The sequence below is a fragment of the Phenylobacterium sp. FG114 genome, from assembly GCF_057809855.1.
The window spans coordinates 493,685-548,904 of sequence record NZ_JBMDKU010000001.1 but is presented as its reverse complement, the minus strand read 5'-3'; the positions used below and the strand labels follow the sequence as shown (position 1 = coordinate 548,904).

The following is a 55,220-nucleotide window of genomic DNA, read 5'->3' as shown; positions in this document are numbered from 1 at the left end:
GGCGACGCCGAACACCCACGCCGCGCTCAGCCCCCGGCGCTCGAGCAGGCGGCGCAGGATGAAGGACCGCAGCAGGCATTTCCCGGAGACGGGCGCGAACGGGATCCAGGCGTGGAAGCGGTCGACGATCTCGAGGGTGGCGGCCGTCGGCGACCCGGGCGCCGTGGCGGGGGCCACGGCGGCGAGGATCTGATTCAGACTGCGGCCGCGATAGGCGGCGAGGACATCCATCATCGCTCCCATGGCGGTCGCGATGTCGGCAGCCCTCGGCGCGGGATAGGTCCAGCGCAAGACGCTCTTGGTGGGCGTCGGGGTCCGCGGCCGTGCAGCCTGGCGTTCCGAGGGATCGGAGAGGATCAGCCCGGCCCGTTCGAGATCCTCGGCCAGGCTCGGGTCCTCGACCACGAGGCCGCGCGTCTCGGTCAATGCGATCTGCGCCGCGGCTCCGGCCAGGCAGAAGTAGGCGTCGCGATCGACGTCCAGGAAGACGACGTCCTCGTCCACCTTCGCCAAGTGCACGCCGCGGACGAGCGCCCACTCGCGATCTGCTGCGCGCGTCGTTAGGCCCGCGCCCACGTGCGCCCCTCCTCGTCGATGATCTCTGGGCGATCACCCGCCGCCGGCCGCTAGGCCGGCGACGGGCGCGCGGCCTACTCGTCGTACAGCGGGCCGCCGTCGAACTCTTCGACCTGACCGCCGATGGCGTTGGTCGAACGCTTCGCGCCGCCGACGCAGATCAGACGCGAGCTCGGGAGGGACAGATGCTTGGACATTTCACGCTCCTGCTTGGAGTTATCGCCGGTCTGGCGACAGTGGAATTCCGCGCTTCTGCGACTCTCTATTCAATCTATATCGACTCTATATTTTTCGGCCAGCGTTGAGGGCGGCGGTGAGCCGGTCGGCGGCCTGGATGCGGCGGCCGTGGAACTTCCGCAGCGCCTGCAGGAGGTCCGGCAGGTCCACGGCGCTGGCCTGGGCCAGCAGCTCGGCACTCTCGATGGCCAGGTCGTCGAAGACCAGCGGCTCCACCCGGCGGACCGGCGCCAGCTGGGCCACGGTCGTCCGGTAGGTCTCGACGAGGGACCGGCTGCCGGCCGCCCCGACCCAGGCCAGGAAGAAGGCTTCCGTGGCCTGCACCGGATCCGTGGACCCCACGGCCGCCTCCGGCGCCGGCAGGCGCCGCCCGCGGTCCCGTCCCGACAGGATCAGGAGTTGCGCGAGCGCTATGCGATAGAGGTCGGCCACGTCCACCCCCGACAGGGTGCGGACGAAGAACCCCTGCCGCCGCCGCTCCTCGACCAGGCCCTCCCCGGCCAGGCGGGAGAGGGCTTCGCGCACGGGGGTGGCGCTGAGGTGCAGGCTGGCGGCCAACCGGCTGGCCGGGATCCGGCTGCCGGGCGGCATCTGGCCGTCTCGCAGCCGGGCGCGCAGCACCCCCAGGGCGGCCTCGAACGCATCATCGCGGCCCATCGACATGCACGCCTCCACTGTACCCACTCCAGCGCGAAGTAAGCCGGCCCACGACTGTATATTGCAAGATGTAAGGTTACGCCCTTTCCACCGGGAAGCAGTCTCATAAGACCTGGTTGCGTCGAACCCGCAATCTCGTTGCGGGTGGGCCGCCATCTCATGGCGTGATGATCGCGAATATTCTCGATCCCGCGGATTTCCGCGCTTGGAATCATGACGTTTTCTTGAATATGGGTGTCCGGCGTGCCAACTTCTCCGCCTGTACTGGAGGTGGTCATGAGTTGGCCGGAGAGCCCCCGGGAGGGCGCGCCGAGCGTGGAGCTGATCGTGCGCAGGCTCGCCTATCACATCCACCAGCGCACCCTGGAGCCGGAGACCGCCGCCCGGGTGGCGCGCACGGCCCGCATCACCCGCAAGACGCTGGCCCGCTACGCCACCTATCGGCCGGCGGCGGCGACCGAGGTCGGCGACCTGCACTCACTCGGGCCGCGCCGGCTCGACCTCTTTGCGGCCATCTGCCTGGCGCTCGGCGAGAACCCCGGCAAGGTGCTCTGGGCCGCCACGGTCGCCGGCGACTATCCGTCGATGCTGGCGGTGCTGTCCGCCGACGTGCACCTGCAGCACCGGCTGGTCATCTCCGACCTGGCCGCAGGGCCCGACACCGCCACCCTGACCATCGTCCCCGCGCGCCAGGCCGCCTGAGCGGAGCGGGAGGGAGGGCCGGACGGGCTGCCGGAGAGTCCGGCGGGAGGTCCCGATGTCCAGCCTTGCCAACAGCCCAACTTCGCTTGCCGCCCTGGCCGCCGCGCTGGGGGGCGAGACCTATGCCGGAGGCCGCTCGGCCCTGGTTCCGGCCCCCGGCCACAGCGCGCAGGATCGGTCCGTGTCGCTCCGCGTGGTCGACGGCCGCCTCCTCGTCCACTGCTTCGGCGCCGCCGACTGGCGCGAGGTTCTCGACGACCTGCGCGACCGTGGCCTGATCGACGCCGACAATCGCCTGACCGGCGCCGTTCCCGGCGGGAGGTCGGGACGGCCGCCGGCGCCGGAACCGTCGCGGGCCGAGCGCATCGCCGCGGCCGCCCAGCTGTGGGCGGAGGGGGCTGCGGTGACGCCGGGCGATCCCGCGGGCCGCTACCTGGCCCGGCGCGGCGTGGCTGAGGCCGCCGCCGCTGCGGCGTCGCTTCGGGCGCACCGCGCGGCGCCCGCCGGCGTCTATCGCCGTGGCGGACCTTATCGGCCGGCGCTGCTCGCAGGGGTTCAGGACCTGGGGGGCGCGGTCACCGCCGTGGAGGTCACCTACCTCGACGACCTGGGCCGGCGCAGCCGGCTGGCCCGGCCGCCGCGCAAGCTGGTGGGCGCCCTGCCGGCCGGCTCGGCGGTGCGCCTGACGCCGCCGGCCGAGGCCATGCTGGTCGGGGAGGGGGTGTTCACGACCCTGTCGGCCATGCGTCGGTTCGCCTTGCCGGGCTGGGCGCTGCTGTCGACGAGCAACCTGCGGCGCTGGACGGCTCCCGCGGGCGTGCGCCGCGTCCTGATCGCCGGCGACCGTGGGCCGGACGGCGAGCGCTCGGCCGGGATCCTGTGGGCGGGCCTGCGCGCGGCGGGGGTGGCCGCCGAGGTGGTATTGCCGCCTCTCGGATACGGCGACTGGAACGACCTCGACCAGGAGGAGGCGAGGAGGAAGGGCGGATGAGGTCGCCCGGATCTGAGGGGATGGTCCCTGACGGACGGGTGGGAACTGACCCATGTCCAAGACTTCTCGTTCCAAGACGCCGGTCGTCGCGGTTGCGGCGGTCGAACCGACCACGCCGGAACGCCTGCCGGTGGCCTTCGCGCTCCGCGACCTCGCGGTGGCGCCGGAGAACCTCCGCTTTGGTGAAGCGCCCGATGACGGTATCCCAGAGCTTGCCGAGACCATTTTCGCGGCCGGTGTGCTGCAGCCGCTGACCGTGCGGCCGGGCGAGCGCAAGACCAGCTTCATGATGGTCCTCGATGGCCGTCGGCGGCTCCTCGCGCTCCACACGCTGCGGGAGGCTGGTCGCATCACGGCCGACTATCCGGTCAGCTGCTTCATCGAGACGGACAAGCGGCGGCAGGCCGCGGCGGTCGTGCTCACCAACACCGCCGTGCCCGTGCACCTGGCCGACGTCATCGTGGCCATCGGCAAGATGCTGAAGGCCAGGCTGACGCCGGCCGCCATCGCCGGCGCGCTCGGCTATGGAGAACTCGACGTGCGGCGTCTGGCGGCGCTCTCGGACCTGCATCCGAAGGCGCTCGAGACGCTGAAGGCGGGCCGCTGCACGCTGCGGCAAGCGAAGCTTCTCGCACGCCTGCGCGATCCGGAGGCGCAGCGCGAGATCGCCGAGGCCGCCCTCAACGGCTTCGGGTTCCAGGAATGGCGGGCGACTGAGCGGCTCGACGCCGGCCAGGTCACCATCCACGACCGTCGCTTCGCCTTCGTGGGTGCGACGCGTTACGCCGAGGCGGGCGGCCGGCTCGAGAGCGACCTGTTCGGCGAGCGAGCCGACGTGGTGCTGGATCCCGACCGCCTGCAGGCGGCCTGGACCGCTCGGGCGGAGGCGATCGCCCAGGCCGTCGCCGACGGTCGCGGCTGGCAGGTCGTGGTCGCCGTCGAGGAGCCCGACATCGAGGACGAGGCCCTGGAGCCCTTCGGGGACGCCTACGGGATGGGACTGGACGCCGACGGGCTGGCGGCCTGGCGCTCGGCGACTGCCGCGGCCGAGGAGGCCCAGGCCGCGCTCGGCGACATCGACCTCTCGGACGCCGCCCTCGAGCCGGAGCTGGTCGCGTATCTGGGCGCCAAGCTCGCCGCCGACCTGGCCGGCGAGCCCGTGCGGGAGGTGCGCCTGCTCGCCGTCTACGCCGACAGCGTCACCGGGCTCGACATCCGCGCCTGGGGGCCGCCGGCGCCGGTCGAGACGGTGGCCGAGGCTCGGGACGACGACGAGGCGGCGGACGCCGAGACGGACGAGACGCCGGATGGCGAGGACCATGCGCCGCGTCCGCCGCGGCCGGTCGTGGTCGCCCCGGCGCCGCTGGCGGTCGCGCCGCCGGTGGACGTCGACGGCGTGAACCACGGGCTGCACGAGCTTCGGACCGACGTCGCCACCCGCGCTCTGGTCCGGGCGCTGGCCGACGACCCGGCCGCCGCACTGGTGGCCGTGGTGGCGCGGATGTTCTCAGTGATGGTCCTGCGCCAGGGCCTGGGCAAGGGTGGCGGCGCGCTCTCGCTCACCGCCGAGCCCTACAGCCGCATGTCCACCTCGCCGATCCCGACGCTGGACGGTGACGTGCGGCGCCGGCTCGCGGCGCGGCGCGAGGCCTGGTCGGTCTCCGGTCTTTCGCCCATCGCTTGGGTGGCCGGCCTTGAGCACGACGATCGGCTGGCGGTGCTCGCCGAGCTCGCGGGCCTCAGCCTGGACCTGCGGGAGGAGCGCACCACCAGCGTCCGGCGCACCGCGCGCGCCGAGGCGGTGGAGATCGCCGCGCTCTGCCACGCCGACGTCAGCGGGTACTGGACTCCGGACGCGGCCTTCCTGGACGCCCATCCGAAGAGCAAGCTCCTGGCGATGCTCAGCGAGATGGGGGCCGAGGAGCCGCTGGCGGCCGGCGCCCGCAAGGACGAGCTCGTGGACCTGGTGGCGAAGCGGGCGGCGGAACGGGCCTGGGCGCCGGCCTACCTGAGCTGGCAGGCCGAGCCGCCTGCGCCGGCTGATGAGGACGACCCGCCGCCCGCCAACCCCGGCGTCACCGCCGAGGCGCCGACGGAAGAGCCGGGGTCTGCGGAGTCCTCGGGGCCTGACGCCGCGCCGCCGCTCGCGGCCTGACGTCCCGGCGGCGGACGCCCATCGCGAGCGCCGGGGCGCATGGTGTCGACGGAGTCGAGGCCGCCCTGGCGCGGGCACGTCTGGAGCACTCCGCGGCCGCGCTTGCGCGGCCGGCTCCCACCGCGGTCCGCCCTTCGGGCCGACGGCGTCGTTCCGGTCGCTCCGGGACGGCGCCGTCATTCTGCGCCCGGGCTCAGCCGAGATCGGGCAGGTCGGCCTCGGGTTGGACGGCGGCGACGATATCGGCGTGCTCGGCCTCGCGGACGGCGCGGGCGATGTTGAGCCGGATGTAGAGCTGGGCCTTGCGGGTCTCGCGGATCACCGCTTCGATCTCCGGCGCGGCCCGGTTCAGGCTGCGCGCAGCGCCGCAGACCAGGAAGCGCCTTTTCGCCGGGGCGCCGACCACGGCGATCACATTGCCGGCGGTCATCGGCAGCTCCGCCATGGTGGCGCGGCGGAAGCGGTATTGGGCCCCGGAGGCGCCGGCAACGTCGAGGAAATCCATGCGACGTGGACCCTACCGGTCTGGGGTCCGTCGCGCCACGATGCGCTGTGGCTCCGCTTCGAACTTCGCCCGCCAGTGCGGCGCCGCCGACGCGCCGGGCTCAAGTGCGCTTGAGGCCGAATTTCCGAGTGGGGTGGAAACCGGACGTTCGACTTCGTGGACACGGTTTCGCTTTGCCCAGCTTCGCGCTAGCCCAAGGGCATGGCCCGTAATGAAGACCTTCGGCGCGCCGTGCGCCTCGTCGCTCTTCTCAACCTGGCCTATTTCGGCGTCGAGATGGCCATCGCGCTTCGTATCGGTTCGGTTTCCCTTTTGGCGGACAGCGCCGACTTCTTCGAAGACGCCGCCGTCAATTTCCTGATCTTTGCGGCGCTGGGGTGGAGCTCCGTTCGCCGCGCCCGTGTGGGCATGGCGCTTTCCGGCGTGTTGCTGCTTCCCGTCGCCGCCTTCGCCTGGACCTTGTGGCGCAAGCTCGGCGACCCCGCCGCGCCCGATCCCTTCGCCCTGACAGGAGCGGGCCTGGGGGCGCTGGCCATCAACCTATTCTGCGCCTTCACCTTGGCCCGCTATCGAGCACATAGCGGCAGTCTTACAAAGGCGGCGTTCCTGTCCGCCCGCAACGACGCCATCGCCAACATCGGCATCATTGCCGCCGGGGTCGCGACCGCATTCAGCGGGTCCATCTGGCCAGATGTACTTGTGGGCCTCGCCATCGCCGCAATGAACGCCGACGCGGCGCGTGCCGTTTGGCGAGCCGCCAAGGACGAACATCGCGAGGCGTCAGCAAGACCTTAGTCCGCGATGGATCGATTGCGGACGTGCGGTCAGGTCGCTCGCGGTAGAAGGATGATTGCCGATCCCAAGAGGCACGCCGTTAGGCCGATCAGGTCCCACCTGTCGGGGGCCTGCCTTTCCACGACCCACAACCAAGCAATCGAGGCGGTAACGTAGATGCCGCCGTACGCGGCGTAGGCGCGACCTGCGTGTGCTGCATCGACGCGCGTGAGCAGGAACGCAAAACCGGCCAGCGCGACGAGGCCTGGGGCGATCCAGAGCGGCGAGCGCCCCTCCCGGAGCCAAGCCCAGAAAGCGAAACAGCCCGCGATCTCCAAGATCGCGGCGCCCGAGAAGTAGACCCAACTCATGCTTTTGCTGATGCCTGTGGGCTGTTCAGGACATCGCCGAACACAGTGCAGTTCGCTGCCGGGTCGGTCGCGCATGTGCTGTCGCACCGCGCCGCCATTCCCGTCAGCATCCGCTCCAGGCTCTCCAGTTCTTCACGCTTGCGCCGGATGGCCTCGACGTGGGCCTGGATCAGATCGCGAGCATCACCGCAGGTCGAGGGGTCGCCGTCAGAGATGTCGAGCAGTTGGCGGACCTGTTCGAGCGAGAGACCCAGATCACGCGCCCTTCTGATGAACGTCAGGCGGTGAACCTGGGGCCATCCGTAGGCCCGCCGCCCATTGGGCGTGCGGCCCACGGCGGTCAGCAGTCCGATCTCTTCGTAGTAGCGGATGGTTGGCGTCGAGCAGCCTGAACGGCCCGCCGCTTCGCCGATGGTCAGCGCCATCATAAGCCCCTTGCTCTTCAAGTTACTTGAAGAAGTAAGAGGGAGCGCGGTGAAGCTGACAAGGAGATTTGCGATGAAGGTGCGTTGGGGACTGATCGGCCTGGGGACGGCTGCCTGTGCGGCGTGTTGCGCCCCTCTGATCCTGCCGCTGCTGGCGGGCGGCGGTTTGATAAGCGCGGGCGCACTCGGCGGAACGCTTCTGTTCGGCCTGACCCTGGACCAGGTTCTTTGCTACGGGCTCCCGCTGGCAGCGATGGTGTTCCTGCTGGTCGCGGGGTTGCGCCGGGCTTTCCGGCCCAAAGCCGCGGAGTGTGGCTGCGAGGCGAGTTGTGAGATCAATACATGTGCTCCGGCTCCCTCGCACCCTGGCGGCCATTGAGCAGAGGAACCGTCAGGACGTCGGGCCTCATCCGATAACTGCTATGGGTCGGACCCGGAAATAGAGTCCAACGCGCAAAGCGGGCATTCGCTGACGCGCCCCTGCGGGCCGGGCTCTACTCGGCTACGCCTCCCGGAGCCTCCGCGGGAGTCTCCACGCCCTGGGCCGCCCTCTGAGCCCTGCGGTCTCTTCAGGCTGGGCGTTGCGATCCCTGCGCGGAACGAAACAGGCGCTCGAGGCGCAGATCACCGCCGAAGGTTCGATTCGGGATCTTCGCACTGAACTGACACGGACGCCGGACCTAAGCGCCAGAAATCCCTCGGAAATTCCGGGCGTTAGCGGCCGGGGGTTGCAGGCGGTTAGAGAACGATCCCTCATGCAAGCCGGAGGGGAAGGAAGGGCGGCGGAAAGGCGAGCCGATCGGGCTCGCGGATCCGGAGCACCGGCCATGAATTCCACCTCCCCCTGGACCGACGATCGCGTCGAGGCCCTCGCCAAGCTCTGGCGCGACGGCAAGAGCGCCTCGGTCATCGCCCGTGAGCTGGGCGGCGTCACCCGCAACGCCGTGATCGGCAAGGTCCACCGACTGGGCCTGAGCGGTCGGGCTACCCCGGCTCGGCCAGGAAGCCGGCGGCCGCGGGCGCCCCGGCCCGAGCCGCGGATTGCGCGGCGGCGTCCCGTGGCGGCGGCGTCGTCCGTCACCGTGCTCGAGCCGCCCCCGGAGACGGGCTTGGCGGACATGCGAACCGTGGGGCGCCACGCCTGCCGCTGGCCGATCGGAGACCCCCTGGCGCCGGGCTTCTCGGTCTGCGGCCGTCCGGCGGTGCGCGGGGCCTACTGCGCGCCGCACGGCGCGCTCGCTTACCGGCCCACGGCCCGCGACCACCTGATGAAGTTGGCCGGGCTGGCCTGAGCCGCCCGCGCCGATCCCCCCAACCCTCGCCCATCCTTACGGAGGCCCATCATGCCCCGCGATCCTGCGCGCCCCGATCTCTACGCCCGCGTCACCGACGCCATCGTCGCCGACCTGGAGGCCGGCCTCCGGCCCTGGGTTAAGCCCTGGACCGCCGGCGGGCTGGGCGGCCCGGTCAGCCGACCGCTGCGGGTGGGCGGTCAGCCCTACAGCGGCGTCAACGTCCTGCTGCTCTGGTCCGAGGCGGTCGCCCAGGGCTTTGCGGCGCCCACCTGGATGACCTTCCGCCAGGCCCAGGCCTTGGGCGCCCAGGTCCGGCGCGGGGCGCGCGGCGCGACGGTCGTCTACGCCAACCGCATCCGGCGGGTGGAGGATCGCGGCGACGGGAATTCGGTCGAACGGTCGATCCCGTTTCTGAAGGCCTACACCGTCTTCAACGTCGCGCAGATCGACGGCCTGCCGCCCGCCTTCCAGGCTGAGCCGCCGGCGCCAACGTCGGCCGAACGACGCATCCACAGGGCCGAGGACTTCTTCGCGGCCACCGGCGCGCGCGTCCGCTACGGCGGCGACGCGGCCTACTATGCGCCTGGGCCCGACCACATCCAGATGCCTTTCGCGGCGAGCTTCCCCGACATCGTGGATTTCTACGCCACCCAGGCGCACGAGAGCGTGCACTGGACCCGGCATCCCACGCGGCTGGACCGTGACTTCGGGCGCAGGCGCTGGGGCGACGAGGGCTACGCGCGGGAGGAACTGGTCGCCGAGCTGGGCGCCGCCTTCCTGTGCGCCGACCTCGGACTCGACCTGCGGCCCCGCCGCGACCACGCCGACTACATCGGCGACTGGCTGAAGGTGCTGAAGGGCGACAAGCGCTTCGTCTTCCAGGCCGCTGCGTTCGCGCAGAAGGCCTGCGACTACCTGCACGGTCTGCAGCCGGAGGCGCCGCGAGACGACGAGGTCGACGATGCTCCGGGTCCGGAGCCGGCCGCGCAGGCTTGGACGGCGAACTCGACGCCCAGGGGCGCCGGGGCGATATCCCCTGCCAGCCCCTCTGGATCGCCCGTCGGATGACGGGCCACGTCGGCGACTGAGAGCGGGGCCGGCTCAGCACCCGGCGCGAGGGCGCGCCGGACGGCGCGTCCGCCTCTGCGGGCGGACGCAACGCCCCCACACAACGTCCTCTCATCCTGTCACGTCACCCTGGACGTCAACGGCCTGGCGGCCGTTCCCCTCCGCTTCGCGAGAGGCGCTCCGCTCCGGTGACCTCCCGGGGCCCGACGTGTCGGACGGAGAGGTCGTTGCGCGTGGGCGCGCATCGGCGGTTCCCTCATCATGGAGTCCTGCGATGACCTTCTCCCTTCACGCCTTCGCCCCTTCCGACACAGCCTTCGACGTCCAGGCCGCGGCGCTGGAAGACCCGCGGCCGCATCCCACGGAAGCCGCCCTGGTCCAGCTTGGACATGCGCTGATGACCGAGCTCATCGACCTGGTCGGCGACACCGCGCTCGAAGACGTCCAGGCGATCCTCGCCGAGAGCCTGATCGGCGCCTTCCATTCGGCTGCCGGGCGGATCGAACGGGAAGCGGATCGGGCGCGCGACCGCGTGCGCTGGCTCGAACGCGACTTCGACGGGTCGGAGATGGCCGACACCGAGCTGCAGGAGGCGACCGGGACCACCCGCGCCTTCGATGTGGCCCAGGCTGCCGCCGAGCTCGTCCGCGACGCCGCGGCCGAGGCCTATACGACGATGACCGGTGAGGTCTGGACCGCCTGGCGGGGCAGCCGCCGCGGCACCTGCCTCACCGCCGCCCAGCTGGAAGCCAAGCAGACGATCCGCGCCATCGAGCGCCGGAAGCAGGGCGAGGCGGAGCCCCAGGGACCGGTCGTGGCCTTCCGGGCGGCTCCGAGCGCCGACAGCGCCGAAGACGCTCAGCGAATCTTCGACGCTCTGAACTGGGCCCAGACGCAGTGGCCGGACTTGGTGCTCGCGACCACCGGGGCCAAGGGGGCGGAGAAGATCGCCATCCGCTGGGCGCAGCAGAAAGGCGTCACCCTCGTGCTCGCCCGGGCGGACTTCGACCGGCATGGCAAGGCGGCCCCCTTCCGCGCCAACGACGACCTGCTTGCTCTGGAACCGACCTGCTGCCTGACGTTGGCGCAGACGCTGGATCGTCAGCGGCGCGGGTCAGTGCATCCCTTCGGGCCGGCTCTGAATCTCGCGCAGCAGGCGGAAGCCCGCGGCGTACAGCACCTGGCGATCCGCGCCCGCGCCGCATAGCGTTCGCGCAAGAACGTCTCAGCCCAGACCCGCTCGGCTCCGGCCGGGCGGGTTTCTTCGTTTGGCCCCGTGATCGGCGAGGCTCTGTTTAGAAGGCACCAAGCCTCGACCTGCGCTGGACTTTGCGCGGGTTTGATCCGGATTGTTGTCGTTGAGCTTGACCACAGATTTTGGAGCTTAGGGCAAGATAAAAGAGGTGTCTGTCTCTTCGTTTTGCTTCACGATCTTAGACACTTGGCGAGCAGCTGACGCCCGTCCTGAACTCGCCGCAACGTGTGCCCGACTCTCGAGCTTCTCGACCGCAGGAGGGGTGGAATGCTGGTCCGCGAATCCATTCGAATGCGGCTCCCGGACACGCTGCCCGGAGACGACCGGACGTCCTACGCGCGCCTTCCGCATAGCTTGAAACGAGATGCGAGTGGCGTCCGGACGGGGATGTTGCAGCGGCTATCCGCTTCCAGGCTGTTCGCCTATGGCGACCGGGCCGGCGTGCTCAGCGCAGCACAGCGACGCTCCGGCCGCGCCTTTCGGCTGGACGTGCGGCAACGGGTGATCGTGAAGGCCCTGGTCTCTCGCCACTCCGGACACGGCGTCGTGCGCGCGGCCGCGCTGGCGGCGCATGTGGCCTACCTCGGGCGCTCCGGCGCCGGTTTCGCCGAGCAGCCGCCGGAGTTCTTCGATCGCGGCCAGGACGTGATCGATCCGGATGCCGCCACGCGGTCCTGGGGCGAGGATCGGCACCATTTCCGGTTCATCGTATCTCCCGAGCACGGCGAGCGGATCTCCGACCTGGGGGGCTACACCCGGGAGGTGATGCGGCGGGTCGCGGACGATCTGGGCGAGCCCGGTTTGATCTGGATCGCCACCTGCCACTACGACACCGGGCACCCCCATGCCCACGTCCTGATCCGCGGCCGGCGGGCCTCGGGCCGGGACCTCGTCATACCTCGAGACTACGTGGGGTTTGGCTTCCGTGCGCGGGCGCAGGAGGTGGCGCAGGAGCGCCTTGGCGACCTGACCCGTGCGGAGGCCGAGCGCCGTGTGTGGCGCGAGACCCAGGCCGACCGGTTCACGGGGCTGGACCGAAGGCTCCTCCAGGCGGCGGACGCGGACCGATGTGTGGACGACGGCGTCGGTGTGAACGACGCCTGGTCGGCCCTGACGCGGGGACGACTTCGAAGGCTCGAGGCCCTGGGTCTCGCCGAGCGGGTGGGGCGCCGATATCGGCTGGACGCCGAGCTTGAGCCTCGCCTGCGATCCCTTCAGCTGCGGCAGGACATCATCCGGACCCTGCACCAGCGACGCCTGCAGAGCGGTCATGAACCGCAGGCGCTGGGCGACACGCCGGTTCGCGGTCGCGTCGTCGCGCGGGGATATCACGACGAGCTGGGCGGCGCGGGTTGGGTGATCGTGCGCGAGGCGCACGGGCAGGAGCGCTACGCGCGACTGAAATCCGGACAAGCCCTGCCGACGTTGGGTCGAGGCATTGAGCTCTTGCCGACACCTCAGGGCGCGCAGATCGCGGGCAGGTCGAGGTCGATCGATCTCGGCCGCTAAGCGCTCTTCGTTCTCTGCATATCTGATGCGGAGATGACGGTGCTGATGGCCGGTCTCGGCTTGCTAAGAACTCCGCAGGCGCATGCCGCTGACCCGACGTCAGTGGAGCTTGCGGTCACCCGCTACTTCGTCGGTCTTTACGAGGGTCGGCCGTCGCGCCGGACGCCCACATTCGAGCGGTCGCAGAATGTCGTCGTGGAAAGCGTCGATGATGATGGCGAGCGCGACGACGTGGCGGCTCTCAGGACAGTCCGCGGCAAGATCAAGAACGGCCCTGACGAGGCTGCTGTAGAGACGCTTTGCGGACTCGATATCGGAGGCTGAGGCATTGGGCATCTGCGGATCTCCGTGCCGGCGACATCATCGCCGCGATCCCGACCGACCGTCGATACGTAACCTTACCCCCCTGCTGCCAGGCTGCGCTTCGGACAGGTCAGTCTTTGGGGTGGCGCTAGCGAAACACCTGACGCTGCGTGGAATGGGGCGAAACGCCGGCCAGTGGCAGGTTGCAAGTGGTACCCCGGTGGTACCCAGCCCGCCCAAGTCTTCGTAGGATTGGTATGCGCGCTCAAGCGCCTGCCCGAAAAAGGCGAAGGCCCCCAGTGGGTTACTGGGGGCCTCCATGGTGGAGCTAAGCGGAGTCGAACCGCTGACCTCTTGAATGCCATTCAAGCGCTCTACCAACTGAGCTATAGCCCCGAGGTCGGGTCTTCCCGGGGAGGCTGGCCCCCCGGGAAGGCGCGGAACCTATTCAAACCGGTTCCCGCGATCAAGCCCGCTTTCAGGCTTTTTTTGTCGCGGGCCCCGGCTCCCTGTTGGCGCGGGATTTTACCGGTCGTCGTCGCCGTCGTCCGGAAGGCCCTCGATCTCGGATTCGTCGAAGTCGTCTTCGTCCTCGTCCTCCAGGAACGGAACGTCGTCGGCGTCCTCGACTTCCTCGTCGTCGGTGAACTCGCCCAGATCCTCCGAGACCGCGCCGGAGGCGGGCTCGTCGGTGTCGTCGTCATCGGTGGACAGCGGCGGCTCGTCGGCGACTTCGTCGAGTTCGGGCGTGACCGCCTCTTCCTCTTCTTCGTCCTCGTCGGCCTCCTTCTCCACGACCTGATCTTCGACCTGGTCGTCTTCGGGGACGATGGTGCGCGCGCGGACGCGGCGGTTGCGGACGGCTTCGTCGGGATCGAACTCGGTCGCGCACTTGGGGCAGTGCGCCGGACGTTTGTTCAGATCGTAGAACTTAGCCTGGCAGTTCGGGCAGATTTGCTTCGTGCCCAGCTCGGGATTGGCCAAAGGCGGCGACCCTCTAATTTTGGAAATTCGCGAAAAGGCGGCGTCCCTTGCCACGGGCGGGACCGCCTGTCAAAGCAATCGCCCTCACGACCAGACCCCATATCCGGAGGCGCGTTTTCGAGACATGACGGCGGCGAACCTGACCGCCAGGCGAGCCGGTCCCCTCAGAGGGACCGTGCGTGCTCCGGGGGACAAATCCATCAGCCATCGTGCGCTCATCCTGGGCGCCCTGGCTAGCGGCGTGACCGAGATCGAGGGCCTGCTCGAGGGCGACGACGTCAAGCGCACCGCCGCGGCCATGGCCGCGTTCGGGGCGGACGTGCAGCGTCTGGGCCCCAGTGAACAGGGCGGGGGCAAGTGGCGCGTCGAGGGCAAGGGGGGCTTCTCCGAACCGGCCGACGTGGTGGACTGCGGCAACGCCGGCACCGGCGTCCGGCTGATCATGGGCGCCGCCGCCGGGTTCGACATGGCGGCCACCTTCACCGGCGACAACTCGCTGCGGGGCCGGCCGATGAACCGCGTGCTGCGGCCCCTGGGCGAGATGGGCGCGACCTGGATCTGCCGCCAGGGCGGACGCCTGCCGCTGACCCTGAAGGGCGGGAACCTGCGCCACGTGGCCTATCGCCTGCCCGAGCCGTCGGCCCAGGTGAAGTCGGCGGTGCTGCTGGCTGGCCTGCACGCCGAGGGCGGCGTCGAGGTGATCGAGCCCGAGGCCACCCGCGACCACACCGAGCGGATGCTGCACGGCTTCGGCGCCACCATCGAGGTGCGCGAAGATGGCGCCGGGCGTCACATCGTCCTGCGCCCGGGGCAGAAACTGCGCGGGACCCGCATCCATGTGCCCGGCGATCCGTCGTCGGCGGCCTTCCCGCTGGTGGCGGCGCTGGTGACGCCGGGCTCCGAGGTCACGGTCCAGGGGATGTTGTTGAACCCCCTGCGCATCGGCCTCCTGGAAACGCTGGGCGACATGGGCGCCGACATCTCGGTGACCAATGTGCGCGAGGAAGGCGGCGAGACCGTCGCCGACGTCACCGCCCGGCATTCCGAGCTCGAGGGCGTCGAGGTCCCGCCCGAGCGCGCGCCCTCGATGATCGACGAATATCCGATCCTGGCCGTCGCCGCGGCCTTCGCGTCGGGCAAGACCGTCATGCGCGGCATCGGCGAGATGCGCGTGAAGGAGAGCGACCGGATCGCGCTGATGGCCGCGGGCCTCGCCGCCTGCGGCATCGGGGTGGAGGAAGAGCCCGAGACCCTGACCGTGGTCGGCGCCAAGCGCGGCAATCACCTGGTCGGCGGTGGCGCGCGCGTCACTACCCATGGCGACCATCGCATCGCCATGTCGCACCTGGTCCTGGGCCTAGCCGCAGAAGAGCCGGTCAGCGTGGACGAGCCAGGGATGATCGCCACCAGCTTCCCCGGCTTCGTCCCGATGATGCAGGGCCTGGGCGCCGAGATCGCGAGCTGATGGGCAAACCCTTCCGCACGAGCTTCATCGTCGCCGTCGACGGACCGGCTGCGTCGGGGAAGGGCACGATCGCGACGCGGCTCGCGGCCGACCTCGGCCTGCCGGTGCTGGACACCGGGCTGCTCTACCGGGCGGTGGGCGTGCTGATGGACCGCGCGAACCTGTCGCTCGACGACGAGGGCGCCGCGGCGGCGGCGGCGGTCACCCTGAGCGCGGACCTGCTGAACGACCCTGCCCTGCGCACGCGCGCCGCCGGCGAGCTGGCCAGCCGCGTGGCGGTGCACCCGCGCGTCCGCGACGCCCTGCTGGAGTTCCAGCGCACCTTCGCCCGGCAGGACGGCGGGGCCGTGCTGGACGGTCGCGACATCGGCACCGTCATCTGCCCCGAAGCCCCGGCCAAGCTTTACGTCACCGCCACGCCCGAGACTCGCGCCGAGCGCCGTTGGAAGCAGCTCCGCGGCCAGGGCGAAGACGTGGCCTACGATGACGTGCTGGCCGATATCCGTCGCCGGGACGCGCGCGACGGCGGCCGGGCGGCGGCGCCGATGACCCGCGCAGCCGACGCAAACTTGCTCGACACCACCGAAATGACTATAGAGCAGGCCGCCGATGCGGCCCGCCGTATCGTCGAGGCGGCGCGCGTCCGCTGGGAAGCCGGTCAGCCGGCGGACTAGCCGGACAAATCCAACCGCGCCTTTCCCTCGATTACTGCGGGCAAGTCTTCACCTGCGCGGGGTGTTCCCGCGTCTTCGGTTCAACCCCTAACCCGACCAGCGGGACTCCGTCCGGCCTTCATGCGGAAGGCGCGGACCCAAAGGTCATTTGAGTACGAAAGAAAACATGGCTGACGATCTGAGCCTGAACCCCTCGCGCGACGACTTCGCCGCGCTGCTCGACGAGTCCCTCGGCGGGCGCGATTTCATGGAAGGCCAAGTGGTCCACGGCAAGGTCGTGGCCATCGAAAAGGACTTCGCCATCGTCGACGTCGGTCTGAAGACCGAAGGCCGCGTTCCGCTCAAGGAATTCGGCATGGACGAAGGCAAGGGCGCGCTGAAGCCGGGCGACACCGTCGAGGTGTTCCTCGAGCGCGTCGAGAACGCCATGGGCGAGGCCGTCATCAGCCGTGAAAAGGCCCGCCGCGAGGAAGCCTGGACGCGCCTGGAAGGCGTTTACGAGAAGAACGAGCCGGTGATGGGTTCCATCGTCGGCCGCGTGAAGGGCGGCTTCACCGTCGACCTGGGCGGCGCCTCGGCCTTCCTGCCGGGTTCGCAAGTCGACATCCGTCCGGTGCGCGACGTCGGCCCGCTGATGGGTCGCGAGCAGCCCTTCGCCATCCTCAAGATGGACCGTCCGCGCGGCAACATCGTCGTCTCGCGCCGCGCCATCCTGGAAGAAGCCCGCGCCGAACAGCGCACCGAGCTGGTCAGCCAGCTGCAAGAGGGCGAAGTCCGCGAAGGCGTGGTCAAGAACATCACCGACTACGGTGCGTTCGTGGACCTGGGCGGCATCGACGGCCTGCTGCACGTCACCGACATGAGCTGGAAGCGCGTCAACCACCCGAGCCAGGTACTCGCGGTCGGCGACACGGTGAAGGTCCAGATCGTTAAGATCAACCCGGACACCCAGCGCATCTCGCTCGGCATGAAGCAGCTCCAGTCCGACCCGTGGGACGGCGTGGAAGCCAAGTACCCGGTGGGCGCGAAGTTCACCGGCCGCATCACCAACATCACCGACTACGGCGCCTTCGTGGAGCTGGAAGCCGGCGTCGAGGGCCTGGTGCACGTGTCGGAAATGTCGTGGACCAAGAAGAACGTCCACCCCGGCAAGATCGTGTCGACCTCGCAGGAAGTCGATGTGGTCGTTCTGGACGTCGATCCGTCCAAGCGCCGCGTCTCGCTGGGCCTGAAGCAGGCCCTGGCCAATCCGTGGGAGGCCTTCGTGGCCGCTCACCCGATCGGCACGGTCGTCGAGGGCGAAGTCAAGAACGCCACCGAGTTCGGTCTGTTCATCGGCCTGGAAAACGACATCGACGGCATGGTGCACCTGAGCGACCTCGACTGGGCCGCCCCGGGCGAAGAAGCCATCGCCAAGTACCAGAAGGGCGAGACCGTGAAGGCCCGCGTGCTGGACGTCGACGTCGAGAAGGAGCGTATCTCGCTCGGCATCAAGCAACTGTCGGGTGACCCGCTGCAAGGCGACACCTTCCGCAAGGGCCAGACCGTCACCTGCACCGTCACCGAGATCACCTCGGGCGGCATCGAGGTGAAGTTCGGCGACGAGGAAGCCCCGATGACGGCCTTCATCCGCAAGTCGGACCTGAGCCGCGACCGCGCCGACCAGCGCCCCGAGCGTTTCGCCGTCGGCGACCGCCTGGACGCCCAGGTCACCAACGTCGACAAGGCCGCCCGCCGCATCTCGCTGTCGGTGAAGGCCCTGGAAATGGCCGAGGAGAAGGAAGCCATCGAGCAGTTCGGCTCGTCGGACTCCGGCGCCTCGCTGGGCGACATCCTGGGCGCGGCTCTCCGCGAGAAAGCCCAGAAGGAATAGTCCAGGCCTTCTTGGCTTGAACATCGAAGCGGCGGATCGGGAAACCGGTCCGCCGTTTTCGTTTGTGAGCGCACGCTCTATCGTGACGGCGAAGTTTCGAAGAGGTCGCCCTCCACGTGTCGCGTTTCGTCCGTTTCGCCGCCGGCCTCGCCGCGGCCGTCCTGATCTCCGCACCGGCGATCGCCGCCCCTAAGCCCGCTTACGGGCCGCCGCCCAAGTGGGTCGACGTGGCCCCCGTTCCCGAGGCGCCGCCCGCTGAGGGCGCCCCCGCGATCCAGACGCTGCTCGACGACAACCAGAGCCGCCTGACGCCCCAGGGCGACGCCTTCTACAATCGGCGCGTCCGCAAGGTGCTGAAGGCCGAGGGCCTGGCGTCGCTGACCACCTTCGGCGTGACCTGGGACCCGGGCGACGAGACCGTGACCATCCACACGCTGCGGATCATCCGTGGCGGCCAGACCATCGACCTGCTGGGCAAGGGCAAGAAGATGCTCGTCCTGCGGCGTGAGCAGGATCTGGAGCGCGCCATGCTGGACGGCCGGATGAGCGCCAACCAGCAGATCGAGGGCCTACAGGTGGGCGACATCCTGGATGCGTCCTGGACCCACGCCGGCCGCGACCCGGTGGCGGGCAACCGATCGTACGACATGGAGGGACTGGGCTTTCCCGGCGTGGCGGGCCGCTACCGCGTACGCCTGTCCTGGCCCACGGGAGCGCCGATCCGCTACAAGCCCACCGAGGGCTTCGGCGAGCCCAGGCTGAGCCAGGACGGCGACTGGACCTGGCTGGTGCTGGACGCGTCCGGTGTCCAGGCCCCCAAGCCGCCAGTCGGCGCGCCGCCTCGGTTCCGCCGCCTCGGGTACATGGAGACCTCCAGCTTCGAGAGCTGGAACGAGATCTCGCGCATCATGGCCCCGCTGTATGACCGCGCCGCCGTGATCGCCCCGGACTCCGACCTGCGCGCCGAGATCGACGCGATCGCGGCGAAATCGTCCGATCCCAAGGTTCGCGCCTTCGAGGCCCTGCGGCTGGTCGAGGACAAGACCCGCTACTTCTTCATCGGCATCGGCGACGGCGGCTACGTGCCGGCCCCCGCCGACGAGACCTGGCGGCGCAAGTTCGGCGACTGCAAGGGCAAGACCGCCCTGCTGCTGGCGATCCTGAAGGAACTGAAGGTCGAGGCCGAACCGGCCCTGGTCAGCCTGGGCGGCGGCGACGGGATGAACGAGCGCCTGCCCTCGCTGGCGGCCTTCAACCATGTGATCGTCAAGGCGACGGTCGACGGCAAGACCTATTGGCTTGACGGTACGCGCACGGGCGACCGCAGCGGCCTGGAAGCGCTGCGCCCGCCGCCGCACCGTTGGGCCCTGCCCGTCCGCGCCGCCGGTTCCGACCTGGTCGAGATCGTGGTGCCGCCGCTGGACGAGCCGTTCCTGGAGGCCACCACCCGGTTCGACGCGTCGAAGGGTCTCGATGCGCCCGCGGGAATGCAGATGATCAGCCGCTTCCGCGGCGAGGCCGCCAACGGCATGCGGCGGATGGTGGCCACCGTGCCTCGCGCCGACCTGGAACGGAACTTCCGCCAGCAGATGTCGGGCAGCATGAGCTGGGTCGACGTCCAGAAGGTCGAGTGGACCGACGACGCGGACAACGACGCCTTCGAGATCCGACTGTCGGGTTCGGCCGACCTCGACTGGCGCAAGAACCCCGACCTGGGCATGCGCGAGTATCGGGTGTCCAATTCCAGCAACGCCGCGCCGGGCTACCCGAGGCGCGAACCGGGCCCCAACCGCGACGCGCCCTACGCTGTGCCCTTCCCGCTGTTCGTGCGCACCACCACCGAGTTCGTGCTGCCCGCCGGCGGCAAGGGATTCACGGTCCGCGGGCCCAGCGGCAAGGAGACGATCGGGGCGATGGAGCTGAACCGCGCGGCCGGCATCAAGGACGGCGTGGCCCGGTTCACGACCGACCTGCGCTCGTTGCAGCCCGAAATCCCGGCGGCGGAGGCCGAGGCCGCCACGCGGACCTTCCGGCGCGTCGCGTCGGAGGACAGCCTGATCCGCGCGCCGTTGTAGGCGTCCGCGGTTCGCCGGCGCCTCCAGAAGAGCAAGCTTGGCCGTAGAGTAGAGTTAACCCGCTTTTGCGGGTTGATTGCAGGTTCGGCATTCGCCATGGTCGCGCCGTTTCGAGGGGCGTGCATGATCAAGTCCGAGCTGATCGCGAAACTGGCGGAGGAAAATCCGCACCTCACGCAACGCGACATCGAGCGCGTTGTGGGCGTGATCCTCGAGCGCATGATCGAGGCCCTGGAGGACGGCGGCCGCGTCGAGCTGCGCGGCTTCGGCGCCCTGTCGGTCCGCTCGCGCGACGCCCGCGCTGGCCGCAATCCGCGGACGGGCGAACCAGTTGACGTGCGCGCCAAACACGTTCCCTTCTTCAAGAGCGGCAAGGAGCTGCGCGAGCGGCTGAACGCCGAGGACGAGGGCTAGGCGAGCCACGGCCCTCGAAATGGAGGGCTTCATGGGCGTCTTCTCTGAGTTCCGCGAGTTCATCCAACGGGGCAATGTGGTCGACCTGGCCGTCGGCGTGATCATCGGCGCGGCCTTCAACGACATCGTCAAGGTGCTGGTCGACCAGGTGGTGATGCCGCCCATCGGCCTGCTGACGTCGGGCGTCGATTTCTCGAAGCTCATGGTGGTGCTGAAGCCGGACGACCCCGCCACCCCCGCCAGCGAGCTGGTGGCGATCCAGTACGGCGCCCTCATCAACGCCGGCATCAAGTTCCTGATCGTCGCCTGGGTGGTGTTCCTGCTGGTGAAGGCGGTGAACTCCCTGCGCCGCCAGGAAGCCGCCAACCCGCCCGAGGCGCCGCCCGCACCGACGCCGCAGGAAGTCCTGCTCACCGAGATCCGCGACCTCCTGAAGACGAAGTAAGCTTGCGCCGGGGCCTTCCAGCCCCCTAATCCCCGGCCATGACGGTCAAGACGAAGATCTGCGGGATCTCGACCCCAGAGGCGGTGCGCGCGGCGGTGGACGGCGGCGCGGGCTTCCTGGGCTTCGTCTTTTTCCCGAAGAGCCCCCGGGCCATCGCCCCCGAGGCGGCCGCGCGTCTGGCGCCCCCGGCACGGTCGAAGAACGTCAAGATCGTGGCTCTGGCGGTCGATCCGACCGACGCTGAAGTCGACGCCATCGTCGCGGGCCTCGCGCCCGACCTGATCCAGCTCCACGGCAAGGAGACACCGTCCCGCGTGCGCGAGATCGGCCAGCGGTCCGGCCGCGGCCTGATCAAGGTGCTGCCCGTGTCGGAGACCTCCGACCTCGCTCCCGCGGCGACCTACGAACCCCTCGTCGAGCACCTGATGTTCGATGCCAAGCCGCCGAAGGACGCCAAGCGCCCGGGCGGCCTGGGCGAGCCCTTCGACTGGACGCTGCTCGCCGGACGGCGGTTCGCCAGGCCGTGGCTGCTGGCGGGGGGCCTGGATCCGTGGAATGTGGCGGGCGCCGTGGCGGCCTCCGGCGCCCCGATCGTCGACGTTTCCTCTGGCGTGGAGCGCGGTCCCGGACTAAAGGACCCGGCCTTGATCACGGCGTTCCTCGACGCTGTTCGCCGCGCCTGAGACCATCTTATGAACGCGCCGACCCGACCCAACGACTACGCCGCCTATCCCGACGCTCATGGGCGCTTCGGTGACTTTGGCGGACAGTATGTGCCAGAGACCCTGATGCCGCTGGTCCACGACCTGACGGCGGCGTGGGGCGCGGCCAAGGTCGATCCGGCGTTCCAGGCCGAGCTGAACGGCTATCTGAAGCACTACGTCGGCCGCCCCTCGCCGCTCTATTTCGCCAGCCGGCTCACCGAGCACTTCGGCGGTGCGAAGATCTACCTGAAGCGCGAGGAGCTGAACCACACCGGCTCGCACAAGATCAACAACTGCATGGGCCAGATCCTGCTGGCCATGCGGATGGGCAAGACCCGTATCATCGCCGAGACCGGCGCCGGCCAGCACGGCGTGGCGACGGCCACCGTCTGCGCGCGCTTCGGCCTGCCCTGTGTGGTCTACATGGGCGCGGTCGACGTGGAGCGGCAGAAGCCCAATGTCTTCCGGATGAACCTACTCGGCGCGGAAGTGCGTCCGGTGACGAGCGGGTCGGCGACCCTGAAGGACGCCATGAACGAGGCCCTGCGCGACTGGGTCACCAACGTCCACGACACCTATTACCTGATCGGCACCGCCGCAGGCATGCACCCGTATCCGGAGATGGTCCGCGACTTCCAGGCCGTGATCGGCCGCGAAGTGCGCGAGCAGATCATGGAAGCGGAAGGCCGCCTCCCCGACGCCGTGGTGGCGTGCGTCGGTGGCGGCTCCAACGCCATCGGCATCTTCCATCCCTTCCTCAACGACGAGGGCGTGAAGCTGATCGGGGTCGAGGCGGCCGGCGAGGGCATGGACACCGATCGGCACGCCGCGGCGATCAATGGCGGTCGCCCGGGCGTCCTGCACGGCAACATGACCTACCTGCTGCAGGACCGCGAAGGCCAGATCACCGAGGCGCATTCGATCTCGGCCGGCCTCGACTATCCCGGCATCGGGCCCGAGCATTCCTGGCTGCACGACGTCGGCCGCGCCACCTACCTCACCGCTACCGACGCCGAGTCGCTGGACGCCTTCATGCTGCTCTCGAAGCTGGAGGGCATCCTGCCGGCGATTGAATCGGCCCATGCGATCGCGCGCATCGGCGAGATCGCCCGCGACGTCGGCAAGGACGGCGTCGTGGTGCTGAACCTGTCGGGCCGCGGCGACAAGGATGTGAACACCGTGGCCGCGCACCTTGGCCGCCAGATCTAGGGGACCGGCGGACTTGAGCAACTCCCGTATCGACGCCCGCTTCGCGGCGCTCAAGGCCGAGAAGCGCGCCGCCTTCGTGCCGTATGTCATGGCGGGGGACCCCGACAGGGCCACCGCGCTCGCCATCCTGAAGGGCCTGCCGGCCGCCGGCGCAGACCTGATCGAGGTGGGCTTCCCCTTCTCCGACCCTATGGCCGAAGGCCCGCCGATCCAGCGCGCCGCCCAGCGCGCCCTCGCCAAGGGCATGACGCTGAAGGACACCCTCGCGACGATCGCGGCCTTCCGCGAGAGCGACGAGACCACCCCGATCATCCTGATGGGCTACCTGAACCCGCTGGTCAGCTGGGGGTTCGAGGCTTTCGCGCGCGAGGCGGCCGCCGCCGGCGTCGACGGCATGATCGTGGTCGACTGCCCGCCGGAAGAAGCCGACCCCCTGGCCGACGCCCTCGAGGCGAACGGCATGGCGCTGATCTTCCTGACGACGCCCACGACGGACGACAAACGCTTGCCCACCGTGATCCGGCGGGCCTCCGGGTTCGTCTATTATGTGTCGGTCGCCGGCGTGACGGGCGTGAAGGAGGCGGACGCCGCCGCCGTCGCCCCGCACGTCGAGCGCGTCCGCAAGGCTTCGGGACTTCCGGTCGCAGTCGGCTTCGGGATCAAGACACCCGAGCGCGCTTCGGCTATAGCGCAGGTTGCTGACGCGGTGGTCGTGGGTTCCGCGCTTGTGGACGAAGTGGCCGAAGCAGTGGATTTGAACGAAGACGTGACCCGGCGAGTTCTTTCCAAAGTGGAATCCCTGGCTAAGGCTGTGCGCTCGGCGCGACAGAGCCTCACGGCGGTCTGAAAACCATGGCGATGGCTGAACAGCGTAACAACGACAAGCCCGGCCGAGCGCCGGCCGAGCGCCGCCGCGGCTGGCTCTCGCGGATCGCCCCCGGCGTTCGTGGCCTCACCAAGAAGGACACGCCCGAGAATCTCTGGGTCAAGGACCCCGACACGGGCGAGATGCTCTACCGGCCCGACCTCGAGGCCGCCATGTGGGTCACGCCCTCGGGCAACCACATGCGCATCGGCGCGAAGCTGCGGCTGGACTACACCTTCGACGACGCGAAGTACGAGCGCATCGCCACGCCGATCGTCGCCGACGATCCGCTGGGCTTCCCCGACGAGAAGCCCTATCCCGAGCGCCTGAAGGCGGCCCGCAAGGCCACCGGGGAGCAGGACTCGATGGCCGTGGGCTACGGCCATGTCGCCGGGCAACCTGCCGTGGTGATCGTCCAGGACTTCGCCTTCATGGGCGGCTCGCTGGGCATGGCCGCCGGCGAGACCTTCGTGGTGGCGGCCAAGGAGGCCGTGAAGCGCGGCGTACCCTTGGTGATCTTCACCGCCTCGGGCGGCGCGCGCATGCAGGAGGGCACGCTCTCGCTGATGCAGATGGCCCGCACGACGCTGGCGCTGAACGAGGTGAAGGCCGCGGGCCTGCCGTACGTCGTCGTGCTGACCGACCCGACCACCGGCGGGGTCACCGCCTCCTACGCCATGCTGGGCGACGTCCATCTGGCCGAGCCCAACGCCACTATCGGCTTTTCCGGCCGACGCGTGATCGAGCAGACCATCCGTGAGACCCTGCCGCCCGGCTTCCAGCGTTCCGAGTTCCTGGTGGAGCACGGGATGGTCGACCAGGTGGTTTCCCGGAAGGACCTGCCGGAAAAGCTGAGTTCCATCCTGAAGACCCTTATGATGGGGCGTGAGCGCCTTTCCTCCGCCGCGTAATGACATTCTCCTCTCCCCTACGCGCAGCGAGAGGGGAGAGGGCGGGGAGAGGGGCGACGCTGGCCTTTCCACCCGCACGTCCGGTTCAGCCATGAGCCATCTGAGGGCCCCCGACTTCACCCTGACGTCACCCAGCCGCCCCTCTCCCTACCCTCTCCCCTCCCGCGTCGTGTGGGGGGCGAGGAGTTTCTGATGTCTGCGCCTCTTCCCCCCGACCCAGGCCACGATCCGATCCGCGCCTCCGACGCGGTGATGCAGCGCTTGCGCGCCAATCATCCGACGCTGATCGACCTAACCACCGGCCGGGTGGAGCGCCTGCTGGCCGCAGTGGGCGATCCCCACCGGAAGCTGCCGCCGGTCATCCACGTGGCGGGCACCAACGGCAAGGGCTCCACCGTTGCCTACCTGCGCGCCATCGGCGAGGCGGCCGGCCTGCGGGTGCATGCGCTGACCTCGCCGCATCTCGTGCGCTTCGCCGAGCGGATTCGACTGGCGGGCAAGCTGATCACCGACGAGCAGCTCACCGAGCTCACGGATCGCCTGGAGGCCGCCAACGACGGGCAGCCGATCAGCTTCTTCGAGATCACCACGGTTCTGGCTTTCCTGGCTTTCGCCGAGACCCCCGCCGACCTCTGCATCGTCGAGGTGGGCCTGGGCGGCCGGTTCGACGCCACCAACGTCTTCGACGCCCCGGCGGTCAGCGTCATCACCCCGGTCGACTACGACCACCTGGAGATGCTCGGCCCCGGCCTGCCGAAGATCGCCTGGGAGAAGGCCGGGATCATCAAGCACGGCCGCCCGGTGGTGGTCGCCCGCCAGCCCGACGAGGCGCTGGAGATGATCGAGCGCGAGGCCGACGACCGCATGGCCCCGATGCTGCTCATGGGCCGCGACTTCGACGCCTGGGAGGAGCGCGGCCGCCTGCTGGTGCAGATGCCCGAGCGGCTGCTGGACCTGCCCGCGCCCAGCCTGTTCGGCGGCTACCAGTTCGCGAACGCGGGCGTCGCCGTGGCTGCGGCGCTGACCTTCGACCGCAGCCTGTCGGACGAGGTGCTGGGCCACGGCATCACCTCCACGGTCTGGCCGGCGCGCATGCAGCGGCTCACCGCGGGCCCGCTGGCGGACCTGGCCAAGGCGCGGGGCGCCGACCTCTGGCTGGACGGCGGCCACAACCCACATGCGGGGCGCGCGCTCGCCGAGGCGGCCAGCCGCCTGATCGACCGCGACCCTCGCCCGCTCGTGCTCGTCACCGGGATGTTCGCGCGCAAGGACGCCGAGGGCTTCTTCCGCCCCTTCGCCGAGATGCGACCGCGGGTGATCGTCACCAGCTTCGACAGCCCCATCGCGGCCTCGACGGACGAGCTGCTGGAGGCGGGCGTCCGCGCCGGCCTGACGCCCGAGACCGCGGCCAATGTCTCGGACGCCGTCGCCCGCGCCCTTGAGACCGACGGGCCGGCGCCCCACGTGCTGATCTGCGGCGGGCTGCATTTCGCCGGCGAGGTCCTGGCCATGAGCCCGGAAACCTGGCCGACCTAGGGAACGTCTGAAATGTTCGGAAAGCGCACCTGGCGCCTGGCCCTGCCGATCCCGTGGCTCGTCACCCTCGCCGTGGCGCTGGTCGTGCTGGTGGTGCTGACGCGCCTCTACGGTCGCGGGCCGGAGGTGATGTTCGGCTGGCTCATCGGCTGGCTGATCGCGAGCCGAATCGTGAACTGGGCGGTCAGCCGCCGCCGGCCTAGGCGCAGCGACGGCTGATCGACACCGCAGTCAGCTCAGGCGGCGACGCCGGCTTCGGCGAGCCACTCGAGGATCTTCTGCTTCGGCATGGCGCCGACCTTCATCGAAGCCATCTGGCCGCCCTTGAACAGCATCATCGTCGGGATGCCGCGCACGCCGTAGCGCGAGGGGGTGGTCGGGCTCTGCTCGATGTCGAGCTTGGCGATCGTCACCTTGCCGGCCAGCTCTTCCGAGAGCTGTTCCAGGGCGGGGGCGATCTGCTTGCAGGGGCCGCACCATTCGGCCCAGAAATCCACCAGGACCGGAGTCTCCGAACCCAGTACGTCGGCTTGGAAGGTGTCGTCGGTGACCTTCACGGTGCTCATTCGCAAACTCCTATGGCCCGGTGGAATCGCCCACCATGGCCGTTCGATCCGCGCATGTAGGCGGCCCCTGACCCTGTATCAACCGTCACGGCGGAGGTCGGCAAGGGTTTGGATCACCAGCTTTTCTGGAACCGGCATCAGCTTCGGGCCGTCGGTCCAGACGATGGCGGCCTCGATGGCCCTGCCCGGGAAGATGTCGGCCAGCACCGCAGAATAGAGCGCCATCTGCCGCAGGTAGGCCGGATCGGCGTCGTCGATGCGGTCGGGCGAGGGCCGGTTGGTCTTGAAGTCCACCACCAGGACCCGGTCGGGCAGCACCACCAGCCGGTCGATGCGGCCAGAAATCCTGAGGCCGGGCGGCAGCGCCGCGGCCGTCCCCGCCACGGCGATCTCGCCGCGCGAGCCGGCGCCGAAGACCTCGGCGAACCGCGCGTCGTTCAGCACCGACAGCGCCGCCTCGGCCATCTCGCTGCGTTGAGGGCCGGTCAGGTCCACCTCCCGGGCGAGGAGCGCCGCCGCCCCGGCCGCGCGCTCCGCGGCCGGCAGGTCGGGCAGGAGCTGCAACAGGCGGTGGATCAGGTCGCCGCGTCGGAACCGGCCGAGGCCTTGTGCGGCCGCCAGCGGCGACGGAGCGGGCACGGCCGCGCCTTCGCCGAGGTCCGAGGGCGAGGCGTAGCGGGCGTAGGCCTCGGGCTTGGCCACGGCCTGCGTCCAGGCCGGCAGGGCCGCGGGGACCTCGGCGACGGCCGCCTCGCCTCCCATCGCCTGCGGATCGGCGCCATAGCGTTCGAAGACCAGGTCGCCGCTCTGCATGGGCCGCACCTGATCGGCGATTTCGGCATGGGCGAGCGCGTCGCGAATGGCGCCCCACCAGCCGCGCAGCTTCGCCTGGTCCGTCCGCTCCGCCACCCGGCCGCACAGCACCAGCCGGTCCCGCGCCCGCGTGAGCGCGACATAGAGCAGGCGATAGGCCTCGGCCTCCTCCCGTGCGGCGCGCTGCTCGCGGGCGCCCGCGGTGGCCTCGCAGTCGCGCGCCGACGATGAGCACCACAGGAAGCCATCGGTCCCGTCGTGGCGCACCCGGAGCAGCGGCGAGCCACGCGCCGTCTGGGTCAGCGTCGTCTCGGGCAGGAAGACGATCGGCGCCTCCAAGCCCTTGGCGCCGTGGGCGGTCATCACGCGGACCTCGCGCCGCTCGACCTCCATCTCCCGCTTCACGGTGATGTCCAGGCCGGCCAGTTCGGCCGCCAGGGCCTCCAGGTCGTGCACGCCGCGCGCCTCGGCGGCGAGCACCTGGTTGAGGAACTCGTCTAGCGCGTCCTCGGCCTCGGCCCCCAGTCGGCGCAACAGCCGCTGGCGCATGGACAGGCCCTGGGCGTCCACGTAGCCCAGCAGGCGGGCGTACAGCTCGAACGGCGCGCGAACCCGCGCCTCGGCCAAGGCGTGGGTCAGGAAGCCGTGGGCGTGGGTCCAGTCGGCGCCCTCAGCCGCGCGGCGCTGCAGCCGGTCCCACAGTCCCTCCTTCCCCCGCCCATGGGCCAGGTCGTAGAGGCTGTCGTCCGACAGCCCGCAGAACGGGCTCTTCAGCAGGGCCGCCAGGGTCAGTTCGTCCGCCGGGAACAGCAGGAATCTGGCCAGCGCCACCAGGTCGTCGAAGACGATGTGCTCGGACAGCGCCAGGCGGTCGGCTCCGGCCACGGGAATGCCCGCATGCTTCAGCGCGCGCAGGATCTCCTCGAACAGCGCGCGCCGCCGGCGGACCAGGATGAGCACGTCGCCGGCGTGGGCCGGGCGGAAGCGGCGCTGGTCCTTGTCCCAGACCGCGTCGCCGCGCGCGATCAGCGCGGCGATCTCGCCCGCGATCCGGCGCGCCAGGCGGCGGTTGGCGCTGTCCTCAGGCTCGGCGTCCAAGGGTGCGTCCCAGGCCTCGCGCTCTTCGCCCTTCTTCTCCACCTCCAGCGGCCAGACATCGACGCAGCCCAGATGGGCCTCGCGGTAGGCGGCGGCCTCGTGGCGCACAGGGTCCTCGTCCGCCTCGTCGCGCGGCCGCACCGCCTGGGCCAGGGCCGGTGGCGAGAATACCGCGTCGACGAACGAGAGCACCTGCGGCGTCGAGCGCCAGGAGGTCAGCAGGTCCACCCGCTCGAACCGGAAGCCCGCCCCCACGGCGCGGTCGCGGTGGAATTCGAACTGGCGCATCAGCATCTCGGGCTGCGCGCCCTGGAACGAATAGATCGACTGTTTCTCGTCGCCGACCACGAACAGCCGCCGCTGGCGCGCCTCGCCCTGGACGCCGGCGCCCGCGAAGAACTCCTCGCTCAGCGCGTTGACGATGGTCCACTGGTCGGGCGCGGTGTCCTGGGCCTCGTCGAGCAGGATGTGATCGATGCCGCCGTCCAGCTTGTAGAGCACCCAGGCCGCCGCCGGCCGGTCGCGCAGCAGGTGGCAGGCCTTCTCGATCAGGTCGGCGAAGTCGAGCGCCCCGGCCGCCCGCTTCTCGGCCTTGTAGGCCTCCAGATAGGCGTAGGCGAGGACCAGGACGTTGACCGTGTCGGCGGCGATCTGGGCGGACTGGATCTGCTCCCGGACCTCTTCGAGCCGATCTTGTTCGAGCGTCAATTGGTGCTGAAGGGACGGATCGGCCTTCAGACGCGCCGACGAGGAAATCCACTTCGCCGGCCCTCCCTCCTTCGTGAAGAAGATCGCAAGCGACTCCTCGAAGGCCGGCTCATCGGCAGTTGCTTGCAGAACTAGGCGCCGTGCTCGCTCGATGTCAGTCTTGCCGCCGGCCGACAACACATCCCCTGCTTGGCGGTAGAGATCACGGCCGAGCTCCGCCATGGCTTTGAAGGCCAACAGGTCCGGATCGGTGCCGGGCTCAAGCCCGACCGCCCGCCAGACCCAGCCCACCGCGCCGTCGAGCCCGCCCTGGACGTCGAAGAAGTCGGTCAGCGCCGCGCGCCGCGCCTCGAAGTCGGCGAACATGGCGTGGAAGCTCTGGAAGTCGAGCTGCACCGACATGTCGGCATAGGCCTCGCCCAGGGGCCCGCCTCTCATCGACAGCTCGGCGACCAGCCTGCGGGCCGCCTGCGCCACCGCCGCCGAGGCCGCGTCGTCCATCACCCGGAAGCCCGGTGAGACGCCCGCCTCTAGCGGGAAGCGCCGGAGCAGCTTCTCGCAGAAGGCGTGGATGGTCTGGATCTTCAGGCCGCCGGGCGTCTCCAGCGCGCGGGCGAACAGGCTGCGGGCCCGGGACAGGTCGTCGAACGGCCGGTCCTGGAGCTTCGCGAGTTCCTCCGAGAGCGTCTCGTCGGGCAGCACCGACCACGCACCCAGCACCTGGAACAGCCTGCGCTGCATCTCAGCGGCGGCGGCCTTGGTGTAGGTGACGCAGAGGATGGTCTCGGGTTCGGCGCCCGCCAGCAGCAGGCGCGCCACGCGGTCGATCAGGGTCTTGGTCTTGCCCGAACCGGCGTTGGCGGTGACGAAGGCCGAGAGGCCGGGATCGGCAGCCAGCTTTTGTGGGTCGATCAGGCGGTCCAGCAGGTCGAGGCTCATTCGTCCCCCTCCTCGCCGCTGGTGGACCACTCGAAGACCCGGGCCAGGTGGTCGTAGTCGCTCATCCGCGCCTTCACGAACTGCGGCGCGACGCGGGAGAGATAGGGTTGGGCCGGGTCGTCGAAGCGGGCGATCAGCTTGTGCAGCCCCTCCAGCGCCCGATCGGCGGCCTCGGCGCTCTCGTCGCCGGCCGTGGCCCGGGTCTCGACCTTGCCGGCAGGTCGGCGGCCGGTGATCTCGAGATAGGTCAGGTCACCTGGCCTCACAGCTCCCAGGTCCGGAAAACCCCCAGCCGCCAGAATCGCCGCTGTCAGGGTGAGCTGCGGCGAGAAGCCGGTTGAGACCTCCTTCTTCGAAGGCGCCTTGCCGGTCTTGTAGTCGAGGATGTGGCCGTAGCCCTCGGCGGTGACCTCGATGCGGTCGGCCCGAGCGTTGACCGTGAAGGGCCCGGCCGGCGCCTGGATGGTCCGCTCGCCCTTCAGCTCGACGGTGATCCGGCGGCCGTCGCGCCGCTCGCGCTCCAGCTCGGCCACCCACTCGGCCGCCTCCTTCGCCAGCGCCGCTTCGCGCGCCATGGCCTCGTGCGGCAGGCCGGCGGCCTCCAGGGCCTCCATGTAGAAGCCGGCGAAGACCTCAGCCGCGTCGTCGGGCAGGGCGGCCGGAAACGCCTCGGCGAACCGCTCGAACGCCGCGTGGATCGCCGTGCCGCGGGCGCGGGCGTCGGCCTGCTCGTCGGGCCGGTCCACGGGATAGAGCCGCAGGATGTCGCGCGCCCAGACGGCGTAGGGGTCGCGCGTAAGGCTCTCTACCCGCGTCACCGCCATCACGCGCGGCCGGTGCGCCACGGGCGGGACCGGCGCGGGCCGGGCGATGGGGTCGTAGCCGCCCGGCGCGTCCAGGCTCCGCGCCCAGTCCAGCACGTCGGTACGACCGGGTATGGCCAGCCCCGCGCCCTTGGCCAGGGTCTCCAGCCGCCACAGCCAGCGCGACTTCACCGACGGAGAGCCCTCGCGGCGTTCGGTGTGCAGCAGGATCACCTCGGGCGCACAGGCCGCCTGGGCAAAGTCGTGCGCCGCCAGGCCCACGCGCCGCTCCGGCGACGGCAGGCCCAGCATCTCGCGCATGGGCCGCGAGAGAAACGGGTCGGTGGGGGCGCCGCCAGGCCAGACGCCCTCCTCCAGTCCCGCCACCACCAGCCGGTCCGCGCGGACCAGCCGGGCCTCGATGGCGCCCAGGATACGCAGCCGCGGATGCGTGGCGCCGCCCGATCGCACGGTCTCGCCGTCCATCAGTCGCTGCAGAAGGTCGGCGAACTGGCGTGGCGTGACCGCGGGCAAGGCGTCGCCCTCGCGGACCAGGGCGCCCAGCAGCCGCGCCATGGCCTCGCCGCCGTGCCCAGCCCAGAGGTCGCCCGTGCGGCCGTGCTCGTCGGCCGCCAGGGCTTCCATGGCCTCCACCGTGCGCCGGGCGGCCAGGGCCGGGCTTTCGGTGTCCTCGGTCCAGGCAAGTCGGGCGACGATGGCTTCCAGCCGCTCCGCCAGCGGCGCGGCGTCTTTGGCCCTGTGCTTCAGTTCCTCCCACGTGCGGGCGCGCGGGCCGCGCAGGGCGGCGGCCTCCAGCCCTGCGCTCTCGCCGAGCTGGGCGTAGGGATGCTTCAGCAGGCTCAGCAGGGTCACCGGATCGATGGGGTCGACCGCCGCCCGGGCGACCAGCGCCGCCAGCACGCCGCAGCGAGTGCCCGCCAGGCTTTCGCCCGCCGAGGAGTCGGGGACCACGCCCCATCGCGCCAGCTTGGCGACCACGCGGCGGGCCAGCACCTGGTCCGGCGTCACCAGCGCCGCCGTGCGCTCGGGTGTCTCCAGCGCCTCGCGCAGCAGCAGGGCGGTGGCGGTCGCGGCCTCTTCCTCGGTGCGCGCGCTGACGAGCGTCAGGCCGGCCAAACCCTCGGAAATCGCGTCGGCATGCTCGGCCCGCAGGTTGTCGATCACCTGCAGCCAGTCGGCGGTCTCCTCGGCTGGGCGCAAAGCCTCGTTGACGACCCGCCGACGCCAGCGCCGGGCGGTCTCGGCGCGGATCGACGCTGGCCACAGCGACACCTCGCTCTTGGGTATCCGCGCCTCGTCCAGCAGGCGCTTCAACGCGCCTTGCGGGTGCTGGACGTCCACCTTGGCCCAGGCCTTGTCGGCGAGATCCTGATCGAGCCCGGGCAGCACCACAGCGCCCTTCGGCGCGGCGGCCACCGCGATCAGCAGCGCCCGCGTCGCCGGTGCGGTGCCGGTCGAGCCCGCCGCCACCAGCACGCCCTTCGGCGGGGTATTGGTCCACACCTCGGCCAGGCGGCGCAGCAGCCGGACGCGCCGCTCGCTCACGTCGGCGACACCCAGGGCTCGCAGCCGTTCGGGCCATAGGCTCAACGCCTTCTCCAGGAACACGCGGGAGACTTCCCAGTGCTCGGCCAGCTCGGCGCCGACGAGGCTGGCCAGCCGATCGCCGACCTCGACCTCCTCGATCTGCAGGCCGTCCAGGAAACCGCCCAGGGCGTCGGCCAGCTCCAGCGCGGCGCCCGCGCTGACGAGGCCTCCGGGGATATGCTCCGCCAGCTCCGACACCAGCCGGGTCAGCTCGAAGCGACGCCTTAGCGGATCGATGGCCGCCGGCAGGTCCAGCGCCAGGTCGCCCGGTTCGAACGGGGGCTCGCCGGCTTCCAGGTCGCCCAGCGGCCGCATCTGCGGCGGCAGCACCGCGCGCCCGCCGCTGGCCTTGATGAAGGCGTCGGCCAGCGCCCGCGCCCCGCGACGGGTCGGCGTGAGCACAACCGCATCGGCAAGCGCTTCGGGACCCAACGGCGACAGCGCATCGTAGAGGCCCTGCGCCAGGTCTTCCGCGAACGGCCGGTGCGCCGGGATGTTGAACCAGCGCGAGCCCGGCTGCTCGAAGAAGGCGACGGTCACGGGAGGCCGCAGGTCATGAGGCGGCGGCCTCGCCCTGCAGGCGCGCCTCGGCCAGGTCGCGCGCGCCCGGGTCGCCCACGTGCATCCAGAAGCCGTCCATCACCGCCCCGTGCAGCCGCCCTTCCGCCTGCAGGCGATGCCAGGTCGGGATGACGGAGAACGCCCCGTTGGGCTCCGCGTCCAGCACCTGCGGCTTGAGGATCGCGAAGCCGATGTTGGCGAACGGCGTCGGCGGTTCGGGCGCCGTCGAGTGCGTGAGCCGTCCCGCGGCGTCCATGAAGAAGCCCTGCGGCCCCTCGAACCCGATGCCCTGGCCCCGTTTCACCAGCAGCAGCAGGATGTCCATGGCGGCCGGGTTCCAGGCGGCCTTCAGCGTCTCCAGCGCGGGCGTCGCGCCTTCGGTCCAGAGGGAATCGATGTTGGCCACGAAGATCGGCTCGCGGCCCAGCTTGTCGGCCGCGCGCTTGATCCCGCCGCCGGAGTCGAGCAGCTCGGCGCGCTCGTCCGAGATGAGGATCTCCAGGTCGCGCCGGCCGGCGAGATGCGCCTCCATCTGGTCGGCGAAGTGGTGGACGTTGACCACGCAGCGCTCGACGCCGGCGTCGCGCAGGCGGTCCAGGACATGATCGATGAGCGCCCTGCCCGCCACCGGTACGAGCGCCTTCGGCGTGGTGTCGGTCAGGGGCCGCATGCGGCTGCCGACACCGGCCGCCAGCACCATCGCGGTTTTCGGGCCGGGCAGGACCTGGGCGTTCACCGCCGCGCCTCGCTCGGAACGTGGCGATCGAACCAGGTCTTCAGCCCAGCCAGAGCCGGGTCGGTCAGATTGCGCTCCAGGTAACGCCAGGTGCGCGGCATGAAGGCCTCGTACTGCGAGCGCCCCAGCAACGCCTGCCGGGCGAAGACCCGGCCCAGGATCCGCGCGGCGTTCGAGCTGGCCAGCGCCCGGTACTCAGCGAGGAAGGCGCCCCGGTCGAGCTGCGGCCGGGCGGCCAGGAACCGATCCAGCATGGCGGCCTCCAGCTCGGGCGAGACGTCGCGCCGCGCATCCTGCAGCAGGTGCAGCAGGTCCCAGCCCGGGTGGGCCTTCAACGCGTCCTGGAAGTCGACCATGCCCACGCGCGCCACTCCGCTCCGCTCCGGCAGCCAGAGGAGGTTCTGCGCATGGTAGTCGCGGTGTGTGAAGACTGACGCCCCGGCCTCGCCAGCCACCCAGACGGGCGCCCAGAGCGCATCCCACTCGGCGGTCGCCGCCTCGCCGAACGGCGCCAGGCCGGAGAACTTCGGCCAGAACTCCAGGAAGGTGTCGGTGGCGATCTTCAGCGCCAGGGTGTCGTAGGCCAGCAGCGGCCAGGTCACGTCGCCCGCACGCAGCACGTCCGGCGGCGTCTCGGACTGCATCACCACCTGGGCGTCGACCGCGGCCTCGTACAGCGGCGCCTCCGGTGCGCCCTGCTCGATCAGGGTGGCGTAGAGCCCATCGCCCAGGTCCTCCAGCACCGCGAGGCCGGCGTCGACGTCCTGCGCCAGGATCTGCGGCGCCGACAGGCCGTGCTCGCGCAGCCAGGCGGCGGTGGCGACGAACGCGGCCACCGATCCGGCGGCCAGGCGGGCGGCGGCGTTGTAGCCCAGGGCCACGCGCTCGGCCTCGGTGGCGCCGGGCGGGCAGACCACGCTCTCCACGGCCGGCGGCTGGTCCATGAAGATGAACTGCGTCCCGTCGGCCCGGTGCAGCCGCTCGTACCGCCGGGTCGACGCGTCGCCCGACAGCAGTTCACGGCGGGCGTCGGCAAAGCCGGCGGCACGCAGGAACTCGGTCTTCAGGGCTTCGCGGTCAGAGCTCAAGTCCACGTCCTTCCCAGGCCCCGTGCGGGGTCAGCCGCGCGCGCCGTGCGCCCACGTCGTCCTCCGCCAGTTCGATCGTCACATCAAGCCGGTCGCGCGGCAGCCGGCCCTCCAGCCGCTCGGGCCATTCGATCACCGCCGCGCCCTCGTCCAGCGCCTCGTCCAGGCCGATCTCGTACGCCTCATCGGGATCGGACAGACGGTAGAGGTCGAAGTGCGCCACGGCCAGCCGCGGCCCCTCGTAGAATTGCACGAGCGTGAAGGTGGGCGACGGCACGTCCTCCTCGGGCGTCGTGAGAGCCCGCACCAGCGCTCGCGCCAGGGTCGACTTGCCCGCGCCCAGCGGTCCCGACAGGCAGACGGCCTCGCCTGGCCGCAACGCGCCCGCGATCGCCGCGCCCAACCGCGCCGTCGCCGCCTCGTCGGCCAGCCTCATGCGAACAGCCGGTCCGGGTCGGCGGCCAGGCGGTGCTCGACATGGGCCTTGAGCCGCTCGGTGACTTCGGTCGGATCGCCCTCGAGGTTCGCGGGCGCGATAGGCCGCCCCACGACCAGCCGGAACGCACGACCCTGCTTGTTGAGCAGCTCATGGAAGAGGGTGATGTCGCGCAGCTCGCCCGAGAAGCCATGAAAGAAGTGGAACAGGGTCGACCACGGCCCGTCCACGTGGATCGGCAGCACCGTGGCCTCGTGCTTCCGCGCGATCGAGACCGCCGAGGCCATCCATGGGCTCTCAGCCAGGCGGCCATCGGCCTGGCGCCGGGCCAGTTTGCCCGCGGGGAAGATCACCAGGCTGCGCTCGGCCTCCATCGCCTCGCGGGTGAGGGTCAGCGTCTGGCGGGTCTTCTCCCGCGTGCGCTTGGCCTCCACCCATTCCACAGGGATCAGCACCTCGCCGAAGCGTGGCGAGACGCGGTGGGCGTCGGCGTTGGCGTAGAAGCAGATGTCGGGGCGGATCGTCTTCAGGGCGTCGAACACCGCGACGCCGTCGGCGATGCCGGTCGGGTGGTTGCAGACGGCCACAAGCCTGCCCTCGCCGGGCACCCGGTCCAGATGCTCGGCTGTCACCTTCAGCGACAGTAGGTCCGAGATGTGGTCCAGCGCCGCGCGGCCGGGCAGCGGCGCGATCGCGTCGGCCATCCGCACGGCCTTGGCGTAGTCCAGCAGGGCGTAGAGCAGCGGCCGCGCCACCGGCCACGCCGCGCTGCCGGCCAGCTTCGGCGCCCGCTCGGCGATCAGCATGTCGACGATGTGGTCGTGGCGGCCCGCGCGGCGAACCGCGCCGGCCGGGGTGGCGAGAGTCATGACGCTAGGATGACCCGCGCCGCGAGGGCGGGGCAAGTCAGGCCCGCAGCCGCCCGATCAGCGCCGCCGTGGACGGGTCGTGGGCGCCGGCGGGGCCGCCCTCCAGCTCGGCGAGCACGCGGGTCGCCAGGGTCTTGCCCAGTTCGACGCCCCACTGGTCGAAGCTGTTGATCCCCCACAGCACGCCCTCGACGAAGGTCTTGTGCTCGTAGAGCGCCACCAGGGCGCCCATGCGCTCGGGATCCAGCCGGTCCAGCAGGATGAAGGTCGAGGGCCGGTCGCCCGGGAAGGTCCGCTGCGGCGCCAGCTTGTCGATCTCGGCGGCCGACTTGCCGGCGGCCGTCAGCTCGGCGCGCACGTCGGCCTCGGTCCGGCCCACCAGCAGCGCTTCGGCCTGGGCCACGGCGTTGGCCAGCAGCTTGGTCTGAGCGGCGGGATCACCCTCGCTGCCTTCGCGCACGGCGACGATGTCGACGGGAACCACGTCGGTCCCCTGGTGCAGGAGCTGGAAGAAGGCGTGCTGGCCGTTGGTGCCGGCGTCGCCGAACACGCTGGCCGCCGTCGGGTGCGCAACCGGCAGGCCCTCGGCGGTCACCCGCTTGCCGTTCGACTCCATCTCGAGCTGCTGCAGGAAGGCCGCGAAAAGGCGCAGGCGCTGGGCGTAGGGCACCACGGCCCGGATAGAACGGCCCAGGCCATTGCGATTGAACACATGGGCCAGGGCCAGCAGCACGGGCGCGTTGGCCGCCAGCGGCGCCGTCTGGAAGTGCTCGTCCATGGCCCGCGCCCCGGCCAGCATCCGGGCGAAATTGTCGTAGCCCAGCGCCACGGCGCAGGAGAGGCCGACCGACGACCAGATCGAATAGCGGCCGCCCACCCAGTCCCAGAAGCCGAACACCTGGTCGGCGGGCACGCCGAAGGCCTGGGCCTTGTCGGGCGCGGCCGAGACGGCGACGAGATGGCTGTCGGACGCCACGCCCAGGCTGGCGCGAAGCCACGACCGCGCGGCTTCGGCGTTGGTCAGCGTCTCCAGCGTGGTGAAGGTCTTCGAGACGGTGACGACCATGGTCTCGGCCGGATCGAGGCCGGTCAGCGCCTGGGCCAGTTCGGCAGGGTCGACGTTGGCGACAAACCGCAGGTCGATCTGTGGATCCAACGGCTTCAGGGCTTCCCACACCAGGCGCGGGCCCAGGTCGGATCCCCCGATGCCGATGTGCACGATGGTCCGGAACGGCTTGCCGGTGCAGCCCTTCTTGGCCCCCGCGCGCACCGCCTCGGCGAAGGCGGCCATGGCGGCCCGGGTCGCATCCACCTCGCCCGACACCGGCTGCCCGTCCGCGCGGAAGTCGGCGCCCAGCGACGCGCGCAGCGCCATGTGCAATGCGGGACGCCCCTCGGAGGCGTTGACGATCTCGCCCGCGAAGAGGCGGGCGCGAGCGGCCTCGACGCCCGAGGCCTCGGCCAGCGCCAGCATTGTCCGCAGGTCGTCCAGCGACCAGGGATGCTTGGACAGGTCCAGATCCAATCCCGCGGCGCTCAGCGTCAGCTCTTCGAGCCGCTGGGGCTCGGCGTCGAAGAGGCTGGCGATCCGGCGACCGCGCGCGGTCTCAGCGGCCTTGGAAAGGGCCGCCCAGGCGGCGTCGGACTTTGGCAAGGAACCCTCTCTATCCGGCGGAGCCGTACTTCACGCTGCAGCCATAGGGCTTGGTCGCCGGTTGCGCCACCGCCCGCCCCGCCTTCACGTCGGCGAGGGCGGCGGCCACGTAGTTCTTCGCGCCCTGCAAGCTGGCGGGATCCGACGACGCCTTGTCGTCAATGCCGCCCATGTAGACGAGCTTGCCGGTCTTATCGACGACGTACATGTGCGGCGTGGTCTTGGCCTCGTAGGCCCGGCCGACGGTCCCATCGGGATCCAGCAGCACGTCGGCGGACGCGGCCTTCACTTCGCCCTTCCATTGGCGGGCCTGCGGGCCGGTCAGGTACCCCTGCATCCCCGGCGCGGACGAGATCATCGTGAGCCACACGACCCCGTCCTTGGCGGCCTCGCGCTGCAGGCTCTGCATGTTGCCCGAGTTGTAGTGCTTCTGGACGTAAGGGCACCCGTTGTTCGTCCATTCAAGCACGACCGTCTTGCCCTTGAAGTCAGCCAACGACCGGGTCTTGCCCGAGGCGTCCACGGCCTTGAAGGCCGGAGCCGGCTGGCCCAGCACCGGGGCGGCGAAAGCAGGCGGCGCGTGGATCGCGGCGGTGGCGACCAAACCCATCAGGGGAGCAGCGAGCAGGCGGGTCATCGGTACACTCCTTGAACGCGGGTCAGCTGGCCTTGCCCGCGGCGTCCAGGGCCTTCACCACGACGCCTTCGGTCAGGATCGACGGCAGGATAGCGGGTTCACCGCCCTTCGCGCCATATACTAGGTATAGCGGCACCCCCGCGCGCCCGAACCGCGCCAGCTCGGCGGCGATCTCGGCGTCGCGCTTGGTCCAGTCGGCCTTGAGGTACACAGCGTTGTTGCGCTTCAGGGCCTCCGAGACCGCGTTGGTCGACAGCGCGACCCGATCGTTCACCTGGCAGCTCACGCACCAGGCGGCCGTGTAGTTCACCAGCACCGGCCGGCCTTCGGCCTGCAGGGCGGCGAGCTTGGCCGGCGTGTAGGACTGCTCGTCCAGCTTCGCCTCGCCCGAGGCCGTCGTCGTTCCAGCGAGCGTATAGGCGGGCCAGAGGGCGCCGGCGACGACCGCGCCGAGCCCCAAGGCCGTGGCCGTGGCGGCGAGGCCTACATGGCGGCGGCCGCTCGCGTGCTGGCGCTGGGCCGACCCTGCGATCCACGCCGCCAGGGCCAGGATCACCGCCGCGCCCAGGATGCGCGGCACGGCGTCCGAACCCACCTGTACCGTCAACACCCAGACCAGCCAGGCGACGGCGGCGTACATCGGGAACGCCAGCGCCTTCTTGAAGATGTCCATCCACGGCCCGGGCCGCGGCAGCCGGGCGAGCAGGCCGGGCGCGAAGGCCACCGCGACGAACGGCAGGGCGAAGCCGATCCCCAGGGCCAGGAACACCGCCAGCGCGGCCGCGGGCGGCTGCGTCAGCGCCCATCCCAGGGCCGGACCCATGAAGGGCGCGGTGCAAGGCGCGGCCACGACCACTGCCAGCACTCCGGTGAAGAACGAGCCGGCGAGGCCGCCGCGAGCGGCCAGGCCGGAGCCCATGCCCTGCAGCGAGGTCCCGATCTCGAAGACCCCCGACAGGTTCAGCGCCACCAGCAGCATCAGCAGCGCCAGGGTCGCCACCACCGGCGGATCCTGCAGCTGAAATCCCCAGCCTACGGCCGAGCCCGCCGCGCGCAAGGCGATCAACAGGGCGGCGAGCCCCAGGAAGGTCACCAGCACGCCGGCGCCGAACGCCACGCCCTGCCGCCGCGCCTCGGCCTGTTCGCCGCCATGGCCGGCCAGCGAGGCGGCCTTCATGGCCAGCACCGGGAAGACGCAGGGCATGAGGTTGAGGATCAGACCGCCGATCAGGGCGAAGAACGCGGCCGACGCCAGGCCCAGGTTCGCCGCGCCGGCGGGCGCCATCGCCTTGGCCGGCGGCGGACCGAGTCCCGACGCGCCCGGAGGCAATGGGCCGGGCGTGGCCGTCACCTCATAAGCCTTGCCGTCGACGGCCAGCACGCCGCCGAGGGACTTGGGCGGGGTGGGCGACTGGAAGTCGTAGCCCGAGGGCAGGGCGAGGGTCACACCTTCGGGTCCGCGCTCGATCGCCTGGGGTTTGGCGTGATCGATGACCGTCCCGGCGAAGGGAAAGAAGTATGCGTCCGCCAGATCGACGCCCTTGAGCGCCGCGCCGGTGATGGCCAGCTTCACGACCTCGCCCTGCTTTTCGAACGCGCCGGCCAGGCCCGCCGGCTTCGGCGCGTCGGCCACGACCTTCTCGATCTTGGCGCCCCAAAGCGGATCGGCGGGCGCCGGACCGGTGGTCACGGGCAGCCGCAGCGTGAGGTTGGCGTCCTCCGGCACGCAGATGTCGGCGCAAACCAGGAAGTTCGCCACTGCCTTGAGCGTGACGGTGGAGCCAGGCGCGGCGCCGGCCGGCGCCGTCACTGCCACCGGCAGCAGCACTTCGTCCTCGTAGCCGTAGTTGGTCAGCGGCCCGACCGGCAGCCGGTGCGGCGCCGGCCACGTGAAGTCCGAGGCCGTCCAGCCCGGCGGCAGGGTCCAGGCGATCTTGGTGGCCTCGCCGGAATCCCCGGGGTTGCGCCAGTAGGTGTGCCACCCCTTCTGCAGCTTCTGGCGGAGCGCCACCTGGACCGTCTGCCCGGGCGCGACGCCCTGGGTCGCGGCGACCAGTTCCGCGGTCAGGTGGCCGGTGTTCACCGGCTGCGCCAGGGCGGCGCTGGAGAAGATCAGGGCGCTCAGCACACCCAGCAGGAACCGCATCATGACCTCAAGCTGCGCCGGCCGTGTGGGCGTTATATGGCGCGGTGTGTCCATAGCGCAAAGCGGGCTCGACTCAGGCGTCGTGCGGGCCATGATCGACGAATCGCGTTTTCGAAGGAGACCCGGTGCCCGCTTCGTTCGACGACATCGAGATCGGCCAGGTGGTCTCTCTGGGGGCCTGCGGCGTGGACGCCGTCGCCCTGGAGGCTTTCTGCGCCGCGTTTACGCCCGGCTGGACGCTCGACCGCGGCGCCCCCGACGCCATGGTCTACGCCATGTGGGCCAAGCTGGACGCCATTGCCGCCACCGACTGGCCGCAGACCAAGCGCCTGGGCGTCGACGCCCTGCGCTGGATGCGCAACCCGCCGGCCGGCGAGCTGCTGCGCGGGCGGATGACGGTGATGGCCAAGGATCCGGTCGGCGACGGCAAGGGCATCGTCATCGCCCAGCACGACCTGCTCGACGAGGCTGGCCGACTGGTCTTCAGCTGCCTCACCCGAAGCGTGTTCCAGAGGTAGGGAAGTTGCTCCCCCCGTCGGGGGAGCTGTCGGCGAACCCGACAGAGGGGCTCCCGCTCAGACCGGCCAGCTTCCATCGCCCCGGAATCGAAAGGGGCTCCGCCTTTTGAGCGGAAGCCCCCTCCGGCGCTGCGCGCCACCTCCCCGGCGGGGGAGGAATTCCAGCTCTTAGGCGTTCGCGGCCTGCGGCTGTTGCGCAGCCTTGGTCAGGGCGAGCGCGATCATCCGGTCCCAGCCCACCAGCGAGTGCATGTGGGCGTAGATCTGGCCCAGGGCGCCGTTGTCGCGCAGCTCGACGAACTTGGCCGCCGGCAGGGCGTTCAGCTTCTCCTCCGAGACGCCGAAGTACTCGGCGATCTTCTGGGGCTCGCCCTGCGTGCCGTCGGGGTTGGCCGGCGTGAAGGTGGCTTCCTTGGTCTCGAACAGGTCCAGGTCCTTGAGCAGCTGGACGAAGCTCATCGTGCGCTGGCGCTCGACCTCGAAGTTGTTGCAGAACTCGATGCAGTTCTTCGTGTACTCGGTCGGCTCGCCCTTCTCGTCGAAGAAGGCCATGTCGTAGCCCTTGTCGACGATGAACTCGGCGTTGCGGTCGATGCACAGGACCATCTGGTTGTTCTGCTCGTCGTTAGCGAACACGAACGGATAACGGCGAACGTAGGCGGGGATGTAGATGCCGCTTTCGAACGTGCCGTCGTCCTTGACGAACATGTTCTCGCCGGCGTTCAGGCCCATCACGGCGATCGGCAGCTTCTCGTCGCCGACGAAGATGATCGGCCCGGTCACCGCGGCCAACGGGAACTCGCCCACCGTCAGCGGGATCGCGTGGCCGGTCTTGGCGAAGGCGAACGGGCCGTCCATGCGCTTCACGCCGATCTTGCCGTGCAGTTCCTTCGCCAGCGGCTCGGGCTTCGAATAGAACAGCACGTTCCCGCTCAGCTGGCCCGGCGGCATCATTTGGGTCTCGGACATAACAAACCTTCGAATTCGTGGAGCGGGGGCGCCGCCTGAGGCTCGCGCGCGCAAGGTCGCCTCCTCTAGCCGATCCGGATAACGGCGGCAAATCTCGCGCCCGCCTTGCGCCGCCGGCGTTCAACCCCTTCAATCGGCCGGACAGAACAAGCCACGCGAAACACGCGGAGGGGAGACGCCCATGCCGATCTACTATCCCGACATCCTGGACCAGGGGACCAAGCCCCGGACGTTCAAGTACGGCGACAAGGACGTGATGCTGTACGCGCTCGGCGTCGGCCTGGGACAGGATCCGATGGACGAGACCGAACTCGCCTTCGTCTACGAGAAGGGCCTGAAGGTCGTGCCCACGGCCGCGACGGTGCTTGCAGGCCGCGGCGTCTCCGAACCCCTGCCGACCAAGGAAGGCCACCGCCCCAGCCAGCCCAACTACCTGATGCTGGTGCACGGCGAGCAGAAGGTGGAGCTGCACCGGCCGCTGCCCCCCGAGGGGACCTTCACCACCGAGAGCCGCACCATCGGCGCCTTCGACAAGGGCAAGGACAAGGGCGCCGTCTTGGTCAGCGAGACCATCTGGCGCGACGAGAAGGGCGAGAAGGTCGCCACCCTGACCGGCTCCAGCTTCTGCCGCGCCGACGGCGGCTTCGGCGGACCGACCGAGGGGGCGCCCGAGCCGCATGCCGTGCCCGCCCGCGCCCCGGACAAGTCCGTGGACATCACCACCCGCGAGGACCAGGCGCTGCTCTACCGTCTGAACGGCGACCGCAACCCGCTGCACTCCGATCCCGAGAGCGCCAAGCGCTCGGGCTTCCCGCGCCCGATCCTGCACGGCCTGTGCACCTACGGCATCACCTGCCGAGCGGTGCTGCAGGAGGTGGTGGCCTGGGACGCGGACCGTATCCTGAGCCACCAGGCCCGCTTCTCGGCGCCCGTCTTCCCGGGCGACACCATCACGGTAGACATCTGGATCGATGGTCCGGTGATTTCGTTCGAAGCGCGGGTTAAGGCGCGGAACGCCACCGTCATCAAGAACGGCAAGACCGTCCTGCGAAGCTGAAGAGCACTCCCTTGATCCGCCATATCCTGACCGCCGCCGCCGTCTTCGCCCTCTCCGCCTGCGCCTCGGCCTCGACGCCGGGGCCAGCTTCGGGCGACGACGCCTCCATGGGGCCCAGGCCCACTCGGCTCAGCGGCTACTTCGCCGCGAACCCGCTGGACGGAAAGACGATCCTCGGGCCGCCGCCGGCGCCGGAGTCACCGCACGGTAAGGCGGACCGCGCGCTCTTCGAGGAAACCCGCAAGCTGGAGGGCTCGCCGCGCTGGAAGGCGGCCATCCAGGACAACGACCTCTGGGGCGGCGGCGCGGTGAAGCGGTTCTCGTGCGCGCTCGGCGTCAGCCTGGACGAAACGCAGACGCCGCGCACGCTGCGCATCCTGGAACGCGTCGAGCTGGACGTTCGGACGGTGGGCACGCCAGCCAAGGACTTCTACGGTCGCAAGCGCCCGCTGATCGGCAACGACGCGCCGGTGTGCGTGCCGCGCGAGGACTGGATGAAGACCAATGCGTCCTATCCGTCCGGCCATTCGATGACCGCCTGGTCCTGGGCGCTGGTCCTGACGGAACTCGCCCCCGCCAAGGCCGACCCCTTGCTGACCCTGGGCCGCGAGTCGGGCGAGAGCCGGGTGATCTGCGGCGTGCACTTCATTTCCGACGTCGAGGCCGGACGCACCCTGGCCGCCGGCATGATCGCCCGCCTGCACGCCGATCCGGCCTTCCTGGCCGATATGGCGGCTGCGAAGCGGGAGATCGCGGCGGCCAAGGCCGCGCCAGGCGGGTGCGGCGCCTAGGACCTTTTCGCCACGAAAACGACGTGGCGGCGCAGGGGATGATCCTCGGCCAGCACCGGATGGTCGAAATCGCGGGCCGGGTCGTGGGCCATGCCGATCCGGAGCATCACCGCCTGTGAGCGGAGGTTGTTGTGCGCCGTGAAGGCGATCAGCTCGTCGCGGTCGAGGTTGGCGAAGCCCCAGGCCAGCACGGCCTTGGCGCCCTCGGTCGCCAGGCCTGTCCCCTGTGCGTCCGGCGCCAGCCGCCAGCCCAGTTCCACGCCCGGCGACGGGGGCAGTTCGTCGCGCACCACCTGCAGGCCGATCATGCCGATCAGCCGACTGTCGGCCTTCCGCTCGGCCGCGAAGAAACCGAAGCCGTGCGTGGCGATGTGAGTGTTCACGCGTTCGATGGTGGCGTCGGTCATTGCCGGCGTGATCGGGCCGCCCAGCCACTCGTTGACGCGCGGGTCGGCGTTGATCGCCGCCATCGGCGCGCGATCCTCCTCGCGGAACGCCCGCAGGATCAGGCGGTCCGTCTCGATCATGCCGGCCTCGGCTCCGCAAGCTGGCCGTAGAGATCCGTCCGCCGGTCGCGGAAGAAGCCCCAGGCGGCGCGATGGGTCTGCAGGAAGTCGAGGTCGAAGGTGGCCTTCGCGACCCCCTCGTCCTCGCGGCCGAGCGCGGCCACCAGGTCGCCCCGGTGGTCGGCGATGAAGCTGGAGCCGTAGAACTGCTGGCCGCCGTTCGGATAGCCATCCCAGGGCTCGAAGCCCGTGCGGTTGGCGCCCACCACCGGGATCACGTTCGACACCGCATGGCCCTGCATCGCTCGCCGCCAGGGCGCCGCGGTGTCCAGGCTGGGGTCGTGCGGCTCTGAGCCGATGGCGGTGGGGTAGAACAGGACCTCCGCGCCCATCAGGGCCATGGCCCGCGCGCACTCCGGGTACCACTGGTCCCAGCAGATGCCGACGCCCACGCGGCCGAAGCGCGTGTCCCAGACCTTGAAGCCCGTGTCGCCCGGCCGGAAGTAATACTTCTCCATGTAGCCGGGGCCGTCGGGGATGTGGCTCTTGCGGTAGACGCCCATCGGGCTGCCGTCGGCGTCGACCATCACCAGGCTGTTGAAGTAGTGCGGCCCCTCGCGCTCGAAGATCGAGATCGGCAGCACCACGCCCAGCTCCGCCGCCAGCGGCGCCAAGGCCGTCACGCACGGGTGCTCCCGCCAAGGATGGGCGGTGGCGAACCAGCGCTCTTCCTGCGCGACGCAGAAGTAGGGGCCCTGGAACAGCTCGGACGGCAGGATGACCTGCGCGCCGCCCGCCGCGGCCTCGCGGATCAGCGCCTCGGTCTTGCGGATGTTGGACGCCATGTCCTCGCCGTACGAGGTCTGCAGCGCGGCGACGGTGATCTGGCGCGACATCAGGCCGGCTCCTGCTGGGTGATGCAGTGGAACGATCCGCCGCCGGTGAGGATAGCGCTGGACGGCAGGCCGATCACCTCGCGGTCCGGGAACACCTCCCTCAGCGCGCCCACGGCGAACCGTCCCGGCTCCTCGGCGTAGATCGGTACGATCACCGCCTTGTTGGCGATCAGGAAGTTCATGTGGCTGGCCGGGATCGGCCGCCCCTCGTCGCCCTCGATCCAGCCGGGCGACGGGATGCGCACCACCTTCAGCTTGCGGCCCTGGGCGTCGCTCATCTCGGCCAGGCGCCTGGCCGCGTCGTCGAAGGCGGGGGCGTTCGGGTCGCCGCGGCCCCAGGCCACCGGGATCGCCACCGTCGCCGGCGCGACGAAGCGGGCCAGGTTGTCCACGTGGCCGTCGGTGTGGTCGTTGACCAGGCCCTCGCCCAGCCACAGCAGCTTCTTCGCGCCCAGCGCCTTGCCGAGCGCCTCGGCGGCGACGTCGTCGGTCCAGCCGGGGTTGCGGTTACGGTTCAGCAGGCACTGGCCGGTGGTCAGCACCGTGCCTTCGCCGTCGTGGTCGACCGCGCCGCCTTCCAGGATGAAGTCGTTCTGCACGAGCTCGACGCCCGAGGCGGTGGCGATCTGCGCGGCCACCGTGTCGTCGTGCTCCAGTTCGTACTTGCCGCCCCAACCGTTGAACCGGAAGCCGTGGGCGCGTCCGTCGGCGAAGATCGGGCCGGTGTCGCGCAGCCAGATGTCGCCGAACGCGCCCGGCACGATCTCGATGTTGGCCACGCCGCCCAGCAGCGCGCGCGCCGCGGCCTCACCGTCCGGATGTCCGGTCATCAGCTTCACGGTCTCGCCGCCCGGCCCGGCCAACGCCCGCGCCAGCGCCGCCACCTCGGCCTGGGCGGCCGGCAGGTCGTCCTCCCACAGGTCCGCATGGCTGGGGAAGCCGAGCCACATCGCCTTGTGGGGCGCCCATTCCGCGGGGACGACGAAGCTCATCTCAGGCTGATCTCCAAAGCCGCGCGCAGATGGCCCCCAGCGCCCCTCGCGTCAAGCACTGCCCGCAAAGAGAAAGGGCGGCCGCATCGCTGCAGCCGCCCCCTCGAAGTCCGTCTCCGGACCCGACCGTCCTAGTACTCGACGTGCAGGGTCAGGATGAACGTCCGGCGATAGCCCGGCTGGCCGAGGCCCGTGCCGGTCAGGTTCGACGTGATGTCGGCCAGGTAGCGTTCGTCGAACAGGTTGCGGATGTTGCCCTGAAGATAGGTGTTCTTCAGGCCGAACTGGTCGAGCTTCAGGCGAGCATCGAGATCCCACAGCGTGTAGCCGTTGAACTTCTCGGTGTTGACCAGGTTCGTCCAGCGGTCGCCGACGAACTTGCCCTGCACACCCAGGCTGACCGCTTCGATCGGATCCCACTGGACCCGGACGCCGCCTTGCAGCTTCGGCAGCTCGTAGAGCGACTTGCCCTTCGTCGGCAGGGGAGCGCCCGCGCCGGTGTTCGGGATGTCGTCCTGGATCTCGGTTTCGATGTACGAGGCCGAGGCGTAGAAGCTGAGTTCGTCGGTGGGCTTGAAGGCGATCTGGCCGTCGATGCCCCAGAGCTCGACGTCGCCGACGTTGGCCGAGAACGCGATGCCGGCCTGTTCGTCGAACACGCGCTCGATGCGGTTGCTGAACTCGTTGCGCCACACCGAGGCCGCGGCCATCACCGGACCACCCTGGTAGCGGACACCGACGTCGAAGGTCTTGGCGTTTTCCGGGCCGGGGTCGACCAGCACGCGGTCGTACAGGTCGTCGGTCCGCGGCGCCGAGAGGGTCTCGGCGTAGCTGGCGTAGACCGTCACGTCGTCGGTGACCTTGTAGCTCAGGCCGACGTTCGGCAGGACGTCGTCGTACTTGCGCGTGAACTTGCGCGGCTGGCCGTAGCGGTTGGAGGCCGACGAGTTCAGGGCGCTGGCCGGGAAGGTCACGAGCGGCTTGCCAGTCCCGTCGTTCGTGCCCGGCACCGGGGTGCCGACCTGGGTCGTGCAGTAGGCGTTGAAGGTATCGCGCTGGTAGCAGTACTGGTTCAGGTCGCGCTTGAAGAAGGGCGCGCGGACGCCGACGTTCAGCAGCAGTCGATCTTCCATGAACCGGCCGCGGTATTCGACCGACACCTGGTTCAGCAGGGCCACCGAGTAGCGGTCGCGGCGGCGCAGGATGGTGCCGTCCGGCAGCACGACCTGGTCGCCGTGGCCTTCCTTGCCGGCGAAGACGCTTTGCGCTGTGCCGTCGGCGTTGAAGAAGCCGACTTCACCCGTCTGGCGGTGCTTGGCGCGGTCGAAGGTGTAGGCGGCGCGGACGCTCTGGTTGTCCGCGAACTTCCAGATCAGCGACGACGTCACGCCGTAGCGCCGCGTGTTGGTGTTGTTCGGGCGATAGAGGGCGACGGTGTCGAGAATGTCGCCGTCGCCGTTCAGGTCGACGCCCAGGGCGCTGGAGTTGCCGCGCAGCTGCGCGTCCGTCTCGGAGAAGTTCTGCGAGCCGCCGCCGTTGGCCAGGACGTACTGGAACGAGGGGTCAACCGTGAGGATCAGGTTGTCGCTCAGGTTCCACTTCGACAGGCCGCGGATGTTGCCCGTGTTCGACGGGTTGACGTTCACGTTCGCCGCCGCCTGGTTGTTCACCGGCGCGATGTGCGCACGGAAATTCGCGAGGCTGATGCGGTTGATGAAGGTGTTGCGGTTTTCGTTGTAGTTGAAGATCAGGCTGGCCTCGCCGATCGTACCGAAATCCTGGTCGATCCGCGCGTTGTACTGGGTCTTCTTGATCTGGCCCGCGGGGTCGACGGTCGCGTCGTGCGGCTTGAAGATGTCGTTCTTCGTGTAGGTGACCGAGAACCAGGCGCGGGTGCCGAACGGACCGACTTCACCGGTCTCGATTGTGCCGTAGTAGCGCTGGAAGTCGTCCGAGCCGAAGCCCACTTCACCACGGACGCCGAATTCCTTCGAGGTCTTGCGGGTGATGTAGTTGATGGTGCCGCCGGCGGCCGCCGCGGTCGGGCTGTCGACGTCGGTCGTGCCCAGGTTCACCGTGGCCTGCGCGATCAGGTCCGGATCCATCTGCTGGTTCGGGTAGATGGCGTAGTTGCCGCTGTCGTTGAGCGGAACGCCGTCCTGCAGCAGCGCCACGCGCTGGCTGTCGAAGCCGCGGACCACGATGTCGCCGCCGGCCGAGCCGAACGCGTCGTTGTTCGTGAAGTTGACGCCCGGCAGCAGGTTGATCGAGTCCAGGATCGTCTGGCCCGGCGCCTGGCGGGTGATGAATTCCTCGGTGATCGAGGCGCGCGACTTGGGCTCGGTTTCCGCCACGATGGCGCCGTCGAGGTTGCGCGGACCGGTCGAGCCGGTGACCACCAGTTCTTCGACCACCGCCGTACCGGTGGATTGCGCGAGCGCCTGGCCCGAAATCAGCAGACCGGTGGCGAGCGCCGTAGTCGCGCAGAGCGCGCGGCTCAGTTTGATATTCATAGAGTAGACCCCTTCCCACAGACTCGAACGAGAGGCTCCCCTCGGCGCCCCTTGAGTCTTCGCCGCCCCTATAACGCCAAAAATCCCGCTGTTGGTGACAGTTATGCGACTGTGGGCCCGAGACTGTCACAGTGCGGCGAAAAGGCATCAGTCTGCTTGCGATACGAGCAGGTCTCTCTAGGTTCCGGCAGGTTCGAGGGACGAAATGTCGCAAAACCTAGGGCCCACGGGGGCCGACCGTGACCTCCGCGCCGCCATCCTCCTCACGGCGGCGCTTACGGCGGCGCGTCTGGTGGCGCTCTTCAGCACGCCGCTCGAACTCTATCCGGACGAAGCCCAGTACTGGCTTTGGTCACGAACGCTGGATTTCGGTTACTATTCGAAACCTCCCGTGATCGCCTGGGCCATCTGGGCCACCACGGCCATCGGCGGCGACGCCGAGGCCTGGGTGCGTCTGTCGGCGTGCCTGTTTCAGGCGGGCGCCACGGCGATGGTCTTCCTGATCGGGCGGCGGCTCTACGGCGGCGCGGTCGGCCTCGCGGCCGCGGCCCTCTACGGTCTGATGCCCGGCATCCAGCTCTCGGCGCTCGTGGCCGCCACGGACGCGCCGCTGCTGTTCTTCCTCGGCGCGACCATCCTCGCCTATGTGACACTGCTCGAGGCCGACGGGCGGCGGCGTGTCATGCTGGCCGCCGGGCTCGGCGCTGCGCTGGGCCTGGCCTTCCTGTCCAAATATGCGGCGGTCTATTTCGTCGTCGGCCTCGCCGTGCATCTGGCGGTGTCGCGGGCCGCACGGCAGGCCTGGACCGCGCCTGCGGCGTTCGCGGCCGTGGGGGCGTTCGCCGCGGTGCTGGCGCCGAACCTCCTCTGGAACGCCACCCACGGCTTCGCCACCTTCCAGCACACCGCCGCCAACGCCGCCTGGAGCGGGGTCCAGCTCTTCAACATCGCTGAGATGGGCGCTTTCGTGGGCTCGCAGTTCGGCGTGTTCGGCCCGATCCCCCTCGGCGCGCTGATCGTGGGCCTCGTCCTGGCCGTCCGTCGCCGCAGCCTCGATCCGCGCGACCTGACCCTCCTCTGCTTCACCCTGCCGCCGCTGGTGATCGTCACCGCCCAGGCCTTCATCAGCCGGGCCAACGCAAACTGGTCGGGCGCGGGCTACCTGGCGGGCGCGATCCTCGTCGCCGCCTGGCTGGTGCGCTGGCGCGCGCGCGGATGGCTGACCGGCGCGTTCGCCCTACAGGGCGCGGTCGCCGCCTTCTTCCTGGCCGCGGTGATCTCGCCCGGCCTCGCCGACAAGGTCGGCCTGGCCAACGGCCTCAAGCGCGCCCGGGGCTGGTCGCAGACCACGGACATGATCCTCGACCGCGCCCAGCGCGAGCCGGGCCTGACCGCCATCGCCGTCAACAACCGCTTCCTGTTCTACGCGGTCAGCTACTACGGACGCGACCGGCTAGGCTTCGGGGCGCCGCCGCTGGCGAGCTGGCTCCTGATGGAAGGCCCGCGCAACCAGGCCGAGACGACGGCTCCGCTGACCGCCGCGATCGGCCGCCGCGTGCTCATGGTGTCGTACGAGGGATGGCGCCGCGCGGAGATGCAGGCCGATTTCCGCGAGACCGAGGGCCTCGAGATCGGCAGCGTCTGGTTGGACCGCCGCCACAAGCGCAAGATCGAGATGTTCGTGGGCAAGGGTTTCGCCCCCCGCCCACGTGCCGCTCAATAGCCGATCAGCGGCCGCCCCAGATCACCTTGAGCACCCGGTCGCGGCCGCAGCCTTCCCGGTAGCGCGCGTAGTGCGTGGGGTTCTTCTTGTAGAAGTCCTGGTGATAGGCTTCGGCGTTGTAGAACGGCGCGGCGTTGCGCGTGGTGACCGTGATCTTCGCGCCCAGCTGCTTCTCGTACTTCGCCTTCGCCGCGTCGGCGATCGCCCGCTCCTGGGCGCTGCCGGCGAAGATGGCGGTGCGGTAGGACGGGCCCTTGTCGCAGACCTGGCCGGTCGGGTCGGTCGGATCGATGTGGTGGTAGAAGACGTCCACCAGCTGCGCGTAGCTGACCTTGGCCGGGTCGTAGGTGACCCGCACCGACTCCAGGTGGCCCGCATGGTTCTCGTAGGTCGGTCGCGTGGAGGAGCCGCCGGAATAGCCCGACACCGCCTGGGTCACGCCGGGCGTCTCCTCGAAGAACTTCTCGACGGTCCAGAAGCACCCGCCGGCGAACACGGCGGTCTTGGTCGCCGCGGCCGGGGCGGCGGAGGCGAGGAGGGTCGCGCCGGTCAGGGCGGCCGCGAAAAGCTTTCTGTTCATGATCTTCACTATGCCAGTCAGGGGGATGCGGGTCATCTCGAGTGCGAAACGTGGGGCGGGCGGCGCCGGATCTCAATCCAGCTTCAGGAGCCGGTCGAGGCTCCAGCGGCCGCCGCCGCGGGCGACGAGACCCACGAGCAGGGCCGCCCAGCTCAGGTGGGTCGGCCAGGCGTCCGGATAGACGAAGACCTCGATCACCACCGTCATGCCCAGGAAAGCCAGGGCGGAGAAGCGCGTGAACAAGCCGACGACCAGCAGGACCGAGAAGAGGTGTTCCGCATAGGTCGCCAGGTGGGCGGCGAGGTCGGGCGGAATCAGCGGAAGCCGATATTCCTCGCGGAACAGGCTGTAGGTCCCGTCCGTGATGTGCAGCAGGCCGTCCACCTTGGTCCGGCCCGACTGGAAGAACACCGCCGCCACGCCAAGGCGCGCGAGCAGCAGGACGAGGTCTTCGGGGATCAGGCGGCTGGCGAGGCGGCCGAAGGCGCGGGCCGGGACGACGGCGCCCGAACGGGTGGTGGAATGGCTGGTCATGGGAGCGTCCTCAAGGCGGAGAAGGCGCCCTCGGCGACGAGGCCGGCGAAGGCGGAGGCGAGATCGAAATCGGGGTCGGCGCTCAGCGCCGCGACCGCGGCGTCGGCCAGCGCGGCTTGCCCCCGACACGCCCGCAGGAACGCCAGCTCGCCGCGACCCGCCACCCTGTGCGCGATGTCGAGGCCCGGCCGGACGATCAGCAGGCCTTGCGGCTCCACATCCAGCTCGAAGCCCGCTGGTGGTTCGTCGGGCGGCTGCAACGCGCGCCAGAGGCTTGGCGAAGTGATCGCGAATTCCGCGAACTGCGTCGCCGGATGCAGGACCAGGGCGCGGGCGGCGAAGGCCTTCGGCCCCAGGTCCGCCAGGGCCGCGGGCTCCAGGGCGGGCGCATCGGCCGCGAGATGGGCCGCGGTCCACATCAGGTCCATGCGCGCGAGGTCGGCCAGGAAGGAGAGGTCCGCCGCCGGCGGGAAGCGCGACAGCCAGTCGGGAAAGTCCTGGCCATAGTCGAGCAGGGACGCGCGCCTTGGCGGATGGTCGGCGGCATGAGCACCCGCGGCGGCGGCGAGCCAGGCCGCCCCGACGACCCGCTCGACACTGGGAAACTGCGCGGCCAGGGCGTCGGCGCAGCCCTTGGCGATGGTGTTGCGATAGATTGAGAGACCGGGACCGGCGCTGCGCGCATCGCACCACGGCGACAGCGCCTCGGGCGCACCGGCGACCGCCGCGAGGAAGGCGTCGTGGAAACCGTCAGGCATCGGCCGGCTCCCGGGCCAGCAAGGCGTGCGCGCGGTCCCGCTCGGCCAGCAGGTCGGCGAAGGGCGGAATATCGTCGTCCCGCTCGATCAGGGTGGGCCGGGGACCGATCCGCGTGATCAGCCGCTCGTACAGCCGCCAGACCGCCTCGGCCACGGGCGCCCCGTGCGTGTCGATCAGCAGCGCAGCGCCCAGGCGTTCATCGGCTGCATGGCCCGCCAGATGGATCTCGCCCACCGCGCCACCGGGGATGGCGTCGAGATAGGCCTCCGCCGAGTAGCCGAGGTTGTTGGCGCTCACGAAGACGTTGTTCACATCGACCAGGAGGCCGCACCCGGTCCGCCGGACCAGTTCCGCCAGGAACTCGACCTCGTCGAAGGCATGGCCCTCGAGCGGCAGATAGAGCGCGGGGTTCTCGATCAGCACCCTGCGGCCCAGCACCGACTGCATCCGGTCGATATTGTCGCCGATCCGGGCCAGGGCCGCGCGGGTCCGCGGGAAGGGCAACAGGTCCGGCGCATAGACGCCGCGTCGCGTCGACCAGGCCAGGTGCTCGGAAACCACCGCCGGCCGCACGCGATCGCCCAGGCGCTTGAGGGCCGCCAGGTGATCGGCGTCGGGTGGCTCGTCGGCGGCGAGCGACAGCCCGACGCCGTGCAGGGAGATGGGATGCGCGGCGGCGATGGCCTCGAGCCAGGCCAGCCGTGGCCCACCGGCCGCCATGTAGTTCTCGGGATGCGCCTCGAACCACAGCCCCTCGTCCCCGCAGGCCAGGGCTTCGCCGTAGTGCTGCGGCTTCAGGCTGACGCCTGCGGTGAGGGACGGGGCCATGAGGCGCATCCGCGAGAGGGCTGGGATCAGGCCTTGGGGGTCAGCGAGCCCATGCCCTTGGGGGTCTTCATCGTGACGCAGGTCCCGGCCGGCACTTCCTTGAAGGCCTTGCCGTCGTAGTCGACCTTGGAGGTGCCCGCGCAGGTCGTGCCCGCGCCGGCCTTGCAGTCGTTGTGACCGGCCTTGGCGACGCCGTAGCATTTCTCCGTCGACGCGGGCTTCTTGGCGCCGTCCTGCGCCATGGCGGCCCCGCCCATCAGGGCAAGGATGGCGGCGGCGGCCAGGGTCGTTTGAGCCGTTTTCATGTGATGCTCCTCGTTGCGACCGGCCACAGCGGCGCAGTCGGGAGCTAGTTCGCGGGGTCGGCGGCGCAGGTTACAGGAGGGGCGATTTCTTTTTTCCGCCGCCTGCGATGTAACCTTTGGCGGCGCGGCGCGAACTGTCCCGAGGCGGAGCGAAGTTGGTCCCAGAGGTCGAAGCCCGGCTGAAGGCTCTGATGCTTCGTGCACAGGCCGGCGATGGCCCCGCTTGGCGGGAGGTTCTGACCGTGCTCAACGCCCGCCTCGCCCCGTATTTCCGCCACCGGCTGGGCGCCGACCATGTCGCCGACGCGGAGGATCTGATCCAGGAGACCCTGCTGGCCGTGCACAGCCGCCGGATGACCTACGACGCGAGCCAGCCCTTCACCGCCTGGGCCTATGCCATCGCGCGCTACAAGCTGATCGACCACTGGCGCCGCCGGCGCATCCGCCGTCACGTGCCGCTGGACGATGTGGCCGACACGCTCTGGGTCGACGCCGACCGCGGGGCGGAGACGGCGGCCGACCTGGGGCGGCTGCTCGGCGGCCTCCCCGAGCGGCAGGAGCAGCTGGTCCGAGACGTCAAGATCGAGGGCCGCAGCCTGGCCGAGGCGGGCGAGCGGCTGGGCATGACCGAGGGCGCGGCCAAGGTGTCGCTGCACCGCGCGCTGAAGACCTTGATGGCGAGGGTGGCGTCCCGTGGAGACTGATCGGCTCATCGACAGCCTGGCCGCGGACCTGGCGCCCGTGTCCCCGCGCGCCGTCCAGGGCCGGATCGCGCTCGTGGCCCTCGTCGGCGGGGCCGCCGCGCTCGTCGGCGTGCTCGCGTGGCTGGGCCTGCGCGCCGACTTGGCCACGGCTGTCCAGGGCGGGGCCTTCTGGATGAAGGCCGGCTATGCGGCGGCGCTGGGCGTGGCCGGGTTCCTGTGCGCCGAGCGTCTCTCGCGCCCGGCGGCCTCGCCACGCGGCGGCGCGGTCCTGGGCGCGCTGGCAGTGGCGCTGCTGGTCGGCCTCGGGCTCTTCCAACTGCTGACGGCGCCGGCCGACACGCGTATGGACCTGTGGCTCGGCCAGTCCTGGCGGCGCTGCCCGTTCAACATCCTGATCCTCTCGGCGCCCACGCTCGCCCTGGCGATGGTGGCGATCCGCCGGTTCGCGCCGACCCGCCTGGCGGTCGCGGGCGCCGCCGCAGGCCTGTTCGCGGGCGGCGTCGCGGCGCTCGCCTACGGCCTGCACTGCGGCGAGACGGCGCCCGCCTTCGTGGCCACCTGGTACAGCCTGGGCATCGCCTTGAGCACGGCCCTGGGCGCCGCGGTGGGCCCCCTCGCCCTGCGCTGGCGTTAAGGCCCTCCGCCTAGGCTGCGACCTTGTCCGCCACCTGGAACGGGGCCTCGGTCTTGGCCTTCACCTCATCGAGGCTGACGCCGGGCGCCAGCTCCAGCAGGGTGAGCGGCGTCTTGCCCCGCCCCACGTCGAAGACCGCCAGGTCGGTGACCACCAGGTCGACCACGCCCGCGCCGGTCAGCGGCAGGGTGCAGGCCTTCAGGAGCTTGGGCGCGCCAGTCTTCTCGGTGTGCTCCATGACCACCACCACGCGCTTCACGCCGGCCACCAG

General features: G+C 70.3%; 56 protein-coding genes and 1 tRNA gene (2 of these 57 running past the window's edge). 28 read left to right on the top strand and 29 right to left on the bottom strand.

The genetic code is table 11. The features are described 5' to 3' along the window. From ACODSY_RS02800 to ACODSY_RS02790, 3 genes are all read right to left on the bottom strand, one after another. Window positions 1–576 carry the 5' portion of a lasso peptide biosynthesis B2 protein gene (locus tag ACODSY_RS02800; protein ID WP_488950103.1) on the bottom strand. The gene continues 102 nt to the left of window position 1, outside the view, so the window shows 576 of its 678 coding nt (coding positions 1–576); its start codon is at window positions 574–576; the stop codon falls past the left edge of the window. Between the two features lie 74 nt (window positions 577–650). After that, entirely contained in the window at window positions 651–773 is a 123-nt protein-coding gene (locus tag ACODSY_RS02795; RefSeq protein ID WP_488950102.1) for a hypothetical protein, read from the bottom strand. An 85-nt stretch (window positions 774–858) separates the two neighbouring features. Then, entirely contained in the window at window positions 859–1,476 is a 618-nt protein-coding gene (locus tag ACODSY_RS02790; RefSeq protein ID WP_488950101.1) for a GntR family transcriptional regulator, read from the bottom strand. A 270-nt stretch (window positions 1,477–1,746) separates the two neighbouring features. Between ACODSY_RS02790 and ACODSY_RS02785 the strand changes: the two genes are divergently transcribed. Genes ACODSY_RS02785 through ACODSY_RS02775 form a run of 3 tightly spaced genes read left to right on the top strand, consistent with a single transcriptional unit; the run spans window position 1,747 to window position 5,318 of the window. Further along, window positions 1,747–2,172 carry a hypothetical protein gene (locus ACODSY_RS02785; protein WP_488950100.1) on the top strand — a complete coding sequence of 142 codons (426 nt, stop codon included), beginning with the start codon at window positions 1,747–1,749 and terminating at the stop codon, window positions 2,170–2,172. 55 nt (window positions 2,173–2,227) lie between these two features. Continuing rightward, a complete protein-coding gene (locus ACODSY_RS02780; RefSeq protein WP_488950099.1) occupies window positions 2,228–3,163 on the top strand; it encodes a toprim domain-containing protein in 936 nt (311 codons plus the stop codon). Window positions 3,164–3,215: 52 nt separating this feature from the next. Then, window positions 3,216–5,318, top strand: coding sequence for a ParB/RepB/Spo0J family partition protein (locus ACODSY_RS02775; protein ID WP_488950098.1), 2,103 nt, complete (start codon window positions 3,216–3,218; stop codon window positions 5,316–5,318). A 193-nt stretch (window positions 5,319–5,511) separates the two neighbouring features. Here ACODSY_RS02775 and ACODSY_RS02770 read toward each other — a convergent pair whose 3' ends face one another. Continuing rightward, on the bottom strand, window positions 5,512–5,823 hold the full coding sequence (locus ACODSY_RS02770) for a hypothetical protein (RefSeq protein ID WP_488950097.1): 312 nt from the start codon (window positions 5,821–5,823) through the stop codon (window positions 5,512–5,514). Between the two features lie 231 nt (window positions 5,824–6,054). On the opposite strand from ACODSY_RS02770, the gene ACODSY_RS02765 reads away from it, so the two are divergent. Then, the gene (locus tag ACODSY_RS02765; protein ID WP_488950096.1) at window positions 6,055–6,618 is read left to right on the top strand and encodes a cation efflux transmembrane domain-containing protein; all 564 of its coding nucleotides are present in this window, start codon (window positions 6,055–6,057) and stop codon (window positions 6,616–6,618) included. Window positions 6,619–6,647: 29 nt separating this feature from the next. On the opposite strand, the gene ACODSY_RS02760 is transcribed toward ACODSY_RS02765, so the two are convergent. Further along, complete coding sequence (locus ACODSY_RS02760) at window positions 6,648–6,968, bottom strand: YnfA family protein (protein ID WP_488950095.1); 321 nt, start codon at window positions 6,966–6,968, stop codon at window positions 6,648–6,650. Next, entirely contained in the window at window positions 6,965–7,393 is a 429-nt protein-coding gene (locus tag ACODSY_RS02755; RefSeq protein ID WP_488950094.1) for a MerR family DNA-binding protein, read from the bottom strand. Before ACODSY_RS02755 ends, ACODSY_RS02760 begins: the two co-directional genes overlap by 4 nt. A 73-nt stretch (window positions 7,394–7,466) precedes the next feature. On the opposite strand from ACODSY_RS02755, the gene ACODSY_RS02750 reads away from it, so the two are divergent. The 6 genes from ACODSY_RS02750 to ACODSY_RS02725 all read left to right on the top strand — a co-directional run bounded on the left by ACODSY_RS02750 (window position 7,467) and on the right by ACODSY_RS02725 (window position 12,844). Continuing rightward, window positions 7,467–7,772, top strand: a complete 306-nt coding sequence (locus ACODSY_RS02750) for a hypothetical protein (protein ID WP_488950093.1) — start codon at window positions 7,467–7,469, stop codon at window positions 7,770–7,772. A 448-nt stretch (window positions 7,773–8,220) separates the two neighbouring features. Beyond that, window positions 8,221–8,685, top strand: coding sequence for a GcrA family cell cycle regulator (locus tag ACODSY_RS02745; protein ID WP_488950092.1), 465 nt, complete (start codon window positions 8,221–8,223; stop codon window positions 8,683–8,685). 51 nt (window positions 8,686–8,736) lie between these two features. Continuing rightward, the gene (locus tag ACODSY_RS02740; RefSeq protein ID WP_488950091.1) at window positions 8,737–9,756 is read left to right on the top strand and encodes an ArdC family protein; all 1,020 of its coding nucleotides are present in this window, start codon (window positions 8,737–8,739) and stop codon (window positions 9,754–9,756) included. 274 nt (window positions 9,757–10,030) lie between these two features. Next, complete coding sequence (locus ACODSY_RS02735) at window positions 10,031–10,963, top strand: DUF2493 domain-containing protein (RefSeq protein ID WP_488950090.1); 933 nt, start codon at window positions 10,031–10,033, stop codon at window positions 10,961–10,963. A 315-nt stretch (window positions 10,964–11,278) separates the two neighbouring features. After that, window positions 11,279–12,520, top strand: coding sequence for a DUF3363 domain-containing protein (locus tag ACODSY_RS02730; RefSeq protein WP_488950089.1), 1,242 nt, complete (start codon window positions 11,279–11,281; stop codon window positions 12,518–12,520). A gap of 33 nt (window positions 12,521–12,553) precedes the next feature. Then, complete coding sequence (locus ACODSY_RS02725; RefSeq protein ID WP_488950088.1) at window positions 12,554–12,844, top strand: hypothetical protein; 291 nt, start codon at window positions 12,554–12,556, stop codon at window positions 12,842–12,844. Window positions 12,845–13,143: 299 nt separating this feature from the next. Here ACODSY_RS02725 and ACODSY_RS02720 read toward each other — a convergent pair. Then, window positions 13,144–13,219, bottom strand: a tRNA-Ala gene (locus ACODSY_RS02720). A gap of 129 nt (window positions 13,220–13,348) precedes the next feature. Continuing rightward, window positions 13,349–13,807 carry a TIGR02300 family protein gene (locus ACODSY_RS02715; protein ID WP_488950087.1) on the bottom strand — a complete coding sequence of 153 codons (459 nt, stop codon included), beginning with the start codon at window positions 13,805–13,807 and terminating at the stop codon, window positions 13,349–13,351. 124 nt (window positions 13,808–13,931) lie between these two features. Between ACODSY_RS02715 and aroA the strand changes: the two genes are divergently transcribed. From aroA to ACODSY_RS02655, 12 genes are all read left to right on the top strand, one after another. Then, entirely contained in the window at window positions 13,932–15,272 is a 1,341-nt protein-coding gene (gene aroA, locus ACODSY_RS02710; RefSeq protein WP_488950086.1) for a 3-phosphoshikimate 1-carboxyvinyltransferase, read from the top strand. Continuing rightward, window positions 15,272–15,946 carry a (d)CMP kinase gene (gene cmk / locus ACODSY_RS02705; protein ID WP_488950085.1) on the top strand — a complete coding sequence of 225 codons (675 nt, stop codon included), beginning with the start codon at window positions 15,272–15,274 and terminating at the stop codon, window positions 15,944–15,946. The genes aroA and cmk overlap by 1 nt, the downstream gene beginning before the upstream one ends. A gap of 166 nt (window positions 15,947–16,112) precedes the next feature. Continuing rightward, on the top strand, window positions 16,113–17,819 hold the full coding sequence (rpsA, locus tag ACODSY_RS02700) for a 30S ribosomal protein S1 (RefSeq protein WP_488950084.1): 1,707 nt from the start codon (window positions 16,113–16,115) through the stop codon (window positions 17,817–17,819). Between the two features lie 116 nt (window positions 17,820–17,935). Further along, window positions 17,936–19,894 carry a DUF3857 domain-containing protein gene (locus ACODSY_RS02695; protein ID WP_488950083.1) on the top strand — a complete coding sequence of 653 codons (1,959 nt, stop codon included), beginning with the start codon at window positions 17,936–17,938 and terminating at the stop codon, window positions 19,892–19,894. Between the two features lie 123 nt (window positions 19,895–20,017). Beyond that, window positions 20,018–20,308, top strand: a complete 291-nt coding sequence (locus tag ACODSY_RS02690) for an integration host factor subunit beta (protein ID WP_421937072.1) — start codon at window positions 20,018–20,020, stop codon at window positions 20,306–20,308. A 31-nt stretch (window positions 20,309–20,339) separates the two neighbouring features. Then, window positions 20,340–20,753 carry a large-conductance mechanosensitive channel protein MscL gene (mscL, locus tag ACODSY_RS02685; RefSeq protein WP_488950082.1) on the top strand — a complete coding sequence of 138 codons (414 nt, stop codon included), beginning with the start codon at window positions 20,340–20,342 and terminating at the stop codon, window positions 20,751–20,753. A 38-nt stretch (window positions 20,754–20,791) separates the two neighbouring features. Continuing rightward, window positions 20,792–21,436 (top strand): phosphoribosylanthranilate isomerase, encoded by a 645-nt coding sequence (locus ACODSY_RS02680; protein WP_488950081.1) that lies wholly within the window; start codon window positions 20,792–20,794, stop codon window positions 21,434–21,436. 9 nt (window positions 21,437–21,445) lie between these two features. Then, the gene (trpB, locus tag ACODSY_RS02675) at window positions 21,446–22,666 is read left to right on the top strand and encodes a tryptophan synthase subunit beta (protein WP_488950080.1); all 1,221 of its coding nucleotides are present in this window, start codon (window positions 21,446–21,448) and stop codon (window positions 22,664–22,666) included. A 13-nt stretch (window positions 22,667–22,679) separates the two neighbouring features. After that, a complete protein-coding gene (trpA, locus tag ACODSY_RS02670) occupies window positions 22,680–23,513 on the top strand; it encodes a tryptophan synthase subunit alpha (protein ID WP_488950079.1) in 834 nt (277 codons plus the stop codon). 5 nt (window positions 23,514–23,518) lie between these two features. Next, window positions 23,519–24,442 carry an acetyl-CoA carboxylase, carboxyltransferase subunit beta gene (gene accD / locus ACODSY_RS02665; protein WP_488950078.1) on the top strand — a complete coding sequence of 308 codons (924 nt, stop codon included), beginning with the start codon at window positions 23,519–23,521 and terminating at the stop codon, window positions 24,440–24,442. A 192-nt stretch (window positions 24,443–24,634) separates the two neighbouring features. After that, window positions 24,635–25,978, top strand: coding sequence for a bifunctional folylpolyglutamate synthase/dihydrofolate synthase (locus ACODSY_RS02660; protein ID WP_488950077.1), 1,344 nt, complete (start codon window positions 24,635–24,637; stop codon window positions 25,976–25,978). Between the two features lie 12 nt (window positions 25,979–25,990). Beyond that, window positions 25,991–26,197: a hypothetical protein gene (locus ACODSY_RS02655; RefSeq protein ID WP_488950076.1), complete on the top strand. Its 207-nt coding sequence runs from the start codon at window positions 25,991–25,993 to the stop codon at window positions 26,195–26,197. A 17-nt stretch (window positions 26,198–26,214) separates the two neighbouring features. Here the strand turns inward: ACODSY_RS02655 and trxA are convergent, their stop codons facing one another. The 10 genes from trxA to ACODSY_RS02605 form a co-directional block, all read right to left on the bottom strand. Next, on the bottom strand, window positions 26,215–26,544 hold the full coding sequence (gene trxA / locus ACODSY_RS02650; protein ID WP_488950075.1) for a thioredoxin: 330 nt from the start codon (window positions 26,542–26,544) through the stop codon (window positions 26,215–26,217). A gap of 78 nt (window positions 26,545–26,622) precedes the next feature. Further along, the gene (gene addA / locus ACODSY_RS02645) at window positions 26,623–30,102 is read right to left on the bottom strand and encodes a double-strand break repair helicase AddA (protein WP_488950074.1); all 3,480 of its coding nucleotides are present in this window, start codon (window positions 30,100–30,102) and stop codon (window positions 26,623–26,625) included. Continuing rightward, window positions 30,099–33,053: a double-strand break repair protein AddB gene (addB, locus tag ACODSY_RS02640; RefSeq protein WP_488950073.1), complete on the bottom strand. Its 2,955-nt coding sequence runs from the start codon at window positions 33,051–33,053 to the stop codon at window positions 30,099–30,101. Before addB ends, addA begins: the two co-directional genes overlap by 4 nt. Window positions 33,054–33,066: 13 nt before the next feature. After that, entirely contained in the window at window positions 33,067–33,810 is a 744-nt protein-coding gene (locus ACODSY_RS02635) for a nucleotidyltransferase family protein (RefSeq protein WP_488950072.1), read from the bottom strand. After that, a complete protein-coding gene (amgK, locus tag ACODSY_RS02630; RefSeq protein ID WP_488950071.1) occupies window positions 33,807–34,898 on the bottom strand; it encodes an N-acetylmuramate/N-acetylglucosamine kinase AmgK in 1,092 nt (363 codons plus the stop codon). The genes ACODSY_RS02635 and amgK overlap by 4 nt, the downstream gene beginning before the upstream one ends. Then, a complete protein-coding gene (gene tsaE / locus ACODSY_RS02625) occupies window positions 34,888–35,334 on the bottom strand; it encodes a tRNA (adenosine(37)-N6)-threonylcarbamoyltransferase complex ATPase subunit type 1 TsaE (protein ID WP_488950070.1) in 447 nt (148 codons plus the stop codon). Before tsaE ends, amgK begins: the two co-directional genes overlap by 11 nt. Beyond that, complete coding sequence (locus tag ACODSY_RS02620; RefSeq protein WP_488950069.1) at window positions 35,331–36,203, bottom strand: GNAT family N-acetyltransferase; 873 nt, start codon at window positions 36,201–36,203, stop codon at window positions 35,331–35,333. The genes tsaE and ACODSY_RS02620 overlap by 4 nt, the downstream gene beginning before the upstream one ends. Before the next feature lie 37 nt (window positions 36,204–36,240). After that, the gene (gene pgi / locus ACODSY_RS02615; protein ID WP_488950068.1) at window positions 36,241–37,857 is read right to left on the bottom strand and encodes a glucose-6-phosphate isomerase; all 1,617 of its coding nucleotides are present in this window, start codon (window positions 37,855–37,857) and stop codon (window positions 36,241–36,243) included. A 10-nt stretch (window positions 37,858–37,867) separates the two neighbouring features. After that, window positions 37,868–38,494, bottom strand: coding sequence for a thioredoxin family protein (locus ACODSY_RS02610; RefSeq protein ID WP_488950067.1), 627 nt, complete (start codon window positions 38,492–38,494; stop codon window positions 37,868–37,870). A 22-nt stretch (window positions 38,495–38,516) separates the two neighbouring features. After that, the gene (locus tag ACODSY_RS02605; protein ID WP_488950066.1) at window positions 38,517–40,643 is read right to left on the bottom strand and encodes a protein-disulfide reductase DsbD family protein; all 2,127 of its coding nucleotides are present in this window, start codon (window positions 40,641–40,643) and stop codon (window positions 38,517–38,519) included. A gap of 122 nt (window positions 40,644–40,765) precedes the next feature. Here ACODSY_RS02605 and ACODSY_RS02600 point away from each other — a divergent pair, with 122 nt between their 5' ends. Beyond that, window positions 40,766–41,158, top strand: a complete 393-nt coding sequence (locus tag ACODSY_RS02600; RefSeq protein ID WP_488950065.1) for a hotdog family protein — start codon at window positions 40,766–40,768, stop codon at window positions 41,156–41,158. A 168-nt stretch (window positions 41,159–41,326) separates the two neighbouring features. Here ACODSY_RS02600 and ACODSY_RS02595 read toward each other — a convergent pair whose 3' ends face one another. Next, a complete protein-coding gene (locus ACODSY_RS02595; RefSeq protein WP_488950064.1) occupies window positions 41,327–42,127 on the bottom strand; it encodes a SapC family protein in 801 nt (266 codons plus the stop codon). 181 nt (window positions 42,128–42,308) lie between these two features. On the opposite strand from ACODSY_RS02595, the gene ACODSY_RS02590 reads away from it, so the two are divergent. After that, complete coding sequence (locus ACODSY_RS02590) at window positions 42,309–43,184, top strand: MaoC/PaaZ C-terminal domain-containing protein (RefSeq protein ID WP_488950063.1); 876 nt, start codon at window positions 42,309–42,311, stop codon at window positions 43,182–43,184. A gap of 11 nt (window positions 43,185–43,195) precedes the next feature. After that, complete coding sequence (locus ACODSY_RS02585) at window positions 43,196–43,975, top strand: acid phosphatase (protein WP_488950062.1); 780 nt, start codon at window positions 43,196–43,198, stop codon at window positions 43,973–43,975. Here ACODSY_RS02585 and ACODSY_RS02580 read toward each other — a convergent pair. The 4 genes from ACODSY_RS02580 to ACODSY_RS02565 form a co-directional block, all read right to left on the bottom strand. Then, on the bottom strand, window positions 43,972–44,502 hold the full coding sequence (locus tag ACODSY_RS02580; RefSeq protein WP_488950061.1) for a GNAT family N-acetyltransferase: 531 nt from the start codon (window positions 44,500–44,502) through the stop codon (window positions 43,972–43,974). The two genes, ACODSY_RS02585 and ACODSY_RS02580, sit on opposite strands and share 4 nt — an antisense overlap. Further along, window positions 44,499–45,377: an N-carbamoylputrescine amidase gene (gene aguB, locus ACODSY_RS02575; protein WP_488950060.1), complete on the bottom strand. Its 879-nt coding sequence runs from the start codon at window positions 45,375–45,377 to the stop codon at window positions 44,499–44,501. Before aguB ends, ACODSY_RS02580 begins: the two co-directional genes overlap by 4 nt. Beyond that, complete coding sequence (locus ACODSY_RS02570; RefSeq protein ID WP_488950059.1) at window positions 45,377–46,369, bottom strand: agmatine deiminase family protein; 993 nt, start codon at window positions 46,367–46,369, stop codon at window positions 45,377–45,379. The genes aguB and ACODSY_RS02570 overlap by 1 nt, the downstream gene beginning before the upstream one ends. 131 nt (window positions 46,370–46,500) lie before the next feature. Then, window positions 46,501–48,882, bottom strand: coding sequence for a TonB-dependent receptor (locus ACODSY_RS02565; RefSeq protein WP_488950058.1), 2,382 nt, complete (start codon window positions 48,880–48,882; stop codon window positions 46,501–46,503). Between the two features lie 205 nt (window positions 48,883–49,087). Between ACODSY_RS02565 and ACODSY_RS02560 the strand changes: the two genes are divergently transcribed. Then, window positions 49,088–50,605, top strand: a complete 1,518-nt coding sequence (locus ACODSY_RS02560; RefSeq protein ID WP_488950057.1) for an ArnT family glycosyltransferase — start codon at window positions 49,088–49,090, stop codon at window positions 50,603–50,605. Window positions 50,606–50,609: 4 nt separating this feature from the next. On the opposite strand, the gene msrA is transcribed toward ACODSY_RS02560, so the two are convergent. From msrA to ACODSY_RS02535, 5 genes are all read right to left on the bottom strand, one after another. Then, entirely contained in the window at window positions 50,610–51,185 is a 576-nt protein-coding gene (gene msrA / locus ACODSY_RS02555; RefSeq protein ID WP_488950056.1) for a peptide-methionine (S)-S-oxide reductase MsrA, read from the bottom strand. A gap of 72 nt (window positions 51,186–51,257) precedes the next feature. Then, window positions 51,258–51,719 carry a DoxX family protein gene (locus tag ACODSY_RS02550; RefSeq protein ID WP_488950055.1) on the bottom strand — a complete coding sequence of 154 codons (462 nt, stop codon included), beginning with the start codon at window positions 51,717–51,719 and terminating at the stop codon, window positions 51,258–51,260. Then, a complete protein-coding gene (locus tag ACODSY_RS02545; protein WP_488950054.1) occupies window positions 51,716–52,477 on the bottom strand; it encodes an HvfC/BufC family peptide modification chaperone in 762 nt (253 codons plus the stop codon). The genes ACODSY_RS02550 and ACODSY_RS02545 overlap by 4 nt, the downstream gene beginning before the upstream one ends. Continuing rightward, window positions 52,470–53,306: an MNIO family bufferin maturase gene (bufB, locus tag ACODSY_RS02540; protein ID WP_488950053.1), complete on the bottom strand. Its 837-nt coding sequence runs from the start codon at window positions 53,304–53,306 to the stop codon at window positions 52,470–52,472. The genes ACODSY_RS02545 and bufB overlap by 8 nt, the downstream gene beginning before the upstream one ends. Before the next feature lie 26 nt (window positions 53,307–53,332). Next, complete coding sequence (locus tag ACODSY_RS02535; protein ID WP_488950052.1) at window positions 53,333–53,611, bottom strand: BufA1 family periplasmic bufferin-type metallophore; 279 nt, start codon at window positions 53,609–53,611, stop codon at window positions 53,333–53,335. A gap of 116 nt (window positions 53,612–53,727) precedes the next feature. Here ACODSY_RS02535 and ACODSY_RS02530 point away from each other — a divergent pair, with 116 nt between their 5' ends. Then, window positions 53,728–54,315, top strand: a complete 588-nt coding sequence (locus ACODSY_RS02530) for a sigma-70 family RNA polymerase sigma factor (RefSeq protein WP_488950051.1) — start codon at window positions 53,728–53,730, stop codon at window positions 54,313–54,315. Beyond that, window positions 54,305–54,949 (top strand): NrsF family protein, encoded by a 645-nt coding sequence (locus ACODSY_RS02525; RefSeq protein WP_488950050.1) that lies wholly within the window; start codon window positions 54,305–54,307, stop codon window positions 54,947–54,949. The genes ACODSY_RS02530 and ACODSY_RS02525 overlap by 11 nt, the downstream gene beginning before the upstream one ends. Window positions 54,950–54,959: 10 nt before the next feature. On the opposite strand, the gene ACODSY_RS02520 is transcribed toward ACODSY_RS02525, so the two are convergent. Further along, window positions 54,960–55,220, bottom strand: the final stretch of a protein-coding gene (locus ACODSY_RS02520; RefSeq protein ID WP_488950049.1) for a 3-oxoacid CoA-transferase subunit B. It continues 393 nt past the right edge of the window; only the last 261 of its 654 coding nucleotides appear in the window; its start codon lies off the right edge, out of view; the stop codon is at window positions 54,960–54,962.

Bases quoted from the DNA above. Each gene is read 5' to 3' on its own strand.
- ACODSY_RS02795 (WP_488950102.1), bottom strand. From the start codon at position 773: ATGTCCAAGCATCTGTCCCTCCCGAGCTCGCGTCTGATCTGCGTCGGC.
- ACODSY_RS02790 (WP_488950101.1), bottom strand. From the start codon at position 1,476: ATGTCGATGGGCCGCGATGATGCGTTCGAGGCCGCCCTGGGGGTGCTG.
- ACODSY_RS02785 (WP_488950100.1), top strand. From the start codon at position 1,747: ATGAGTTGGCCGGAGAGCCCCCGGGAGGGCGCGCCGAGCGTGGAGCTG.
- ACODSY_RS02780 (WP_488950099.1), top strand. From the start codon at position 2,228: ATGTCCAGCCTTGCCAACAGCCCAACTTCGCTTGCCGCCCTGGCCGCC.
- ACODSY_RS02775 (WP_488950098.1), top strand. From the start codon at position 3,216: ATGTCCAAGACTTCTCGTTCCAAGACGCCGGTCGTCGCGGTTGCGGCG.
- ACODSY_RS02770 (WP_488950097.1), bottom strand. From the start codon at position 5,823: ATGGATTTCCTCGACGTTGCCGGCGCCTCCGGGGCCCAATACCGCTTC.
- ACODSY_RS02760 (WP_488950095.1), bottom strand. From the start codon at position 6,968: ATGAGTTGGGTCTACTTCTCGGGCGCCGCGATCTTGGAGATCGCGGGC.
- ACODSY_RS02755 (WP_488950094.1), bottom strand. From the start codon at position 7,393: ATGGCGCTGACCATCGGCGAAGCGGCGGGCCGTTCAGGCTGCTCGACG.
- ACODSY_RS02750 (WP_488950093.1), top strand. From the start codon at position 7,467: ATGAAGGTGCGTTGGGGACTGATCGGCCTGGGGACGGCTGCCTGTGCG.
- ACODSY_RS02745 (WP_488950092.1), top strand. From the start codon at position 8,221: ATGAATTCCACCTCCCCCTGGACCGACGATCGCGTCGAGGCCCTCGCC.
- ACODSY_RS02740 (WP_488950091.1), top strand. From the start codon at position 8,737: ATGCCCCGCGATCCTGCGCGCCCCGATCTCTACGCCCGCGTCACCGAC.
- ACODSY_RS02735 (WP_488950090.1), top strand. From the start codon at position 10,031: ATGACCTTCTCCCTTCACGCCTTCGCCCCTTCCGACACAGCCTTCGAC.
- ACODSY_RS02730 (WP_488950089.1), top strand. From the start codon at position 11,279: ATGCTGGTCCGCGAATCCATTCGAATGCGGCTCCCGGACACGCTGCCC.
- ACODSY_RS02725 (WP_488950088.1), top strand. From the start codon at position 12,554: ATGACGGTGCTGATGGCCGGTCTCGGCTTGCTAAGAACTCCGCAGGCG.
- aroA (WP_488950086.1), top strand. From the start codon at position 13,932: ATGACGGCGGCGAACCTGACCGCCAGGCGAGCCGGTCCCCTCAGAGGG.
- cmk (WP_488950085.1), top strand. From the start codon at position 15,272: ATGGGCAAACCCTTCCGCACGAGCTTCATCGTCGCCGTCGACGGACCG.
- rpsA (WP_488950084.1), top strand. From the start codon at position 16,113: ATGGCTGACGATCTGAGCCTGAACCCCTCGCGCGACGACTTCGCCGCG.
- ACODSY_RS02690 (WP_421937072.1), top strand. From the start codon at position 20,018: ATGATCAAGTCCGAGCTGATCGCGAAACTGGCGGAGGAAAATCCGCAC.
- mscL (WP_488950082.1), top strand. From the start codon at position 20,340: ATGGGCGTCTTCTCTGAGTTCCGCGAGTTCATCCAACGGGGCAATGTG.
- ACODSY_RS02680 (WP_488950081.1), top strand. From the start codon at position 20,792: ATGACGGTCAAGACGAAGATCTGCGGGATCTCGACCCCAGAGGCGGTG.
- trpB (WP_488950080.1), top strand. From the start codon at position 21,446: ATGAACGCGCCGACCCGACCCAACGACTACGCCGCCTATCCCGACGCT.
- accD (WP_488950078.1), top strand. From the start codon at position 23,519: ATGGCGATGGCTGAACAGCGTAACAACGACAAGCCCGGCCGAGCGCCG.
- ACODSY_RS02660 (WP_488950077.1), top strand. From the start codon at position 24,635: ATGTCTGCGCCTCTTCCCCCCGACCCAGGCCACGATCCGATCCGCGCC.
- ACODSY_RS02655 (WP_488950076.1), top strand. From the start codon at position 25,991: ATGTTCGGAAAGCGCACCTGGCGCCTGGCCCTGCCGATCCCGTGGCTC.
- trxA (WP_488950075.1), bottom strand. From the start codon at position 26,544: ATGAGCACCGTGAAGGTCACCGACGACACCTTCCAAGCCGACGTACTG.
- addA (WP_488950074.1), bottom strand. From the start codon at position 30,102: ATGAGCCTCGACCTGCTGGACCGCCTGATCGACCCACAAAAGCTGGCT.
- tsaE (WP_488950070.1), bottom strand. From the start codon at position 35,334: ATGAGGCTGGCCGACGAGGCGGCGACGGCGCGGTTGGGCGCGGCGATC.
- ACODSY_RS02620 (WP_488950069.1), bottom strand. From the start codon at position 36,203: ATGACTCTCGCCACCCCGGCCGGCGCGGTTCGCCGCGCGGGCCGCCAC.
- ACODSY_RS02610 (WP_488950067.1), bottom strand. From the start codon at position 38,494: ATGACCCGCCTGCTCGCTGCTCCCCTGATGGGTTTGGTCGCCACCGCC.
- ACODSY_RS02605 (WP_488950066.1), bottom strand. From the start codon at position 40,643: ATGATGCGGTTCCTGCTGGGTGTGCTGAGCGCCCTGATCTTCTCCAGC.
- ACODSY_RS02595 (WP_488950064.1), bottom strand. From the start codon at position 42,127: ATGTCCGAGACCCAAATGATGCCGCCGGGCCAGCTGAGCGGGAACGTG.
- ACODSY_RS02590 (WP_488950063.1), top strand. From the start codon at position 42,309: ATGCCGATCTACTATCCCGACATCCTGGACCAGGGGACCAAGCCCCGG.
- ACODSY_RS02580 (WP_488950061.1), bottom strand. From the start codon at position 44,502: ATGATCGAGACGGACCGCCTGATCCTGCGGGCGTTCCGCGAGGAGGAT.
- aguB (WP_488950060.1), bottom strand. From the start codon at position 45,377: ATGTCGCGCCAGATCACCGTCGCCGCGCTGCAGACCTCGTACGGCGAG.
- ACODSY_RS02570 (WP_488950059.1), bottom strand. From the start codon at position 46,369: ATGAGCTTCGTCGTCCCCGCGGAATGGGCGCCCCACAAGGCGATGTGG.
- ACODSY_RS02565 (WP_488950058.1), bottom strand. From the start codon at position 48,882: ATGAATATCAAACTGAGCCGCGCGCTCTGCGCGACTACGGCGCTCGCC.
- ACODSY_RS02560 (WP_488950057.1), top strand. From the start codon at position 49,088: ATGTCGCAAAACCTAGGGCCCACGGGGGCCGACCGTGACCTCCGCGCC.
- msrA (WP_488950056.1), bottom strand. From the start codon at position 51,185: ATGAACAGAAAGCTTTTCGCGGCCGCCCTGACCGGCGCGACCCTCCTC.
- ACODSY_RS02550 (WP_488950055.1), bottom strand. From the start codon at position 51,719: ATGACCAGCCATTCCACCACCCGTTCGGGCGCCGTCGTCCCGGCCCGC.
- ACODSY_RS02545 (WP_488950054.1), bottom strand. From the start codon at position 52,477: ATGCCTGACGGTTTCCACGACGCCTTCCTCGCGGCGGTCGCCGGTGCG.
- bufB (WP_488950053.1), bottom strand. From the start codon at position 53,306: ATGGCCCCGTCCCTCACCGCAGGCGTCAGCCTGAAGCCGCAGCACTAC.
- ACODSY_RS02535 (WP_488950052.1), bottom strand. From the start codon at position 53,611: ATGAAAACGGCTCAAACGACCCTGGCCGCCGCCGCCATCCTTGCCCTG.